The sequence below is a fragment of the Streptomyces sp. NPDC048275 genome (genome assembly GCF_040652275.1).
Lineage (GTDB): Bacteria > Actinomycetota > Actinomycetes > Streptomycetales > Streptomycetaceae > Streptomyces.
Genome location: NZ_JBEZLR010000003.1, coordinates 193,795 through 250,115, shown reverse-complemented (window position 1 = coordinate 250,115; position 56,321 = coordinate 193,795). Strand labels below are relative to the sequence as shown.

Here is a 56,321-nt window from a genome sequence, read left to right as displayed (position 1 = left end):
ACACCCTTGCCGCCGAGCCGGCCGCCGAAGCCGCGGTGCTGGCCACCTGCAACCGGATCGAGCTGTACGCCGACGTGGACAAGTTCCACGCGGGCGTCGCCGAGCTGTCCACCCTGCTCGCCCAGCACAGCGGGGTCGGGCTCGAGGAGCTCACCCCTTACTTGTACGTGCATTACGAGGACCGGGCCGTCCACCATCTGTTCTCGGTGGCGTGTGGACTCGACTCGATGGTCGTGGGCGAGGGGCAGGTCCTCGGTCAGATCAAGGACGCCCTCGCGACCTCGCAGGAACTGCACACCGCGGGTCGGCTGCTGAACGACCTGTTCCAGCAGTCGCTGCGGGTCGGTAAGCGCGCGCACTCGGAGACCGGCATCGACCGGGCCGGGCAGTCCCTCGTCACCTTCGGCCTGGAGCAGCTGTCGTCCGGCACCGCCGTCGACGCCTGGGCCAAGGGCAAGCGGGCTCTCGTCATCGGCGCCGGCTCCATGTCCTCGCTGGCCGCGGCGACGCTCGCGCGCGCCGGGGTCGCCGAGATCGTCATCGCCAACCGCACGCTGGACCGCGCGGAGCGACTCGCCGAGATCCTCAATGAGGGGAACGGCACGGACGTGTCGGCCCGCGCGGTACCGATGGACTCGGTGCCGCTCGAGCTGACACGTGCCGACGTCGCCGTCTCCTGCACGGGCGCGACGGGGCTCGTCCTGACGGCCGAGTCCGTGGCGGCCGCTGTGGAGGGACGTGTCGGGGAGCCCGTGGTGCACGGCGCCGACTCCGGTCGTACGGCATCGGGCGCGAGCTCGGGTCGTACGGCGATGTCCGCGGCCACCGGCGTCGGCACCGATGACGGCTGCCCTCTCGATCTGTCCAGCGTGCAGGGCACGGCGGGTTTCTCCGTGCTCGGCGAGGCCGCCGTGGCCGGTATGGCCGCGGCCGAGCTGGAGCAGCACGCGGCGTGGGTGGACAAGGGCGACGCGGCGGGCCGCGCCCCGCGTGCCGCGGCCGCGGTGCTCGACCCGCAGGCTGACGCGGAGGCCATCGTGGCGCTCGCGGCTGCTGCTGCCACCGTCGGGCGCGTGCCCGAGCGCCGCAAGCCCGAACCCGTCGCCGAGGCCCCCCGGCCCGCGCCCGTGCTCGCGCTGCTCGACCTGGCCATGCCCCGTGACATCGACGCGGCCGTGCACCGGCTGCTGGGCGTGCGGCTCGTGGACATCGAGTCGCTCGCCGAGGCGTCCGCCGACGCGCCGATGGCCGCCGATGTCGACCTGGTGCGCCGGATCGTCGCCGACGAGGTGGCCGCCTTCGGGGCGGCTCAGCGGGCCGCGCACATCACGCCCACCGTCGTGGCCCTGCGCACCATGGCCGCCGACGTCGTCGCGAACGAGATCGCACGGCTCGACGGGCGGCTGCCCGGCCTCGACGAGAAGCAGCGCGGGGAGATCACGCAGACCGTGCGGCGCGTCGTCGACAAGCTGCTGCACGCGCCGACCGTACGGGTCAAGCAACTGGCCGCCGAACCCGGCGGCGCGGGGTACGCGGATGCGCTGCGGACCCTGTTCGACCTGGACCCCGAGACGGTCGCCTCCGTCTCGCGGGCCGAGAACAACACCGAGAACGCCAAGAACCGAGGGCGAGATGAGTGAGCAGGCACTGAGGCTCGGGACCAGGCGCAGCAAACTCGCCATGGCCCAGTCCGGGCAGGTGGCGGAAGCCGTGAGCCAGGTGACCGGACGGCCGGTCGAGCTCGTGGAGATCACGACGTACGGCGACACCTCCCGTGAGCACCTCGCGCAGATCGGCGGCACCGGAGTCTTCGTCACCGCGTTGCGCGAGGCGCTCCTCAAAGGGGAGATCGACTTCGCCGTGCACTCCCTCAAGGATCTGCCGACCGGGCAGCCCGACGAGCTGGCGCTGGCCGCCGTACCGCTGCGCGAGGACCCGCGTGACGTGCTCGTCGCCCGCGACGGGCGCACCTTCGCCGAGCTGCCCGACGGGGCGCGCATAGGCACCGGGTCGCCGCGCCGGATGGCCCAGCTGAACGCGTACGCACGCGACCATGGGATGACGATCGAGACGGTCCCGATCCGTGGGAACGTCGATACCCGGATCGGGTATGTGCGGAAGGGCGAGCTCGACGCGGTCGTGCTGGCCGCCGCCGGACTGAACCGGATCGGCCGTAGTGAGGAAGTGACCGAGTTCCTTTCGGTCGACACCGTTTTGCCCGCCCCCGGCCAGGGGGCCCTGGCGATCGAGTGTGCCGCGGACAACGCGGATCTCGTCGCCGCGCTCGGTGAGCTCGACGACCCGTTCACCCGGGCCGCCGTGACCGCCGAGCGATCCCTGCTCGCCGCCCTGGAGGCCGGTTGCAGCGCACCTGTGGGTGCCTTCGCCGACCTGCTGGCCGACGGGCAGATTGTCAAGGAAATGCGCCTGCGTGGCGTCGTCGGCACGACCGACGGCTCGACGCTGGTGCAGCTGTCCACCACCGGTCCCGTGCCCGAGACACATGACCAAGCAATGTCGCTCGGCCGTGAACTCGCCGCCGAGATGCTTGCCAAGGGCGCGGCCGGTCTGATGGGGGAGCGAGCACAGTGAGCCCCACCACTCTTCCCGCCGGTCCCGAACACGGGCACGTCACCTTCCTTGGTGCCGGACCCGGAGATCCGGGCCTACTGACACTGCGCGCCGTCGAGGCGCTGGCGAACGCGGATGTACTTGTCGCCGAGCACGAAGTGCTCGACGTGGTCCGCGTCCATGCCAGACAAGGCGTCGCCGTACTGAACACGGATTCGGACACGTCCTCACGTACGTATCCGGGCCCAGGCACGCCTCAGCTGACCGTTGTTGACGGCACGTCAACAACGGTTGGTGACCCCGCGTTGAGGGACGCTGCCAATCTTGTCATGGAGGCCGCGCGGGGCGGCAAGCGGGTCGTGCGTGCGGTGTCCGGTGACCCCGGGCTCGACACGTACGCCGCCGAGGAGATGCTGGCCTGCGCCGCCGCGGGGCTGCCGTTCGAGGTCGTGCCCGGGGTCGCCGCGGCCGTGGGCGTGCCCGCGTACGCCGGTGTGCCGCTGCGGGACGCGCAGGGCGCGGACGTGCGGTTCGTCGATGCGCGTTCGGCCTCGGACCGGTGCTGGACCGAGGTCGGCGCGTCGGACGGGACCGTCGTCGTGTCGGCGACGCTCGACTCCGTGGCCGCGGCCGCGGGTGAGCTGGTCGCCGCGGGGCGCAAGCCCGATACGCCGATGACCGTGACGGTCGCGGGTACCACTACGCGTCAGCGCACGTGGTCCGCCACCCTCGGGACCATCGCGCAGACGCTGAAGCAGGCGAAGGTTCTGCCGTCCCCGGACGGTGGGCGGCCTGTCATAGCCGTGGTCGGTGAGCGTTCCGCCGCGGCTCAGCGTGAGCAGCTCTCGTGGTTCGAGTCCAAGCCGCTGTTCGGCTGGAAGGTGCTCGTGCCGCGCACGAAGGAGCAGGCGGTCTCGCTCTCCGACCAACTGCGTTCGTACGGCGCCGTGCCGCACGAGGTGCCGACGATCGCCGTCGAGCCGCCGCGCACGCCGCAGCAGATGGAGCGGGCGGTCAAGGGCCTGGTGACGGGGCGGTACGAGTGGATCGCCTTCACGTCCGTCAACGCGGTCAAGGCCGTACGGGAGAAGTTCGAGGAGTACGGGCTCGATGCCCGTGCCTTCGCCGGGATCAAGGTCGCGGCGGTGGGCGAACAGACGGCGAAGGCGCTGGTCTCCTTCGGGGTGAAGCCGGATCTGGTGCCGAGCGGGGAGCAGTCCGCGGCCGGTCTGCTCGAGGACTGGCCGCCCTACGATCCGGTGTTCGATCCCATTGACCGGGTGTTCCTTCCCCGTGCCGACATCGCCACCGAGACGTTGGTCGCGGGGCTCATCGAGCTGGGCTGGGAGGTCGACGACGTCACGGCCTACCGGACCGTACGGGCCTCGCCGCCGCCGGCCGAGACGCGCGAGGCGATCAAGGGGGGTGGCTTCGACGCGGTGCTGTTCACGTCGTCGAGCACCGTGCGGAACCTGGTCGGTATCGCGGGTAAGCCGCACAACGTGACGGTGATTGCCTGTATCGGGCCGGCTACCGCCAAGACGGCGGAGGAGCACGGGCTGCGGGTCGATGTGATGGCTCCGGAGCCGTCTGTGCACAAGCTGGCGGAGGCGTTGGCCGACTTCGGGCTGAAGCGGCGGGCTGCGGCTCAGGAGGCGGGGGATCCGGTTACTCGGCCGAGTGAGCGGCGGCCGGGGTCGCGGAGGCGGCGGACCACTTAGTCCGGAGGCGGACCACTTAAGTACGGGTGGGGCGGCGGTAGGTGTTTTTCGCCCCCGCCGCCCCTACCCGTCCCATCCCTGGGGGCTGCCGCCCCCAGCCCCCCGCCGGGTGGTTCTTTTGCTGCGGGCCGTGGGGGCTGGGCGCGCAGTTCCTCGCGCCCCTGAGGGGGCGCGTTTTCGTACCGGCAGGTTGTCGGCAAGGGGGGGTCTGGAGCGGGCGTAGCGTAGGGCTATGACGAAGTACGGATCCTTCCCCGGTACGCGGCCGCGGCGGCTGCGTACGACGCCTGTGATGCGGCGCATGGTCGCCGAGACGCGGCTGCACCCCGCCGACTTCATCCTGCCCGCATTCGTGCGGGAGGGTGTGAGTGAGCCGGTGCCGATCGCGGCGATGCCCGGGGTCGTGCAGCACACGCGGGACAGTCTGAAGAAGGCCGCCCTGGAGGCGGTGCAGGCCGGGATCTCCGGGATCATGCTCTTCGGGGTGCCGGAGGACTCGAAGAAGGACGCCGTGGGGACGCCCGGCACCGATCCGGACGGGATTCTGCAGGTCGCGATCCGCGATGTGCGGGCCGAGGTCGGGGACGAACTGCTCGTCATGTCCGATCTGTGTCTGGACGAGACGACCGATCACGGGCATTGCGGGGTGCTGGACGCGGAAGGGCGTGTCGACAATGACGCGACTCTGGAGCGGTACGCCGAGATGGCCCAGGTCCAGGCCGACGCCGGCGCTCATGTCGTCGGGCCCAGCGGGATGATGGACGGGCAGATCGGGGTCGTCCGTGACGCCCTCGACCAGATCGGGCGGGAGGACGTGGCCATCCTCGCGTACACCGCCAAGTACTCGTCCGCCTTCTACGGGCCCTTCCGGGAGGCCGTCGGCTCCTCGCTGAAGGGCGACCGGAAGACGTACCAGCAGGATCCCGCCAACGCGCGTGAGTCCCTGCGGGAGCTGGCCCTCGACCTGGAGGAGGGGGCCGACATGGTGATGGTCAAGCCGGCCGGACCCTACCTCGACATCCTGGCGAAGGTCGCGGACGCGGTGGACGTGCCGGTCGTCGCCTATCAGATCTCCGGTGAGTACTCGATGATCGAGGCGGCGGCGGAGAAGGGCTGGATCGACCGGGACAAGGCGATCCTGGAGGCCCTGACGGGGATCAAGCGGGCCGGAGCGCAGAACATCCTCACGTACTGGGCGACCGAGGTGGCGCGCCAGTTGCGTTAGCGGGAGCCGGGTCAGCGGTGAGGGGCACTATCAAGTGCCCCTGGGAGTTAGGTTGTTGCTCGGCCAATGACGCGACTCTCCAGGGAGAGGCTCTATGCCCGGTGATGCTCTCAGTCAGGACCCCGCCGAGCTGAGAAGGCGGATCGACACCACCAAGGCGCACCCGGCGCGCGTCTACGACGTCTTCCTCGGCGGCAAGGACAACTACCCGGTCGACCGGGAAGCGGCCGCCGCGGCACTCGCGGCCAATCCGCGGGGCTACCTCGACGTCCGGCACAACCGGGACTTCCTGCGGCGGGCGGTCACCACGCTGACCCAGGAAGCGGGCATCCGCCAGTTCTTGGACATCGGCACGGGGCTGCCGACGCAGGAGAACGTCCACCAGACAGCCCAGCGGATCACCCCGGACGCGCGGGTCGTGTACGTCGACAACGACCCGGTCGTCCTCGCCCACGCGCGTGCCCTGCTCGCCGGCGGCCCCGAGGGCGAGACGGACTACATCGACGCGGACCTGAAGCAGCCCGCCCAGATCCTCGAAGGGGCCGCCAAGACCCTCGACTTCGGCCGGCCGATCGCCCTCGTGCTCGTGGCGGTCCTGCACTTCATCGAGGACGAGGAGGCTTACCCGATAGTGCGTGAGCTCGTGGACGCGCTGCCGTCGGGCAGCCGACTCGTCCTCAGCCATCTCACCGAGGACCTCAACCCGGAGAACATCCGCGCGGTCCAGCGGACGTACACCGAGCGCGGCTTCACCTTCGTCCTGCGGTCGAAGGCCGAGGTCGAGCGTTTCTTCACGGACAACGGCCTGGAGTTGGACGAGCCGGGTGTCGTCCCGGCCCACCACTGGCGTCCCGACGGCGCGGCCCCGGCCCCCGAGAAGGTGGAGGCCGCGTACCTCGCGACCCTCGACGACATCGGGAAGGTCGGCTACCGCGACATCAATGACGTCACGGACGCGGACATCAACGTGTATGCCGCCACCGCAGTCAAGCGCTGAGCGCTGAGCGCTGAGCGCTGAGCGCTGAGCGCTGAGCGCTGAGCGCTCAGCGTTGAGCGTTCGGGTGCGGTGCGGTCCATATCGCGGAATTGATCGTTGTAGTAGGCAGCCATTTCTTTAGGGTGGCGGCACGCAGGGCAGGTGGGGAGTCGTAGCAGAAGGAGTCGTGCCGTGACCGTTTCCGGAGTCGTCCAAGCCGTGCCGCCGCTCGCCGCGCGGGCCACCTCGATCGGCGGGTCGCCGGTACGGGACATCCTCGCGGTCACCGCGCGGCCCGAGGTGATCAACTTCGCGGGCGGGCTGCCCGCACCCGAACTGTTCGACACGGAGGGCATCGCCGCCGCGTACCGGGATGTGCTCGCGGACGAGCCCGAGCGGGCGTTGCAGTACTCGACCACCGAGGGGGAGCCCGTGCTGCGGGCGGCCCTGGCGGGCCGCACCACCGCGCGCGGGCTGGCGACCGACGCGGATGACGTGCTGGTCACCACCGGCTCGCAGCAGGCGCTCTCGCTGCTCGCCACGGCCCTGGTGGAGCCCGGCGACACCGTGCTCGTCGAAAGTCCCTGCTATCTGGCGGCACTTCAGGCGTTCGCGTTCGCCGGGGCGCGGATCGTGGCCGTGCCGGGGGACGAGGACGGGATCGACCCCGACGCGCTGGATGAGCTGGTGGCACGTGAGCGGCCCAAGCTGCTCTACACCGTGCCGACCTTCCAGAATCCGACCGGGCGGACCCTGCCGGGTGAGCGGCGCGCCGCCGTGGCCCGGGTCGCCGCCCTGCGCGGGCTGTGGATCGTGGAGGACGACCCGTACGGAGAGCTCCGCTTTTCGGGGGAGCGGGTGCCGTGGATCGCCTCGTACGACGGTGCCGGGGACCGGACCGTGCTGCTCGGGTCCTTCTCCAAGGTGATGGCACCCGGGATGCGGCTGGGGTGGCTGCGGGCGCCCGCCGCACTGCGTCGTGCCTGTGCCGTCGCCAAGCAGGCCGCCGACCTGCACACCCCGACCGTCAACCAGCTCGCCGCGGCACGGTACTTGGCGGACCGGGACCTCGACGCGCATGTGGCGCGGGTCGCGGGCGTGTACCGGGAGCGGCGTGACGCCATGCTCGCGGGGATCGGCGATGCCCTTCCGGTCGGCTCCACCTGGACCCGGCCCGAGGGCGGGATGTTTCTCTGGGCGCGGCTGCCGGAGCCGTACGACACCACGGCCCTGCTCCGGGGAGTGGTGGAGCAGGGCGTGGCCTACGTGCCCGGCGCGCCCTTCTACGCCAGTGCGCCCGACCCCGCGACGCTGCGGCTCTGCTTTGTCACGCAGACGCCGGAGGAGATCGGGGAGGGATTGCGGCGGCTCGCCAAGGGGCTGCGCGGCTGAGCATCGGCAACCGACGACAACGCCGCAGATGCGCGTGCCAGACCCCGCGTCCGCGGCGTGATCCAAACGACAGGCGCTAGTCCCACCAGAAGGACCAGGACCGCTTGCCCAGCACCTCGTGAGCCGCGTAGGTGCGCAGTGCCTCGTGGTCGCCCTGGGTGATGTTGTCCGGGCAGAAGGCGAAGTGCTCGGCGGCGACCGCCTCGGCCTCGGCCATCGTGGTCGGCGGGGCCGCCACGGACACGACGAGCTGGTCGAAGGTGAGGGCGACCACCCGTATGCCGAAGCGGTCCTCCCAGGAGCGGAGGACCGCGCAGAGCCGGGCCACGTCGCCCGCGTAGTTCACCGCGCCGGACCAGCCGATCGCCGCCGGGATGTCCGCGCTGCGGCGCGCGGGGATCAGGGTGAGGCGCGGTTCCTTGAACCATGAGTCGCTGTCCGCGAGGGAATCGGCGAGTTCGGCGGCTTGGGCGTCGGGGTCGGCGGCCTGTTCGGTGGCGGGTGCGAGGCCCGGCCACTCGGGGCCGTACGGCGCGATCGCCTCGTCGTACGTCGTGGGCTCGCCGAAGACCTCGACGACCCTTTCCTTGCCGGGGTGGTCGTCGTCCGCGCCGAGTTCGTCCGCCGCGTACTCCTCCCAGAACTCCGCCAGCACCTCCTCGGCGTCGTGATCACCGGGATACGACACCTCGTCGGGCATCAACTCCCAGTCCTCCAGGCCGCCTTGGCCGCCGCCGACGTCTATGAGGAGGGGGAGCAGCCCGGCCGTGCGGCGGGCCGGCTCCAGCGCCGCCCAGTCGCGGGGGGCGGCCGGGGCGTCGGCCAGCCAGAGCAGCGGCTCGTGCCACGGGCCCTCCTCCGTCGCATCCATCAGACGGCCCGGCGGAAGTTCAAGTCCGAGCGTGCGCCCGCTCGGATCGGCCGCCAGCGTCGGCAGCGGGTTCGGAAGTGTCGCCATGTCAGTGACTGTAGGGGCAGGCACTGACAACGGCGATCACGTGACGGCGGTGAAGGCCTGCCAGGCTCAGAGGCGCTCGGGGGTCCTGATGCCCAGCAGGGCCATACCCCGGTGCAGGGTGCGGGCCGTGAGGTCGACGAGGAGCAGGCGGTTTTCGACGAGCTCCGTCGGGTTGTCGTCGCTCAGGACCTGGCACTTGTCGTAGAACGAGGTCAGCAGGGACGCCAGCTGGTAGAGGTACGCGGCCAGCTTGTGCGGGGCGTACTCCTCGGCGGCCTCCGCGATCGTCTCCGCGAAGCGGTCCAGGTGCAGGCCCAACTCGCGCTCGGCGGCGACCAGTTCGAGCTCCGGGTGGGCGACCGGGCGCGCCTCGCCCGCCTTGCGGAGGATCGACTGGATACGGGCGTACGCGTACTGGAGGTACACGGACGTGTCGCCGTTCAGCGAGACCATCTGGTCCAGGTCGAACTTGTAGTCCCGTACCGCGGAGGTGGAGAGGTCCGCGTACTTCACGGCGCCGATGCCGACGTAACGGCCGTTCTCCTCGATCTCCTGCTCGGTCAGGCCCACCTTCTCGGCCTTCTCCCGTACGACGGTCGTGGCGCGGTCGATCGCCTCGTCGAGGAGGTCGACCAGCCGGACCGTCTCGCCCTCACGGGTCTTGAACGGCTTGCCGTCCTTGCCCAGCACCGTGCCGAAGGCCAGCTGGATCGCCTTCACGTCGTCGTTGAGCCAGCCCGCCTTGCGGGCCGTTTCGAAGACCATCCTGAAGTGCAGGGACTGGCGGGCGTCGACCACGTACAGCAGCGTCGACGCCTTGAGGTTGTGGACGCGGTCACGGACCGCGGACAGGTCCGTCGCCGCGTAGCCGTAGCCGCCGTCCGACTTCCTGACGATCAGCGGGACCGGGTTGCCGTCCGGGCCCTTGATGTCGTCGAAGAAGACACAGAGGGCGCCCTCGGAGCGGACCGCCACGCCCGACTCCTCGAGGAGGCGGCACGTCTCGTCCAGCATGTCGTTGTAGCCGGACTCGCCGACCACGTCCGGGTCCCGGATCTCCATGTCCAGCTTGTCGAAGACCGAGTAGAAGTAGATCTTCGACTCGTCCACGAACTTCTGCCACATGGCGAGGGTCTCGGGGTCGCCCGCCTGGAGATCGACCACCCGGCGCCGCGCCCGCGTCTTGAACTCCTCGTCGGAGTCGAAGAGCACCCGCGCCGCCTTGTAGAGGCGGTTCAGGTTCGACATCGCTTCCTCGCCGGAAGCCTGGAGGTCGTCGCTCGTCTTGTGGTCCAGCTCGTGCGGGTGCTCGAGCAGGTACTGGATGAGCATGCCGAACTGGGTGCCCCAGTCGCCGATGTGGTGGCGGCGGACGACGGATTCGCCGGTGAACTCCAGGATCTGGACCACCGCGTCGCCGATCACGGCCGACCGCAGGTGACCTACGTGCATCTCCTTCGCCACGTTCGGCTGCGCGTAGTCGATCACTGTCGTGGCGGGGTGCTCCGCGAAGGGCACGCCGAGGCGCTCGGCGTCCGCGTGGCGCGCGGCGAGGTTCTCGGTGATCGCCCTGTCGGTGACCGTGATGTTCAGGAAGCCGGGGCCGGAGACCTCGATGTCCTTGATCAGCTCGCCCGTGGTGATCCGCTCGACGACCTGCGTCGCGAGGTCTCTCGGGTTCGCCTTCGCCTTCTTCGCGAGGGCCAGGATCCCGTTGGCCTGGAAGTCGGCCCGGTCGCTTCGTCGCAGCAGCGGGTCCGCGGAACCGGTCTCCGGCAGGGCTGCCGAGAGGGCGGTCGCGAGGCGCTGGTGGACGGAAGCGGTGAGGGACGTGACCGAGGCCATGTGAGTGGGTGCCGTTCTCCTCGAGGAATTAGGTAGACCTCGCCAGTATCCCATGGGGGGACAAGCCGATTTCTCGGGTGCTGGGTGGTGGCGGGGCGTCATTGAGGGCGTGGGGCCGGGTTTGGTTCGCCCCCGCCGCCCCTACCCGTCCCATCCCCGGGGGCTCCGCCCCCGGACCCCCGCCAGGGGCGCTGCGCCCCTGGACCCTCGCGTCCGGGGCTGCCGCCCCCGGCCCCGCCTCGGGGGCTGCCGCCCCCGGCCCCGCCTCGCCCGGAGGGCTCGTCCTCAAACGCCGGACGGGCTGAAAGATCGCCGACCGGGGTGAGAAGCCGCGCCCGTTGAAAAGGGGTTTTCGCGGATGGCGGGCCAGCTGGGAGAATGGGGGCGTCAGCCGTGTGACCGTGCCGGCTGTTTTAGAGGAAAGAAGGACGTGCCGATCGTGGCTCAGAGCACCGAGACCACCGACTGGGTCTCCCGTTACGCGGATGAGGTCATCGAGGAGTCGGAGCGCCGGGCCCCGGGCAAACCCGTTGTCGTCGCGTCCGGGCTGTCACCCTCAGGGCCGATCCACCTCGGCAACCTCCGCGAGGTCATGACCCCGCATCTTGTCGCCGACGAGATCCGGCGGCGTGGTTACACCGTGCGCCACCTGCTTTCCTGGGACGACTACGACCGCTATCGCAAGGTTCCGGCGGGGGTCGCGGGTGTCGACGAGTCGTGGGGCGAGCACATCGGCAAGCCGCTGACCTCCGTACCCGCGCCCGCCGGATCCGCGTACCCGAGCTGGGCCGAGCACTTCAAGGCCGCGATGGTCGAGGCGCTCGCCGAGCTGGGTGTCGAGTACGACGGGATCAGCCAGACCGAGCAGTACACCTCCGGTGTCTATCGCGAGCAGGTGCTGTTCGCGATGAAGCACCGCGGTGACATCGACGCGATCCTCGACCAGTACCGGACCAAGAAGGCGCCTGCCAAGAAGCAGCAGAAGCCCCTTGACGAAGCTGAGGTCGAGGCCGCCGAAGGGTCCGGTGCCGCCGCCGAGGACGACGGCAGCTCGGCCGCCGGGTACTACCCGTACAAGCCCTACTGCGGGCAGTGCGAGAAGGACCTCACCACCGTCACGGCCTATGACGACGACTCGACCGAGCTGGCGTACGCCTGCTCCGCCTGCGGGTTCTCCGAGACCGTGCGGCTGAGCGAGTTCAACCGCGGCAAGCTGGTCTGGAAGGTCGACTGGCCCATGCGCTGGGCCTACGAGGGTGTCGTCTTCGAGCCGAGCGGTGTCGACCACTCCTCGCCGGGGTCGAGCTTCCAGGTCGGCGGGCAGATCGTCGGGATCTTCGGCGGGAAGCAGCCGATCGGGCCCATGTATGCCTTCGTCGGCATCAGCGGGATGGCGAAGATGTCCAGCAGCAAGGGGGGCGTGCCCACGCCCGCCGACGCGCTCCAGATCATGGAGCCCCAGCTGCTGCGCTGGCTGTACGCCCGCCGTCGGCCCAACCAGTCGTTCAAGATCGCCTTCGACCAGGAGATCCAGCGGCTCTACGACGAGTGGGACAAGCTCGAGGGGAAGGTGGCCGACGGGTCCGTGCTGCCCGCGGATGCCGCCGCTCACGCTCGCGCCGTCGGCACCGCCGCCGGTGAGCTGCCCAGGACGCCTCGCCCGATGGCGTACCGCACCCTCGCCTCCGTCGCCGACATCACCGCCGGCGCCGAGGACCAGACCCTGCGGATCCTGAGCGAGCTCGACCCCGAGAACCCGCTGGCCTCCCTGGACGAGGTCCGGCCCCGGCTCGACAAGGCCGAGACCTGGATCAACACGCAGGTCCCGGCCGAGGAGCGCACCGTCGTCCGCGACGAGCCCGACACGGAGCTTCTGAAGTCCCTCGACGACCAGGGGCGCGAATCCCTGCGCCTGCTGCTCGACGGACTCGACGCCAACTGGTCCCTGGACGGCCTGACCCACCTCGTCTACGGCGTCCCCAAGGTCCAGGCCGGCTTCCCCGCCGACGCCACCGCCAAGGAACTTCCGCCCGAGATCAAGGTCGCCCAGCGCACCTTCTTCGCCCTGCTCTACCACCTGCTGGTCGGGCGTGACACGGGTCCGCGCCTGCCCACGCTGCTGCTCGCGGTGGGCCAGGACCGGGTGCGCAAGCTGCTCGCGGCGTAGGGCCTTCGGCTGTACGAGGATGGGGGTGCCCGGTGACCACCGGGCACCCCCATCGACGTACGCACTGCCCTGCTTACGCGATGTGGTCTTCCTGAAGTTCCGCCGTGTGGCGGTTGGTGAAGCGGTTGACCATCCGGTCGGCCTCGCGCTGCGGGAGCGTGGTGCCGTACGTCGCCTCCACGTCATCCCTGAACTGGCCAGAGGTCGGATAGCTGCCGTCTATCGACTTCTTGAAGACCAGGTAGTAGTCCTCCTCGGTCGGCTCCGTGCCGCCGCCCGCACCCATCTCACGGGTACGGCCAGGGCCGGACGGGATCGGGAAGGTACCGGTGTCCTCCGGAGAGGGCTCCGGGGCGGGGGCAGGCTGCTCCTCGTACCGCTGCTGCGGGAACGTCTGCTGCTCGAACAGCTGCTGTTCCTCGAACTGCCGCCGAGCCTGAAACTGCTGCTGTTCCTCGAACTGCTCGGCCTGCTGCTGCTCCTCGTACCACAGCCTGTACGCGACATCCGGGTCGTACGTCGGGTCGTAGCCGCCCTGATACGCGACGGACTGGGGGTCCCGCGCCTGAAGCCACTGACTCTGCGGCTCGGGGTAGTCCTCCGGCTGCTGCAGCGCAGGGGCTGCGGGAGATTCCAGTGCCGGCTGTTCGGAGGCCGCGGGTGCCGCCTCGACCGGAGTCGGTGCTGCCGGGACCGGGGCCGGGGGCAGGAGCGCCGGCTCTATGCCTGCCGCCGCCAGGCCCGCGGGGGCCGTCTGCACCAGGGGGACGCCGTACTTCGCGAGGCGCAGCGGCATCAGGGACTCGACCGGGGCCTTGCGGCGCCAGGCGCGGCCGAAGCGGGAGCGCAGCCGGGCCTGGTAGACGAGACGTTCCTGCTCCAGCTTGATGACCTGCTCGTAGGAGCGCAGCTCCCACAGCTTCATGCGGCGCCAGAGGAGGAAGGTGGGGAGTGGGGAGAGCAGCCAGCGGGTGAGGCGGACGCCCTCCATGTGCTTGTCGGCCGTGATGTCGGCGATGCGGCCGATCGCGTGCCGGGCCGCCTCGACGGAGACCACGAAGAGGATCGGGATGACGGCGTGCATGCCGACGCCCAGCGGGTCCGGCCAGGCCGCCGCGCCGTTGAACGCGATCGTCGCGATCGTCAGCAGCCACGCCGTCTGGCGCAGCAGCGGGAAGGGGATCCTGATCCAGGTCAGGAGCAGGTCCAGGGCCAGCAGGACGCAGATGCCCGCGTCGATGCCTATCGGGAAGACGTACGAAAAGTTCCCGAAGCCCTTCTGGATCGCGAGCTCGCGGACGGCCGCGTACGAACCGGCGAAGCCGATGCCCGCGATGACGACCGCACCGGCGACGACCACGCCGATGAGAATCCGGTGCGTACGTGTGAGCTGAATGGGCGCGGACACCCGTACTCCCCTCCCCTTGCTTGTTGTTGCGCGCAACAGGGTGGCACATCTGTACGCCGCACGGGCGGGCGGTATGCGAGGAGCCCGGTCCCCGTAGGGCCGGACTCCCGCAAATGTGCTGGTCTGTCTACGAGTTGGGCCGCCGGAGCGGGTCCGGGGTCAGCTCTTCTTGGTGGCGGACTTGGACGGGGTCGCGCTCTTGGTGGCCGACTTCGAGGGGGAAGCGGACTTGGAGGGAGAGGCCGACTTGGAGGGGGAAGCCGACTTCGTCGGGGCGGTGGTCGCCCTGCTGCTGTCCTTGTTCGTGGTGGCCACCGCGGCCACCGCCTCCTTGGCGGCCTTCTGCGCGGCCTTCGTCAGATCGTCCGCGCTGGGGGTCTTGTCGCCCGCCAGACCGGCGCCGTTGTAGTCGACGGTGACGACGACGTTCTCGACGCGCGTGACGACCGTCTGCTGCTTGAAGGTGCCTTCCTTCTTCTTCAGGTCGTAGCGCACCACCGTCGCCTCGTCGCCGACTCCGGCCACCGGCTCCGACTTGGTGTTCTTCGCTCCGGATATCGCCTGCGCGTCCTTGACCTGCTTCTCGTAGTAGGTCTGCGCGAGTTGGTTGCCCTCGCCGCGGGCCGCGTCCGAGTCGAAGCGCAGCAGCGCCACGTTCAGCCAGCGGAACTGGGAGCCGTCCACACCGTTGTTGTCGAGGCTGTTCCAGGAGCAGCTGCCGCGGGTGTCCGCGTCGTCCGACTTGGCCGTCTTGGCGGACTTGAGGCCCTTGGGGACCAGGTCGCCCAGCGTCTTCTTCGACAGCGCGGCGCAGGGCTCGGGGAGGGTCGAGTAGGCGGCTGCCGCGACGGCGCTCGCGGAGGCGCTCGGGGACGCCGTCGACGTCGCATCGGCGCTCTGTGCCGCGTTCGCGTTGTCACCGGAGCTGGAGTCGGAGCCGGAGTCCGAGGAGCAGCCGGCGGCGACGAGAACCACCGGTACGGCGGCTGCGCTGACAAGGATGCGGGTGAGTCGCGGGGCTCGGCCTACTCGCTGTGCTGGTCGGTGCATGGTTCCTTCACTCGTGGCGCTCGTGGTGCGGCCGCACATGGAACGCGCGACCGGTCGGGTCCGAGGGGCCACGGTACGCGGTGAGACAGCTGAGCGTTTCCTGTTCGCGTGTTCGCGGGAGACGCCCGGCCGCCTCGACGGACCCGCTAGCTGTTGAGCCGGTCGACGAGCTTCTCCGCCAGCTTCCGCGCCTTGTCCTGCATTTCCTTGCTGTCCGGGGCGGTGTTGAAGGCGGTGGCCGAGGCGGTCGGCTGCTCGGTGTACTCGATCGTCACGATCACGTTGGACGTGCGGAACACCACAGTCACCGTGCGCTGCTGCGAGGTCGAGGAGGTGGTGCTCAGCTTGTCGTTCAGGAACGCCTGGTCGCCGAGGTCGTCGAGGATACGGGGCTGGAGCGAGGCGAGGGTCTCGGCGGCACCTGGCGAGGCGGAGGTGGCGGTGGGGCTTGTGTCGGAGGGGGTGGGGGTGGCGGAGCTCTCGTCGGTGGGGGTGGCGTCGGTGCCGGTGCCGGTCGCGGAGTCGGACGCGGTGGCCGAGGGGGAGGGCTCGGGGAGGTCCGCCTGGGTCTCCTCGGTTCCGTAGACGTCCTCGGCGCGGCTGTCGTCGCTCACCGCGTTGTCGTACGAGACCACGCGCTCGAAGTCGACGCGGAGGTGGTCGGTGGCGTTCGTGGACTCCACCTTCCAACTGCAGCCGACGCGGCGGTCGGTGTCGTACGTGGGCGTGGCCGTGCCTTCGTAGGCCGTGTCGCGCCCGTCCTGGTCGGTGATCTGCTCGATGCCGGGCAGCAGGGAGTCGAGGCTGTCCTCGTCGACGGCGGCGCAGGCCTCGGGGAGCGTGCGGTACCTGCCCGGCTGGGCGGCCGCCGGGGTGGTCGTGGCGCCGCTGCCCGGCTTGGCGTCGTCCGTCGTGTCGTCGCTTCCGGAACCGCCGGTGCAGCCGGCCAGCAGTGCCGCGAGGAGCGCGGCGACGCCGGATACATACGCCTTCCGCTGCACGGTGAGGCTCCTCTCGACGGCTCCCGGCGGCCTGTGGCCCGGGATGTCCTGTGGTGCTGTCCTTGGGTTATTCGGTTGCCGCGTGGGGGCGGCCCCTGGAGACAATGTGTATCGCACGCAATGCCGTGAACGCCGGTCCGTTGTCCTGTACGTCGACCTTGGCGCCGTTTTTGCGTTATGTGACTTCTGTGGGTTTCCGGGGGAATGAGGATGTTATGTCGTACGTAGAGATACCGGGGGCGAAGGTCCCCATCCGTATGTGGACCGACCCGGCGTCGGTCGAGGACGTCGCCCTGCGCCAGCTCCAGAACGTGGCCACGCTGCCGTGGATCAAGGGACTGGCCGTGATGCCGGACGTGCATTACGGGAAGGGTGCGACGGTGGGGTCGGTCATCGCGATGCGGGGTGCGGTGTGTCCCGCGGCGGTGGGGGTGGACATCGGGTGCGGGATGTCGGCCGTCCGGACCTCGCTGACCGCCAATGATCTGCCGGGGGATCTTTCGCGGCTGCGGTCGAAGATCGAGGAGGCCGTTCCGGTGGGGCGGGGGATGCATGACTCGCCGGTCGAGCCCGGGCGGTTCCATGGGCTGGCCACGGCCGGGTGGGACGACTTCTGGGGGCGGTTCGATGGGGTCGCGGAAGCGGTGAAGTTCCGGCAAGGGCGGGCTACTTTGCAGATGGGAACACTCGGCTCGGGGAATCACTACCTTGAGCTACTGCTCGATTCTGAGGGCTCTGTGTGGCTCACGCTTCATTCCGGGTCTCGGAACATCGGCAAGGAGCTGGCCGAGTACCACATTGGTGTGGCGCAGAAACTCCCGCACAACCAGGGCCTGGTCGACCGTGATCTCGCTGTCTTCATTGCGGACACTCCGCAGATGGCGGCGTACCGGAACGACCTCTTCTGGGCGCAGGAGTACGCGAAGTACAACCGCACGATCATGATGGCGCTCCTCAAGGATGTGATCCGTAAGGAGTTCAAGAAGGCGAAGCCCACCTTCGAGCCGGAGATCTCCTGCCACCACAACTATGTTGCGGAGGAGCGGTACGAGGGAATGGACCTGCTGGTGACCCGCAAGGGCGCGATCCGTGCGGGCTCCGGCGAGTACGGGATCATCCCGGGCTCGATGGGCACCAGCTCATACATTGTGAAGGGACTCGGAAACGAGATGGCCTTCAACTCGGCGTCTCACGGGGCGGGGCGGCGCATGAGCCGGAACGCTGCGAAGCGCCGCTTCACGACGAAGGACCTGGAGGAGCAGACGCGAGGCGTGGAATGCCGTAAGGACTCCGGCGTCGTGGATGAAATTCCGGGTGCGTACAAGCCGATCGAGCAGGTGATGGAGCAGCAGCGCGATCTCGTCGAGGTCGTGGCCAAGTTGAAGCAGTTCATCTGTGTGAAGGGCTGACGTGGGGGTCCGGGACGTTTCGGCCCGGACCCCAGGCTCAGCAATTCACTGGGTTCGTGGAGAGGCAGTCCAGGCGGCAGAGGGTGCGGCCGGAGGTGGCGATGCGGCGTTCTGCCTCCGCCGGCATGCGGCGGCCGGTCCCGGTACTGGTCCGACCGGGGGAACATGCTCCGCCCAACAGCCCAAGGGCGACTCGCGGGACTCGCCGCCCGCCGTGGCCGGTGATTGCGTGACTCCGGCCGGGCCGGCTGCGGCCGGGCCGGATCCGAGCCGCGCAGCGAGAAGGCAGGGCCATCATGGACGTCACCGTGGACGCACCGCGGGCAGTGATCCCGGCACATTTGCTGAAAGGCCAGAAGGCGCTGGTCACCGGTGCCAACTCGGGCATCGGCATGGCGACGGCCATCGGGTTGGGCCGGGCCGGCGCCGACGTGGTCGTGAACTACGTGGCCGACCCTGACGCAGCCGAGAAGGTGGTCGAGGAGATCACCTCGTTCGGAGTGCGCGCGGCGGCCTACCAGGCGGACGTGTCCCAGGAGGACCAGGTCACAGCCATGATCGACCGGATGGTCGAGGAGTTCGGGACGATCGACATCCTGGTCGCCAACGCCGGTATGCAGCGCGACGCCCGGTTCACCGAGATGACCCTCGGCCAGTGGCAGAAGGTCATCGACGTCAATCTCACCGGCCAGTTCCTGTGCGCCCGGGAGGCGACCAAGGAGTTCCGGCGCCGCGGGGTCGTCCCCGAGGTGTCCCGCGCCGCCGGGAAGATCATCTGCATGAGTTCGGTGCACCAGCTCATCCCCTGGGCGGGCCACGTCAACTACGCCTCCTCCAAGGGCGGCGTGCAGATGATGATGGCGACGCTGGCCCAGGAGCTGGCCCCGGAGAAGATCCGGGTGAACGCGGTCGCGCCCGGGGCGATCAGGACGCCGATCAACCGCAGCGCCTGGGACACGCCCGAGGCAAGCAAGGACCTGCTGAGGCTGATTCCGTATGACCGCATCGGTGACCCCGAGGACATCGCCAACGCGGTGGTCGCACTCTCCTCCGACCTCATGGACTACGTGGTGGGGACCACGATCTACGTCGACGGCGGGATGACTCTCTTCCCGGGCTTCGCCACCGGCGGCTGACCTTCCGCATACGCCCGCCGAAACCCGTACGTCCCCCGAAACCCGTACGCCCGGAACCCTGTACGTCCCGAACAGGGAAGGCATCCATGCTCACCTCGGTCCAGCTGCTGGCGGACGCCCCGGCCCAACTGCTGCCGGCCCGCGAGCTCATGGCCTTCACCCTGGCCTCCCACATCATCCTGGTGCCCCTGGGTGTGGCGCTCCCCTTCATCACCCTGGTGATGCACTACCGCGGGCTGCGGCACCAGGACTCCACCGCCCTGCTGCTGGCGCGGCGCTGGTCGGCCGTCATGGCGGTGCAGTTCGCGGTCGGCGTGGTCACCGGCACGGTGCTCTCCTTCGAGTTCGGCCTGCTCTGGCCGGGCCTGATGGGCAGGTGGGGCGATGTCTTCGGCATCGGATTCGGTGTCGAGGCCTGGGCGTTCTTCCTCGAGGCGGTGCTCATCGCCATCTACCTGTACGGATGGCGCCGGCTGAAGCCCCGTACGCACTTCCTGCTCGCCCTGCCGCTCCCGGCCGCCGCGCTGCTCGGGGCGTTCGGCATCCTGGCCGCGAACTCCTGGATGAACACCCCGCAGGGGTTCTCGCTCGACTCCGAGGGAAACCCGGTCGACGTGAACGTCTGGAAGGCGATCTTCACCCCGATGTTCGGGCCGCAGTACTGGCACTTCGTCCTGGCCATGCTGGTGACCGCGGGTTATGTGGTGGCGGGCGTCTACGCCGTGGGCTGGCTGCGCGGCCGCCGGGACCGCTACCACCGGCTCGGTTTCGCCGTTCCCTTCACCGTCGCCGCGGTGGCCACTCCGGTGCAGTTCATTCTGGGTGACTCCATCGCCCGGTCGGTGTTCCACAAGCAGCCGGTGAAGTTCGCGGCCATGGAAATCGTGTGGAAGACCGACACCCGTGTACCGGAGTACCTGTTCGGCCGCCTGCACTCGGACGGATCCGTCTCGGGCGGCATCAAGGTCCCGTTGCTCGACTCCGTCCTGGCCGGATTCAGCCCCGACACCAAGGTGATCGGACTGACCTCCGTCCCGGCGGACGAACGGCCGACGGCGACTCAGGCGACCATCGCCCACTGGGCCTTCGACCTCATGGTCATGATCGGGTCCGTGCTGGTGCTGCTCGCGCTCTGGTACGGCCTGGTCTGGCTGCGGCACCGCCGGCTTCCCGCCTCCAAGTGGTTCTACCGCAGCGCGGCCTGCGCGGGCGTCGCCTCCGTGGTGGCCGTCGAATGCGGCTGGGTCGCCACCGAGGTGGGACGCCAGCCCTGGATCGTCTACCAGAACATGCGGGTCGCCGAAGCGGTCACCTCGACCCGCTCCACCAGCCTGTGGATCATGTTCGGCGTGGTGCTGGTGGTGTACGTGTTCATCTTTGGCTCGTTCCTCGCCGTCCTGCTCAAGATGAGCACCCGCTGGTGGCTCGCCGACGCGCGACAGGCAGCCGAGGGCCCCGCCCACGCACCGGAGGCGGACACCCCCTACGGGCCGCGGGCACCTGTCCCCGCGGGCGACGCTCCCGCCGCGGCCGACAGCACGGACGGCCCGTCCGGGGACGGCCGACCATGACCGCCGACCTCATCGCCGTCGTGCTGCTGCTCGCGGTGGCCGCCTACGCCTGCGCGGGCGGCACCGACTACGGGGCCGGCTTCTGGGATCTGACCGCCGGAGGCGCGGAACGCGGCAAGCGGCCCAGGTGGCTCATCGACCACGCCATGGCTCCCGTGTGGGAGGTCAACAACGTCTGGCTGATCTTCGTCTTCGTCATCATGTGGACCGGCTTCCCGACGCTCTTCCAGACCGTGTTCTCCGCGATGTGGCTCCCCCTGGCGCTGGCCGCCGTGGGTTTGGTCCTGCGCGGTGCCGGCTTCGCCTTCCGCAAGCCCGCCCGGCGGCTCGCCGGCCGGCGCCTCTACGGTGCCGTGTTCGCCGTGTCCTCGCTCGTCACGCCCTTCTTCCTCGGTGCCGCCGTGGGCGGGGTCGCCTCGGGCCGGATCGTGCCCGGCACCGAGGCCTCGGCGGACGCCTGGGCCAACCCCACCTCCGTCATGTTCGGGCTGCTCGCCATCGCGACCACGGCCTTCCTGGGCGCGGTGTTCCTCACCGGGGACGCCCGCCGATTCGACGCGCCCGATCTGGTCGGCTACTTCCGGCGGCGTGCGCTGGGCAGTCTCGCCGTACTCGCCGCACTGGCTGTGATCACGCTGTTGGCCGCCCACGAGGACGCCCCTCACGTCGGGCGCGGACTCACCCACGGCGTGGGGTTGTTCTTCGTCGTCCTGGCCGGGGTGGCCACGCTCGCCACGGCCTGGCTGCTCCTGTGGACGCCGGGCAGGTGGGCCCGCATCACAGCCGTCGGGGTTGTCGCGTCCGCTGTCATCGCCTGGGGCATGGCCCAACGCCCCTACCTCATTCCCACCTCGCTGACCGTGGTTGAGGGCGCGGGCGCACCCGCCACGCTGACCTGGCTGGCGATCGTCACGCTGGTGGCCCTGGTGCTCGTCGTACCGGCCGTCGTCTTTCTGTACTGGCTGGACACCCAGGGCGAGTTGGAGGCACTGACCGACGCCGACCTGCGAAGCGGAGGCAAGGACGGTGACGGCACGGCTGGGAACGGCTGACCGCCCGGACCATGGCCGGCAGGACGACCGCTGGGGCATCAGCGGCCGCTGACGGGCTCCGAGAGGGGGGCGGCGATCGCTACTTCGCGTGCGTCACCGCGTAGATCATCACGAACGCGACGATGTGGATGCCGAAGAGGAAGTACGCCAGGTACCACCAGACGTACCGCTCGTTCTTCTTCTCCTCGACCAGACGGCGCTGTTCCCGCTCCCGCTCCTGTTCCTCGGAGGTCTCGTCCGGCATCACAGCTCCCGGTGGACCTTGGTGTTCGAGGCCTGGGCGCGGGGGCGGACGACCATGAGGTCGATGTTGACGTGGCTGGGGCGGGTGATCGCCCAGGTGATGGTGTCGGCGACGTCGTCGGCGGTCAGGGGCTCGGCCACGCCCGCGTACACCTTCGCCGCCTTCTCCGCGTCACCGCTGAAGCGGGTCAGCGCGAACTCGTCGGTCTTGACCATGCCGGGCGCGATCTCGATGACACGGACCGGCGTGCCGACGATCTCCAGACGGAGGGTCTCGGCGAGGACGTGCTCGGCGTGCTTGGCGGCGACATAGCCGGCGCCGCCCTCGTACGTGCCGTGGCCCGCGGTGGAGGAGAGCACGACGACCGTGCCGTCGCCGCTCGCGGTGAGGGCGGGCAGCAGGGCCTGGGTGACGTTCAGGGTGCCGATGACGTTCGTCTCGTACATCTGGCGCCAGTCGGCCGGGTCGCCCGTCGCGACCGGGTCGGCGCCCAGCGCGCCGCCCGCGTTGTTGACCAGGACGCCGATCGTCTTGAAGGCCGTGGCGAACTCGTCGACCGCAGTGCGGTCCGTGACGTCCAGGGCGTACGCCGTCGCCTGGCCGCCCGCCTTGCCGATCTCCTCCGCCAGGGTCTCGATGCGGTCCTTGCGGCGGGCGGTGAGAACCACGCGGTAGCCGGCCGCGGCGAGCTGCCGGGCCGTCGCCGCGCCGATGCCGCTGCTCGCGCCGGTGATGACGGCGATGCGGGAGGGGGTGGCGGGCGCGGTCATGAGTGGCTCCTCTGGCGGGTGCGCGGGCGGGCGTACGCGAATCTCCGTCAGGATAGGCAGGTGGTGGGCGGCGGCGTCGAACCGTCCGGGTTTCGGGCCTGGTCCGGTACCGGGTCCGGTCTGGTCCGGCACGGGGTCCGGAACCGGGTCCGGCACCGGCACCGGGTCCGGAACCGGGTCCGGCACCGGCACGGGGTCCGGAACCGGGTCCGGCACCGGCACCGGGTCCGGTTCCGGGTCCGGCACCGGCACCGGGTCCGGAACCGGGTCCGGCACCGGCACCGGGTCCGGTTCCGGGTCCGGCACCGGCACCGGGTCCGGTTCCGGGTCCAGTCCAGTCCAGTCCGGTCCAGTCCGGTTCCGGCCCGGTCGGGGCTCAGTTGCCGCCGCGCGGCGCGTACATGATCACGGCCATCCCGGCCAGGCAGATCAGCGCGCCGGTCACGTCCCAGCGGTCGGGTCGGTAGCCGTCCGCGACCATGCCCCAGGCGATGGACCCGGCGACGAAGATGCCGCCGTACGCGGCGAGGATGCGCCCGAACTCGGCGTCCGGCTGGAGCGTGGCCACGAAGCCGTACACGCCGAGCGCCATGACGCCCGCGCCGATCCACAGCCAGCCGCGGTGCTCGCGTACGCCCTGCCAGACCAGCCAGGCGCCGCCGATCTCGAAGAGCGCGGCGACGACGAACAGGGCGGCGGAGCGGGCGATCAGCATGCCGTCACTTTTGCATGCGGGGATCACCCCGGGAGTGGCTGGTCCTCGTTCCCTGGCGAGGGGGGGCGGAGGCTCGCCCCTACGACGGATGGTGGCCGTTCGCGTACGCCGTCGGGGGGACCCCTACCGTCGCCGTGAAGCCTCGCACCAGGTGGGCCTGGTCGGCGTAGCCGAGGTCGGCGGCGAGGCCTGCCCAGTCGACGGTGTGGGAGGTCTCCGCGCGCTCCAGGGCCTCGTGGATGCGGTAGCGCAGGATGATCCACTTCGGGCCGACGCCCACATATGCGGCGAAGAGGCGTTGGAGGGCGCGGACCGTCATGCCCTCGGTGCGGGCGAAGTCGCCGACGTGGCGGATCGTGCGGTCGGCGCGGATGCGGTCGACCAAGGCCATCGCGAGGTCGGCCTGCGGGTCCGGTCGGGGGGCCAGGTCCAGAAGGAACGTGTCGAGTGCGGCTACACGGGCCTGCTCGTCGTCCGGGTCGAGTACGGCGGCGACGGCGCCCTCCGAGCCGGGGAACACCTCCGGGAGGCGAAGCCGCTGTCCGGTGAGCGTGGTCAGTGGCCGGTCCGGCGCGAAGGGCCGGAAGCCGCCCGGCCGGAACTGGATCCCGCATACCCGGCCCTTCCCCTCCAGCTTCTGTGTGAACAGGCCGAGCCCGATGCCGGCGACCTCGCCGAAACCGGCCGGGTCCTGGGTCTCGTACCTCTGGAAGACGACGTTCACGGACGGGTGGGGGACCACATGGGAGGCGTACGGCTGGGGCAGGTCCCAGTCGATCAGCCAGTAGTGCTCCAGGTAGGGGCGCAGGGGTGGGGCCGGTTCGTGGCGACGGAAACGGACGCGCGCGAAGAGTTCCGTGGCGTCGACGATGCCTCGGGTGTCACGGCGGGGGGCGGCCATGCAGGGATCGTACGGCCGGGTACTGACAGCCGGAGGTGGCTGGAGCGGGAGGGTGGAATAGGGGGAGGCGCGGCACTGTTCCGGGGTATAGTTGAATCGTAAACAACCTGCGGAGGGTGAGCGACCATGCAGTTCGGGATCTTCAGCGTCGGCGATGTCACACCGGACCCGACCACCGGCCGGACGCCGAGCGAGCACGAGCGGATCAAGGCCATGGTCGCCATCGCGCAGAAGGCCGAGGAGGTCGGCCTGGACGTCTTCGCGACCGGCGAGCACCACAACCCGCCGTTCGTGCCGTCGTCGCCGACCACCATGCTCGGCTGGATAGCCGCGCGCACGGAGAAGCTCATCCTCTCCACGTCCACGACCCTCATCACCACCAACGACCCGGTGAAGATCGCCGAGGACTTCGCGATGCTCCAGCACCTCGCGGAGGGGCGGGTGGATCTGATGATGGGGCGCGGGAACACCGGTCCGGTGTACCCGTGGTTCGGGAAGGACATCCGGCAGGGCATCAACCTCGCCATCGAGAACTACGCGCTGCTGCACCGGCTGTGGCGCGAGGACGTGGTGACGTGGGAGGGCAAGTTCCGTACGCCGCTCCAGTCGTTCACGTCGACGCCCCGGCCGCTGGACGGCGTACCGCCGTTCGTCTGGCACGGGTCGATCAGGTCGCCCGAGATCGCTGAGCAGGCCGCCTACTACGGCGACGGCTTCTTCCACAACAACATCTTCTGGCCTGCCGATCACACGAAGAAGATGGTCGAGCTGTACCGGGAGCGGTACGCGCACTACGGGCACGGCACGGCCGAGCAGGCGATCGTCGGGCTGGGCGGTCAGGTGTTCATGCGGCACAACTCGCAGGACGCGGTACGGGAGTTCCGGCCGTACTTCGACAACGCGCCGGTGTACGGGCACGGGCCGTCGCTCGAGGACTTCACCGACCAGACGCCGCTGACGGTCGGCTCGCCGGAGCAGGTCATCGAGAAGACGCTGGCCTTCCGGGAGTACGCCGGTGACTACCAGCGGCAGTTGTTCCTGGTGGATCACGCCGGGCTGCCGCTGAAGACCGTGCTGGAGCAGATCGACCTGCTGGGCGAGGAGGTCGTGCCGGTGCTGCGCGAGGAGTTCGCCAAGGGGCGGCCGGCCGGGGTGCCGGACGCGCCGACCCACCGGTCCCTGCTGGCCGCCGCTTCGGAAGGGGTGACCGTCGCATGAAGCTCGTCGTCGTCTCGGCGGGGCTGAGTGTCCCGTCGTCCACGCGACTGCTGGCCGATCGGCTGGCCGCCGCCACGGTCCGGGAGGCCTCCGCCGACGTCCAGGTCGTCGAACTGCGCGACCTGGCCGTCGAGATCGCCCACAACTTCACGAACGGGTTCCCCGGGCGGGCGCTGGGTGCGGCGATCGACGCGGTGACGGGGGCGGACGGACTGATCGTCGTCACGCCGGTGTTCTCCGCGTCGTACAGCGGGCTGTTCAAGTCCTTCTTCGATGTGCTGGACAAGGACGCGCTCAGTGGGATGCCGGTCCTGATCGCCGCGACCGGGGGCTCGTCCCGGCACTCCCTCGTGCTGGAACACGCCCTGCGGCCGCTCTTCGCCTACCTGCGCGCGGTGGTCGTGCCGACCGCGGTGTATGCCGCGTCCGAGGACTGGGGCGCGGAGGGACTGGCTGAGCGGATCGACAGGGCGGCGGGGGAGCTGGTGGGGCTGATGGTGGGAGCGCGTGGTGGTGTGAGGCGGGTGGATGCTGTGGGCGCGGTGGATGCGGCGGACATGGTCAGCGTGGCGGACGTGGTGAGTGCGGCGGACGTGGTGGCTACGGGTGCGCGCGTCGACACCGACACCGCTGCGGCCATCTCGCCTCGGTCCCTCGAGGGGGCCGTCACTTCGGCCGACGGGTTCACTGTCGTTCCCTTCGAGCAGCAGCTCGCGGCGCTGCGGGTGTAGGGCGGCTGCGGGGGATGGGGTCGCCCCTACCCCAGCCCCCATCCCTGAGGCCAACCCCGCTGGGGTGGGGCCGGACAGGTCCTAGGGCCTGTCCGGCGGATCGAGTCGCAGGAAATCGGCGGCGCCCTATAAACGCTGGTGAGCGGGGTCTGGTGCGTCCAACTGCAAGGCGGAGGAGGGCGTCGACGCGGAGCGTCGTTGACCGACGACAACGCCGCAGATGGGCGTGCCAGACCCCGCGTCTGCGGCATGATCCGCCGGACAGGCCCTAGCCGACGTGGACCTTCGGGCGGCGGGCCCGGTTCGGTTCTGCCTCGCGGAGGACCTCTCGGGTTACGGGGGCCACCTCGCCCTGGCCGAAGAGGAAGAAGCGGAGGAAGTTGGTGAAGGGGTCGCCCTCGGTCCACTCGAAGTAGACGTGCGGGATGCAGCCGGTGGTGTCGCGGACGTGGAGGAGGAGGGCGGCGAGGGCGTTGGGGATGGAGGACGACTCCAGGGTCAGGACGCGGTAGCGGCCGTGCATGACTTCGCCGCGTACGTTCAGGCCCGCCTCGAACTCCGAGGCGTCGAGGACGGTGACCTCGACGAAGACGAAGTCCTCCTGGGACGGAACGTCGTTGTCGGCGCGGATCTGCTCGATCTTGTCGCGGTACTCGGTGATGTCGCGGTTGTCGGGCTCGTTGGCGATGAAGCGGGCGCGGCGGCTGGCGATGTCCCGTACGAACCGCTCCGCCATGTTGTCCATGGCCACGCTGGTGACCCGCAGTTCGAAGGAGCGGGCGAGGCGGGAGAGGAGCGAGACGAGGATGATCGCGGCGATGAAGCAGGCGCCGATCTTGACGCCGTCGGGGCGTTCGATGACGTTCGCGACGGTCGTGTAGAGGAAGACCGTGGAGATGGCTGCGAAGCCGATGGTCCAGTTGCGCTGGCGGGCCTTGCGGGCCGCGATGGTGACGGCGATGGCGGCGGAGCTGATCAGGACGAGGACGCCGGTGGCGTAGGCGCCGCCCTGTGCGTCGACGTCGGCGTTGAAGATCCAGGTGACCAGGAACGCGACCAGGGTGAAGACGATGACCATGGGGCGTACGGCGCGCGCCCAGTGGGGGGCCATGCCGTAGCGGGGGAGGTAGCGGGGCATGAGGTTCAGCAGTCCGGCCATGGCCGAGGCGCCTGCGAACCACAGGATGGCGATCGTCGATACGTCGTAGATCGTGCCGAAGGTGCCGCCCAGGTACTCGTGCGCCAGGTACGCGAGGGCGCGGCCGTTGGCCTCGCCGCCGGACTCGAACTCCTTCTCCGGGATGAGCAGGGTGGTGATGAAGCTGGTGCAGATCAGGAACACGCTCATGATCACGGCAGCGGTGGTCAGCAGCTTCTTCGTGCCCCGGATACGGCCGGTCGGTTTCTCCTCGGTGTCCCCGGGTTCGCCCTGGACGTGCGGCATCACCGCCACGCCGGTCTCGAAGCCGGAGAGGCCGAGGGCCAGCTTCGGGAAGACCAGCAGGGCGACACCGACCATGGCGATGACGTTTCCGTGCTCGGCGGTGAGGGCGTTCGACCAGTCGGTGATCACATAGCCCGCCGTGATCACGTGCCAGAGGCCGGTGACGACGACCACGGCGTTCAGCGCGAGGTAGAGCCCCACCAGGACGACCGCGACGCCGATCGCCTCCAGAAAGCCCTTGAGGAACACCGCGCCGAGCAGCGCCACGAGGATCAGCGTGATCAGCATCTGCTTGTCGTGCAGGACGCTGGTGAGGTGCGGGTTCTCGACGAGGTGGGTGGAGGCGTCCGCGGCCGAAAGGGTGATGGTGATCAGGAAGTCGGTGGCGGCGAAGCCCAGCAGGGTCAGGACGAAGAGCTTGCCCTTCCAGAACGTCAGCAGCCGCTCCAGCATCGCGATCGAGCCCTGGCCGTGCGGGCTCTCCTCGGCCACCCGGCGGTATACGGGCAGTGCGCCCGCCAGAGTGACGATGACCAGCACGATGGTGGCGATGGGCGACAGCAGCCCGGCGGCCAGGGCGGCGATGCCCGGCTGGTATCCGAGAGTGGAGAAGTAGTCGACGCCGGTCAGGCACATCACCCGCCACCAGCGCTGGCCCTTGTGCGCGGGCTCGGGTGGGGCGTGCGGGCCCTGCGGGGCCTTGCCCATGTCGGACAGGCCCTCCAGCATCCACGCCCGTAGACGGCTCGGAGGGGCGTGGTCGGCGGTGGCCATCGGCGTGCTCCTGACGTGCTGCCAAGCGTGGGGTTGTGGCCATCACGCGGACGGCCGGGCCGGCGTATGCGTCCAGTGATCCACCGGCTCAGGGTCTCGCGCACGTCGAGACGAATGCCTCCGCTTGTCCATGCCCGCCCATTGTGGCCACCAGGGGGCGGGGTCGGCACGGCGAGATGACGACGGTCAGGAGCGGGCCTTGATCTTCTTCATGGTCAGGTGGGATTCGAGGCGCAGGACGCAGGGCAGGCCACTGCGCCTGCCGGTGAGGAATGCCTCGGACTCCCCGCCGACCAAACTTCCCGGCACACTGGTTCGCCGCGCATGTGGGCGGCGCCGTCGAACGGGCTCGGCTCGCCGAGGCCGCCGCCGAGGTCGAACCCGTCAAGGCCGCCGACCGACCGCGACCGGCTCTTCGAGCCCTTCCAACGCCTCGGCGACACCGACAACACGACCGGGCTCGGCCTGGGCCTCGCCCTCTCCCAGGGCCTGACCGAGGCGATGGACGGAACCCTCGTCCCGGAGGACACCCCGGGGGGGCGGTCTCACGATGGTGCTGTGCTGCCGTTCGCGGAACAGGCGGGGCGCCCCCGAGGTCCGCAGAGTGTGGAAGGCGGCGTATGAGGTGCATGAGGTGTAAGCGACGTCAACCGTATGGTGCGGACACGGTGGCTGCGGTATGATCAATCTCGAGCGTTGCACCGGAACTCCCGGTAGCAAGCCCGGCGTTGGTGGTCCAAGGAAAGACGCCCCGCTTCCTGCGGGGAAATGCAGGTGCAAGGCCTGCCCGGCGCTCCAACAGCCCCGTCTCCGTTAATCCGGAGACGGGGCTTGCTTTTTTTTGGTGAGTCCCGGCAGGCCCTTCGCGAAGGCGCCCGATTCCAGGGCGAGTTCCCTGTGTGTGACCGCCCGGCGCGATGTACGAGGCATCAGCGGGCGGAGCGGATCAGTCCAGCCCCGACACCTTGAACACCGTCCGCGCCGTTTCGCGGTCGATCCGCGCCGAGACGCGGCGCAGTGCGGTCGCTCCGCAGGACAGGGAGCCGCGCCGGGCGGAGACGCGGGCGTCTTCGTCGAGGCGGTGCCAGAGCGGGGGGTTGGCGACCAGGACGCGGGGGTCGATCTCGACGCGGGCGCCGAAGGAGTCGCGCAGGACGAGGCGTTGTCCCACGCCGTCGAGGCAGCGCACCGAGACGAGGTGGTCGGTCCGTACCCGCCGCGTGCCCCGCAGCCCGCGCGCGACCAGCCGGCCCTCGCTCACGGAGACCCGGGTGGGGTAGAGGACCAAGAACAGCAGGACGGCGAGTGTGGTCCACAGCAGGGCGCGCAGCGCCGTGATCGTGCCGGCTCCCCAGTCGATCAGGAGCAGAAGGCCGAGGAGTACGGCCGCGCAGCGGATCGCGCTGCGCAGGTCCTGGGCCCAGAAACGGTCGTGTACCACCTCTGAGGGTGGTTGCGCGGGGGCGGTGGCCGCGTCGCGCGTGTCGTTGCGGCGTTCCATGAAACCGACGGTAGAGACACCGAGGGCGGGCGGCAGTACGCCTTGATGGGTCCCTGATGGGACGCGGCGTCAAGGATGCGACAAGGGCCGGGGGTTCCGCGCGAAGAACGCGCTAGCGGCGTCCGTACGCCGCCGATGCGGCCCGAACCTGGGCTGAGCCGCGCATCGCCTCCCCGCGTGCGGGGCTCTTTTCGTGCAGTGAAGCGACCTCTTTTTGCGTCGCACTTCAAAGTGCGTCGAAGTGCGGCGAAGTGTGTCGAAGTGCGTGAAGTGAAGGAGCACGTGCCCCATCACCGTGTGCCACCCCGACGCCGAGGACCGCGCGCACGCTGCGGCCCTCGAGAGCGCCTGGGAGCAGTGGAACCCGGGAGTGCCACTCGTACGGCTCGCCTCCGAGCGCCGGGCCCTGGGCCGCCTCATAGCGTCGTACGTACGTGCCATCGCAGAGGACGAGCCCGGCACCCGCGTCACCGTGCTGATCCCCGAGGTCGAGCCCGACCGGCTGTGGCAGCGGCTGTTGCAGAACCAGCGGGGCGCGGTGGTCGCCCACGCCGTGCGGAAGGACACGGACGCGGTGATCTGTCGACTGCGCTTCCGCATCACCTGACACACGCTCTCCCGTACCGCCTGTCGCAGGCCGCCGATGTCGGCGTAAGGGATGCGTCAAGGGCGTATGTGCCGCCGTAAGGGAGACGTCAACGGTGGCCGAATCCGGTCGCAGAGGCGTTTTCCTCTAACAGTCCGTTCAACCCGAACCTTCCTCTAGGAGCTCACGATGGCCGACGTGGCCTTCGTCGTCACCACGATCGCGGTGTTCGCGCTGGTGGCCCTCGTCGCCAAGGGGGTGACGAAGCTGTGACCGCCGAGAACATCGTCGGCCTGGTCGTGGCGGTCGCCCTGCTGGGCTATCTCATCCTTGCCCTCGTTTTCCCGGAGAGGTTCTGAGCACTGATATGGGACCCGTCCTCGCCGGCGTGCTCCAACTGCTCGCTCTCATAGCGGCACTGGCCCTCGTCTACCGTCCCCTCGGCGACTACATGGCCAAGGTCTACTCCTCCGACAAGCACCTGCGCGTCGAGAAGTGGATCTACAAGGGCATCGGCGCCAACCCGAACACCGAGATGCGCTGGCCCGCCTATCTGCGCGGCGTCCTCGCCTTCTCGGCGGTCGGCGTCCTCTTCCTCTACCTGCTGCAGCGCGTCCAGGGCGTCCTGCCCGGCTCGCTCGGCTTCTCCTCCATCGACCCGGACCAGGCGTTCAACACCGCGGCGTCCTTCGTGTCGAACACCAACTGGCAGTCGTACTACGGCGAGCAGGCCATGGGCCACGTCGTGCAGACCGGCGGCCTCGCGGTGCAGAACTTCGTCTCCGCCGCGGTCGGTATCGCCGTCGCGGTGGCTCTCGTACGGGGCTTCGCCCGCTCCCGAACCGGTGAGCTCGGCAACTTCTGGGCCGACATGGTGCGCGGTGTGGTCCGTATCCTGCTGCCGATCGCCGCCGTCTCCGCGATCGTCCTGGTCGCGTGCGGCGCCATCCAGAACTTCGCCGGCATCCACGAGGTCGGACAGTTCATGGGCGGGTCGCAGGAGTGGAACGGTGGCGCGGTCGCCTCCCAGGAGGCCATCAAGGAGCTGGGCACCAACGGCGGCGGTTACTTCAACGCCAACTCGGCCCACCCCTTCGAGAACCCCACCCCGTTCTCCAACCTCTTCGAGATCTTCCTGCTCCTGGTCATCCCGTTCTCGCTGACCCGGACCTTCGGCCGGATGGTCGGCAGCCTGAAGCAGGGCTACGCGATCCTCGCCACGATGGCCACCATCTGGCTCGGCTTCACGGCCCTCATGATGTGGACCGAGTTCGCCCACCACGGCCCGGCCTTCGACCTCGCCGGCGGTGCGATGGAGGGCAAGGAGAACCGCTTCGGCGTCGGCGCCTCGTCGATCTTCGGGGTGGCGACCACGCTCACCTCGACCGGCGCGGTCAACTCCTTCCACTCCTCGTTCACCGGCCTCGGCGGCGGCATCACGATGCTGGGCATGCAGCTCGGCGAGATCGCACCCGGTGGTACCGGCTCCGGCCTCTACGGCATGCTGATCATGGCGATCATCGCGGTGTTCATCGCCGGTCTGATGGTCGGCCGCACCCCCGAGTACCTGGGCAAGAAGATCGGCACCCGCGAGATCAAGTTCGCGGCGCTGTACATCCTCATCACCCCGGCGCTGGTGCTCATCTTCACCGCCGCGGCGATGGCCCTGCCGACCCCCGGCAACTCCATGACCAACAGCGGCGCGCACGGCTTCTCCGAGATCCTGTACGCCTACACCTCGGGCGCCAACAACAACGGCTCGGCCTTCGCGGGGCTGAACGCGGACACCCAGTGGTTCAACACCACCATCGGGCTGGCCATGCTGCTCGGCCGCTTCCTGCCGATGGTGTTCGTGCTGGCCCTGGCCGGCTCGCTCGCCGAGCAGAAGCCGGTCCCGGCGACCGCGGGCACCCTGCGCACCGAGAAGCCGCTGTTCACGGGGCTGCTGGTGGGCGCAATCTTGATCATCACCGGTCTGACCTACTTCCCGGCCCTGGCGCTGGGTCCGCTGGCCGAGGGGCTGGCGTCATGACCACCCGTACAGAGAAGTCCCGTTCGAACGACCAAGAGGACTCGATGTCCACAGCCACTCCGACCCGGGCGCCGCACAGCGATGTGCCGACCGGCCACAAGGACGAACGTGTCGGCGCGGGTCTGTTCGACCCCAAGCAGCTGCTCAAGTCGCTGCCGGACGCCTGCCGCAAGCTCGACCCGCGGATCATGGTCAAGTCGCCGGTCATGTTCGTGGTCCTCATCGGCTCGGTGCTGACGACGATCTTCTCCTTCAAGGACCCGAGCGACTGGTTCGGCTGGGCGATCAGCGCCTGGCTGTGGCTGACCGTGATCTTCGCCAACCTGGCGGAGGCGGTGGCCGAGGGCCGTGGCAAGGCGCAGGCGGACACCCTGCGCAAGGCCAAGACCGACACGGTCGCCCGCCGTCTCGACGGCACGGTCGAGGAGCAGGTCCCCGGCACCGATCTGCGCATCGGCGACCTGGTCGTCTGCGAGGCCGGCGACATCATCCCCGGTGACGGTGACGTCATCGAGGGCGTGGCTTCGGTGGACGAGTCGGCGATCACCGGCGAGTCGGCTCCGGTCATCCGCGAGTCCGGCGGCGACCGTTCGGCCGTCACCGGCGGTACGAAGGTCCTCTCCGACCGCATCGTCATCAAGATCACGACGAAGCCGGGCGAGACCTTCATCGACCGCATGATCGCCCTGGTCGAGGGCGCCGCACGGCAGAAGACGCCCAACGAGATCGCGCTGAACATCCTTCTCGCGTCCCTCACCATCGTCTTCCTGCTCGCGGTGGCCACCCTGCCGCCGTTCGCGGACTACGCGGACACGCACCTCACCATGGTCGTCCTGGTGGCCCTGCTGGTCTGCCTGATCCCGACCACGATCGGCGCGCTGCTCTCCGCGATCGGTATCGCGGGCATGGACCGACTGGTCCAGCGCAACGTCCTGGCGATGTCGGGCCGTGCGGTCGAGGCCGCCGGTGACGTCTCCACCCTGCTGCTCGACAAGACCGGCACCATCACCCTCGGCAACCGTCAGGCCTCCGAGTTCGTGCCGGTGAGCGGCACCACCGAGGCCGAGGTCGCCGACGCCGCCCAGCTCTCCTCGCTGGCCGACGAGACGCCCGAGGGCCGCTCCATCGTCGTACTGGCGAAGGAGAAGTACGGGCTGCGCGAGCGTCACCAGGGTGAGCTCAAGGGCGCCGAGTGGATCGCCTTCACCGCCCAGACCCGTATGTCGGGTGTGGACGTCGACGGGCGCAAGATCCGCAAGGGCGCGGCCGGTTCGGTCATCAACTGGGTGCGGGAGCAGGGCGGCGAGGTGTCCGAGGACGCCGACAGCCTCTCCAACCGGATCTCCGAGGCGGGCGGCACGCCGCTGCTCGTCGCCGTCGAGGATGCCGAGGGCGCCCGCGTCCTTGGTGTCATCCACCTCAAGGACGTCGTCAAGGACGGCATGCGGGAGCGGTTCGACGAGCTGCGCCGCATGGGCATCAAGACCGTCATGATCACGGGTGACAACCCGCTGACGGCCAAGGCGATCGCGGACGAGGCCGGCGTCGACGACTTCCTCGCGGAGGCCACCCCCGAGGACAAGATGGCGCTCATCAAGCGTGAGCAGGCGGGCGGCAAGCTCGTCGCGATGACCGGCGACGGCACGAACGACGCCCCGGCGCTCGCTCAGGCCGACGTGGGTGTGGCCATGAACACCGGTACCTCGGCTGCCAAGGAGGCCGGGAACATGGTGGACCTGGACTCCAATCCCACCAAGCTCATCGAGATCGTGGAGATCGGCAAGCAGCTGCTGATCACCCGTGGCGCGCTGACGACGTTCTCCATCGCCAACGACGTCGCGAAGTACTTCGCGATCATCCCGGCGCTGTTCGCGGCGGTCTACCCGGGCCTGGACAAGCTCAACATCATGGGCCTGTCCTCGCCCGACTCCGCGATCCTGTCGGCGGTCATCTTCAACGCGCTGATCATCATCGCGCTGGTCCCGCTCGCCCTGCGCGGCGTGCAGTACCGGCCGGTGAGCGCGGACAAGATGCTGCGGCGCAACCTCGGGATCTACGGTCTCGGCGGCCTGGTCGCGCCCTTCATCGGCATCAAGATCATCGACCTGATCATCTCCCTCATCCCCGGAATCGGCTGAGCCATGAACAACTCGGTTACGAACACTGCCCGGTTGCTCTGGGCCGGCCTGCGCGCCCTGCTGGTGCTCACCGTGGTGACGGGCATCATCTACCCGCTCGTCATCACCGGCGTCGCCCAGGGTCTGTTCAACGGCAAGGCCAACGGCTCGGAGATCAAGGTGGACGGAAAGGTCGTCGGCTCCTCGCTGATCGGCCAGTCCTACAACCTGCCGCTGAAGAAGGGTCAGGAGACCGCGGAGGCCGACCTGAAGTGGTTCCAGGGCCGTCCGCAGAACGGTCTCGGCACCAACGGCGTCAACACCCAGTACGCGCTGATCCTCTCCGGTGCCACCAACCGTTCCGGTGACAACGGCGCGGTCGACGGAGTCTGTCCGCCGCTGGACAAGGCGGAGGAAAGCACGCTCTGCTACTGGGTCCGCTCCGCCCAGGAAGCCGTCAAGACGGACAACTCGGTGCCCGGCTACGAGGTCAAGGTCTCCGACATCCCCGCCGACGCGGTGACGTCCTCGGGCTCCGGCCTGGACCCGGCGATCTCCCCGGAGTACGCCGACCTCCAGGTGCACCGGGTCGCGGAGAAGAACGGTCTGTCCGTCGCCCAGGTGCAGAAGCTGGTCGACGACCACACCGACGGCCGCACCCTCGGCTTCATGGGCGAGCCCACCGTCAACGTCCTCGAACTCAACATCGCGCTGAAGGAAATCGTGGCGAAGAGCTGATGGGCTTACACGCACCACGCGGGAGTTGGCGGCCGAGGGCATCCCTCGTGTTCGTCAACTCCCGCCCCACTTCCGGCACTCATGTCCCGACGTACGACTTGAAAGGTACATACCGATGACCCGCGTGCTGGTGGTGGAGGACGACCCTCAGCTCGTACGGGCGCTCGTGATCAACATGCAGGCGCGCAGGTACGGGGTCGACGCGGCCCCCGACGGCGCCACCGCGCTCCGGCTCGCCGCCGCGCGCCGGCCCGACGTGGTCGTACTGGACCTGGGGCTGCCCGACATGGACGGCACGGACGTCATCAAAGCCCTGCGCGGCTGGACCCGCGTCCCGATCCTGGTGCTCTCCGCCCGCCGCGCCTCCGACGAGAAGGTCGCCGCGCTCGACGCGGGCGCCGACGACTACATCACCAAACCGTTCAGCATGGACGAACTCCTGGCCCGGCTGCGCGCCGCCGTCCGCCGGACCGACTCCGTCTCGATCGCCCCCGAGATCGTCCTGGTCACCACCGACGAGTTCACCGTCGACCTGGTCGCCAAGAAGGCCACCCGCGCGGGCCACGACGTACGCCTCACCCCGACCGAGTGGCACCTGCTGGAGATCCTGGTCTGCAACCCGGGCCGGCTCATCACCCAGCGCCGGCTGCTCAAGGAGGTGTGGGGAGCCTCGCACAGCAACAAGACCAACTACCTGCGGGTTTACATGGCCCAACTCCGGCGCAAACTCGAGGCGGATCCCTCGCACCCCCGCCATCTGATCACCGAGCCCGGCATGGGCTACCGCTTCGAGGCGTGAGAGGCACCGAGAACACCATGGCACGCGGCAGACTTCGCATCTACCTGGGCGCGGCGCCGGGCGTCGGCAAGACCTACTCGATGCTGTCCGAGGCCCATCGCCGAGTCGAGCGGGGCACCGACTGCGTGGTCGCCTTCGTGGAGCACCACAACCGGCCGCGCACCGAGGTGATGCTGCACGGTCTGGAGCAGATCCCCCGCAGGGACCTGGAGTACCGGGGCGGCGCCTTCACCGAGATGGACGTCGACGCCGTGCTGGCCCGGCGTCCCCAGGTCGCCCTGGTCGACGAGCTGCCCCACACGAACATCCCCGCTGGAGAAACTGTCCCTCCAGACTGGCTCCGTCGCCGCGGATGACGCTGCTGACCTGCGCCAGTTCCTGGGCCGGGTACCCGATCCGCGCGGCCGGAGGGGACGGCGGTATCCCGCCCTCGCACTGCTGTGCGCGGCCGTTGCGGCGGTGCTGGCCGGCGCCCGCTCGCTCATCGCGATCAGCGAGTGGCTCACCGATGCCCCGCGGCACGTCCTGGGCGTTCTCGGCTTCGCCGCGGACCCGACCCGCTCACCGGAATCAGGCCGGTGCCGCACGCAGCCACCCTCCACCGCCTGCTGCAGCACATCGACGGCGACGCGCTGGACGCGGCGATCTGCGCGTATCTGCAGGCCCGAAAGCCGCCCTCGGTACGGCCGGAACCGCAACAGCCGGCGCTGCGGGCGGTCGCGGTCGACGGCAAGACCGTGCGCGGCTCGCGCACCCGGACGCCACGGCCATCCAACTGCTGGCCGCGATGGACCACCACGGCGTGGTCCTGGCCCAGCGGCAGATCTCCTCCAAGAGCAACGAAATCCCTTCCTTCCAACCCCTGCTGGACGCCATTGCCCCTGGAGAACACCGTGCTGACCACCGACGCCCTGCACACCCAGCACAGCCACGGCGCCTACATCGCCGAACGTGGCGCCCACTACCTGGCCGTGATCAAGAAGAGTCACCCCGGCCTGTACTCACAGGTCAGGAACCTGCCCTGGCAGGACATCCCGTTGGATCACCGCACCCGCGACAGGGCCCACCACCGAGACGAGATCCGGACATCTTTGACGCCACCCCCGCCGAACTCGCCACCTGGAGCAGAGGCCACTGGGGCATCGAGAACCTCCTGCACCACGTGCGCGACCGTACCTTCCGCGAGGACGACTCCAAGGTCCGCACCGGCACCCTGCCCCGCGCCATGGCCAGCCTGCGCAACCTCGCCATCAGCGTCTTCCGACAGAACAACGAGACCAACATCGTCGCCGCCCTCCGCCACACCAGCCGCTACTACTCCCGGCCCCTACGCACCCTCGGCCTCACGTGACGAACCCGGACAGATCTCGATCATGCAATGACCCTGGTTACGGACCATTCCGGCAGAAATGCCGGGATTGCTGAGATCGCTTGATGATCGAAGCAACGGATCGTGGAGAGATGCACCTCCACTTGTGACGCCTCCCTACTAAAGTGATCGGGAATCGCTCATCGAGCCGACCCTCCGTGAAGTAGAGAGAAGCGACTCGCGTTGGCCACTTCGAAGATCGTGGACGCGCTCCCGCCGCTCGACATCATCGAGTGACTTTCATGAGACGACCGAGTTGAAGCGTGGGTGGGAGGTCCCTCGGTCTTCCCAGCCCGAACTCTCAGAGGCAATGCGGAAGGTACGGACCCCATGGCGAAGCTTCGGCTGACGGTAGGGCGGGGGCACGTCGAGGAGCTCGCGAGGCTGCGCCATCCTGTTGGCGCCATCGAGGAATTGATCTGGAACTCCCTTGACGCGGACGCCGAGCACGTCACCGTCGAGCTTGAGCGCAACGACTTCGGCGGGGTCGACCGGGTAGCGGTGATCGACGACGGCACAGGCATCGCCGCCGAACAGTGCAGCGACTACTTCGAGCAGATCGGCACGTCCTGGAAGAAACGCGCGCAGACCAGCGCGGTCAAGAAGCGCGTGTTGCACGGGAAGAACGGGCGCGGCCGGGTCCGGGCATTCGCGCTCGGCAGTGAGGTGCGCTGAGCAAGCGTGAGCGAGGAGCACGGGAACCGCCGCCGAGTGGTCATCGAGTCCGACCGCAGTTCCATGGACGAGTTCGACGTCAGCGACCCCGAGCCGACGGCGGATGTGGCGGGGACAGTCTTCGAGGCGTTCGGCGGCGAGGAGCTCCAGAAGCTGACCGAGGACGCCGCCCGTTCCGCGCTCACCGCCGCCTTCGCTCTTCACCTGGAGGCGTACCCGGACATCCGCATCACCTACGACGGGACTTTGCTCGATCCGTCGTCGGAGCAACTCCGCGTCGATACGTACGAGGTGGCAGCCCCTCCGGACAGCGTTCACCCTTCGGCCCAACTGAAGATCATCGAATGGTCGCGGCCCTTCTCCCGGGCCCTGATCCTGTGTGACGGCCGAGGCATGTCGGTGGCGCAGCTCAAGCCGGAGATCCAGGCGCCGGGTTTCCACTTCACGGCGTATCTCTCCTGGTCAGGATTCGAGGACGATTCGGTCGGCGATCTCGCCTTTGCCGACTGGGTGCCGGACGGACCCGCTGCCGATGTGCTGGCGGAGTCCCGCGAACGCATGCGTGTACACTTCCGCTCCCGCGCCGACCAGCGCCGCCGGGAACTCGTCGCCTCGTGGAGGGCTGAAGGCTTCTACCCGTATACGGGTGAGCCTGCCAGTGACCAGGAGCGCGCGGAGCGGGAGACCTTCGATGCCGTGGCGACCGCGGTCATCCGGCACCTGCCCGCGAGTAAGCGTGCGCAGAAGGTGTCCTTCGCGCTCCTACGTTCCGTACTGACCCACGAACCGGGTGAGGTGCTCCGCATTGCCGAAGAGCTCTTCGCCCTCTCCAAGCAGGAGCAGGAGGAACTCAGCCGACTCCTTGACCGTACTCCGCTGTCTGCTCTGATCAAGGCTTCGACGGCGACGACAGGGCGTCTCGACTTCCTGTCGGCTCTGGAGCACCTTGTCTTCGACCCCGTGGCCAAGGGGCGTGTCAAGGAGCGCACCGAGCTGCACCGGATCCTGGAGAACGAGTGCTGGGTCTTCGGTGAGGAGTACGGGCTCCACGTCAGTGACCGCAGTCTGAACGAGGTACTGAATCAGCACTGCCGCCTTCTCGGCCGGGATGCGCCGGTGCCGGGCCCTGTTTTGCGGGAGGACGGAAGCCGGGGAATCGTCGACCTGATGCTGTCCCGCGCTGCCCGGCACCGGAAGGGCGAACGCCACCATCTCGTGGTCGAACTCAAGAGGTCGAATGTCGTACTCGGCATGACCGAGTTCGCGCAGATCAGCAGTTACGCGCAAGCGGTCATGCACGACGACAGGTTCCGTGACCCCAAGGTGACCTGGGACTTCTGGCTCGTCGGTAATGCCATGGATGAAAGCCTCCGCCAGCTCGCCCACCAGCCGGACCGGATGCCGGGATGCGCCGTCTCACAGCCGACTTTCCGGATCTGGGTGCGTACCTGGGGCGAGATCATCGAGGATTCTCAGGAACGGCTCCGCTTCTACAGCGAGCAACTGGAGTACCAGTCCACGACTGAGCACGCCATGGACTATCTGATCAGGGAACACACGGATGCTGTCGTCGACCTGGTGAGTGATGGCACGGTGCCCGTGCCCAGGGAGGGAGACAGCGGCTCGAACAGGGCTGCCGTCACCCCTTGATTCGCCTCTCCGCGAGGGGGAGGCCCGAGTCCCAGCTTCGAGGGCCCGCTATTCCCGGTCGTCGGGATACCAGGGCCTCGGATCGACGTCACGGAACCGGGCGCGCTGGAACATGTCGCGCAGTGCGTACGGCTTGGTGGCGTCGTAGATCATCTTGGTGGTGGCGCCCTTGGCGGGGATCTCCGGGTTGTACTGGGGGGTCTGGGACGAGTCGAGGACGTGGCCGGCGATCTTCGGGAGGATTACGAGGTCCTTGTCGGCCTGGAAACGGTTGGTCATGGCCCACAGGACGTCGTCGCTGTCGAAGGGGTCGTCGTTCTCGTCAACGAGGACGACGTGCTTCAACTCGGCGTAGATGCGCTCGTACGGCACTGGGCCGGCGAGCGGCCGCCCGGCTGGCTGCGGCGCGCGCTGCTCAACGGGCTCGGCGCGGTGCTGACCACGGTGGCGGGCCTGGTGCTGCTGGTCACCAAGTTCACGGAGGGCGCCTGGGGCGTGGTCGTCGCCGTTCCGCTGCTGATGCTGCTGTTCGCCCGCGTCCAGCGGTACTACACGGCGGTCGGCAAGGAGTTGGGGCTCGGCGAGATCCCGCCGCCGCCCCGCGTCACGCGGCCTGCTGCTCGCGGCCGCGCTGCGGGCCCGTACGGTTGTCGTCGTGTGTGTCGTGCCGTACCGGCTGAGTCTCTGAAGGACCCCTACGACTTCTGCAGCCGTTACAAGAGCCCGTCGGCGATCGTGCCCAGGGACAGCGCCGGCAGGAAGTTGAGCAGCGCCAGGACGACGGCCGCCGCGGTCGCCAGGACGACGAAGCCGGCGCCCTGCGCGCGCAGCGTGCCGACCGTGACGACGCCCGGTTGCTGCCGTGCCAGCCGTCCGGCCAGGGCCAGGACGCACACCATCGGCAGGTAGCGGCCGAGCAGCATCGCCACCGCCATCAGCAGGTTGTGGAAGTCGGTGGCGCCGTTGAAGCCCGCCATCGCGCTGCCGTTGCTGTTGGTGTTGCTGGTGTAGGCGTAGATCAGCTCGGTCAGTCCGTGCGCCCCCGGGTTGCCCATCGAGGACCGGCCGTCGCCGAAGGCGAGCGCGATACCCGTGCAGGCAAGGATGACGGTCGGCGGGATCAGCGCGTAGACCACGACCCAGCGCATCTCCGTGAAACCGATCCGCTTGCGCAGGCATTCGGGCGTGCGGCCGACCATCAGGCCGCCGATGAAGACCGCCACCAGGACCACCATGATCAGGCCGTGGAGCCCGCTGCCGGTGCCGCCCGGCGCGATCTCGCCGAGCATCATCGCGGACAGCAGCACACCTCCGCCGAGACTGGAGAAACTGTCGTACGACGCGTTGGCCGCGCCGTCCGCCGAGCCCGTGGCGCCGACGCCGAAGAGCGTGGAGCCGGGGATGCCGAAGCGGGTCTCGGTGCCCTCGTACTGACCGCCGACCGCCTACGTGACCGTGCCGGTGTGGGCGGTCTGGGCCAGCGTGCCCGCCGCGAGCAGCAGGCCGAAGAGGATGCCCACGACCGTCAGCAGCGTCCAGCTCTGCTTGAGGCTGCCGATCATCCAGCCGAACATGCGGATGCAGGCCGTCGGGATCAGCAGCATCAGCACGATCTCGAAGGCGTTGGTCCACGCGCTCGGGTTCTCGAAAGGGTGGGCGCTGTTGGCGTTGAAGACGCCGCCACCGTCACCGGTGAACAGCTTGATGCCCTCCCAGGAGCCCACCGGGCCGTCGAGGATCGTCTGCCGGGCGCCCGCGAGGGTGGTGACGGTGTGTCCGCTGCCGAGGCTCTGGATGACACCGCCCGCCATCAGGACCAGGCCGGCGACGACCGCGATCGGGAGCAGGATCCGGACGATCGTACGGAGCAGGTCGACCCAGAAATTGCCCAGGTCGTCCGTGGAACGCCGGAGGCGTATGTCCACACAGGTGTCCGACTCCCATGGACGGGGCCGAGGACGAGGGCGGACCGTCGTGTTGGCGATTGCCTGACGCGCGAAGGCCACTTCATAACGCGCTGTTGACGCCGCTCACAGCCAGTCGTTGCGGCGGAAGGCCCGGTAGATCAGTGTGCAGATGACGACGCTGGCGACGATCACCAGGGGGTAGCCGAGGGTCCAGCGCAGTTCGGGCATGTGGTCGAAGTTCATGCCGTAGATGCCGACGATCCCGATGGGTACGGCGATGAGGGCGGCGATCGCGCTGATGCGCCGTACGTCGGAGTTCTGCTGGACGCCGGTCTGGGCCAGGGCGAGGGACAGCGCGGTGTCGGTCACCTCGCAGAGGGTCGTGATGCGTTCGGCGGCCTGGGCGAGGTGGCTGTGGACGTCGCCGAGGTAGCGGGCGATGTCCTTGTCCACGCCGGGCAGCCGGCCCTCGGCGAGCTCACGCATCGGTGGCACCAGGGGGACCACGGTGCGGCGCAGCTCGAGGAGCTCACGCTTGAGCCGGTAGACACGGCGGATGTCCTGGGCCTGCTGAGGGGTCTGCTGGGGCGCGCAGGTATCGCCCTCCGCCTCGTCCACGTCCGTCTCGACGGCGGAGATGACGTCGAGATACTGGTCGACGACCGTGTCGGCGACGGCGTACAGCACGGCGGCGGGGCCGTGCGCGAGCAGCTCGGGGCGGCTCTCCAGCTGGTGGCGGACCGTCTTGAGCTGGTGCGAGGGGCCGTGCCGCACGACGACGATGAAGTCCCGGCCCATGAAGGCCATGATCTCGCCGGTGTCGACGATCTCGCTGGTCGCGGTGAGGGTGCCGTGCTCGTGGTACACGGCGGTCCGCATGACGAGGAAGAGCGTCTCGTCGTAGCGCTCCACCTTGGGCCGCTGGTGGGCGGCGAGCGCGTCCTCGACGGCCAGCGGATGCAGGCCGAAGGCGCCCGCGACGAGCTGGAGCTGTGCCTCGGTGGGTTCGTGCAGGCCGATCCAGACGAAGCTGTCCGCGGCGGCGTGGGCGGCTGCCATCGCCTCCTCGAGGGGGAGGAGACCGGGCCGCCGCTTGCCGTGCTCGTACAGAGCGCAGTCGACCACGCAGCCCGGCTGCGTCGGCTGCGTCGGCTGCGTCGGCTGTGGGGGTATCGAGGGTGGTGTGGGTGTCGAAGACGTTCCGCCGACCGTCATGGCGTCTCCTTGCGACGGACTCGGCCTGTGGCGCGTACCGCTGGTTACTACGTTCGCACGGGGATGCCGGTTACGGCGGACGAGGGAAGATCCCCGGCGGGACCGACCGCCGTACGCACGTGGTCAAAGTTTCAAGCGTGAGGGTCGAGGGGGTGTCGCGGCAGCGTCGGGCGGGTTCACGTGTGAACGGCGCGGACGGTTGTCACCTCTGACGTTCGACTGCGTCATGGGTACCACCAGCCCTCGAAAGTCGATCTGCCACGATGGACGGTCCACCGGCGGCGGCTAACCCGTCAACTGCCAGGCGAAGAAAGGCCACTTGGCCTCCGCCGCGCAGCGCCCCTTCAACCGACAGGCGAACCCACACTGATGAACGACGCTGTGAACAGTCGGACGGCCCCGGCCCCGCACCCCGGGCTCGACGGGAGGAAGGTCGTCGTCACCGGGGCGTCCCGGGACTTCGGGCGCACCCTGGCCATCCGCTTCGCGGAACACGGCGCCGAGGTGTTCCTCTCCGCGCGGACGCCGGAAGCCGCCCGGCGGACGGCCGACGAGATCCGCGGGCTCGGCCACCCGCAGGTGCACGCCTTCGGCTGCGACCTGTCCGACCCCGCCTCCGTCCGGGCCTTCGCCAAGGAAGTCGAGGCGGTGACCGGGCACATCGACATCCTGGTCAACAACGGAGCCCGCTGGCTGGACGGCACCGACCTGCTGTCGGCGACCGACGACGAGGTGACCGACACCCTCGCCTCGGGCGCCACCGGAACGGTCCTGATGGTCAAGAACTTCCTCCCGCTGCTGCGCGCCTCGCGGCAGCCGGACGTGGTGAACATGATCTCCACCGCCGGCGTCCCCGGCCACCATCGCTCGGACGCCCATGCCGCCTTCTACGCCGCCAAGAGCGCCCAGGCGGGCTTCGCCGACATCCTCTCCAAGCGGCTGCGGCCCGAGGGCGTGCGCGTCATCTCCCTGTACCCGCCGGATTTCACCAACCCCGACCCGCTGTCCCCGGACTGGGACGCCACTCCGCGCAGCGCGCGGGACGGGCTGACCGCCCACTCCCTCGTCGACTGCGTGATGTTCGCCGTGTCCCAGCCGCGGGACTGCTTCATCCGCGCCATCCACTTCGAACAGCTCGACTGAACCCGGAGCCGCCAGGATCGGCGGGCGGGCGGCGCGGTCAACCGGCCGCCGTTGCCTCCACGACCTCCACGGAGAGGTCGTTGTCCACCGTGTAGTAAGCACGTACGGCGACACCGCCGGCCGTGACCGCCGGATAGACGAAGATCTCCTTGCGCTCCGCCACGTCGTCGAGCAGACGGCCCATCCGGATCAGTGGGGCTCCCGCAGCGGGTCGGGCCTGGACGAAGACGTCCCAGACGCGGTTTCCGGTGCCTGCCTCGGCGGTCAACTCCTCGTGGTCCATGGTGAAGGAGAACCCCTGGCCGTCCTTCTCGGCTCGTGGCTCGAGGGTCCGTATGAGGCCGTCCCCGTCCCGCAGGCGCAGTCGTACGGTGGCTTCCTCGGCGAGTGAAGCGCCGTGCAGCCGTGCCCTGACCGTCATCGACCGGTCCGTGACGTCGATGCCGTCGACCTCCGCGTGGGCGGTGCGCAGCCAGGCCCGTACCGCGAGGTAGCCGTCCTTGGTGGCGTACGGAACCCGCACGGCCACCGGCGACGACCAGTCACGGACGTGTCCGTCGACGAGGGCCCGCAGATCTCGTGGACCGGGGCGCAGCCGCTCCCGCTCCGCTCCCGGCTCGCGGAGCAGGTGCACGTCCCACCGCCCTTCCGCGAGAACGGTCCCCGGCTTCAGGACGGCGCGTCGGCGGCCGTCGTCCACCGGCTCCAGTTCGAGGACATGCAGGATCTTCTCGGGCTGTCCCTTCTTGGGGCGCAGCCGCAGCAGCAGCTGGGGTCGGACGGCCGCCGCCCCCAGCGGAAGGACGAAGGTGATCCGGCCGTCCGCGTCGACCGTGCAGGCGGTACGAGGTTGCGTGTCGTGTTCCATGCTCATCACCGGCTCCTCCGTACCGTGTGCAGCACGCTGCCGGCCGCGGCATACGCGGCGTCGCGTGCCGCGAAGCCCTGGCTGACCAGAGCGCGCTGCATCCGACCGCGTTCCGTCGCGGCCGGTCGCCCGGTCTCTCTCGCCGAGATCGCCTCGCCGAACAGGTGCTCGGCCTGCTCCACGACAGGGACCGGGGCGAACCGTCGTGCGTTCTCCAGGGCCTGACGGCCCATCTGCCGGCGCCGCTCGTCGTCGCGGACGAGCTCCAGCAGTGCGGCGCCCATCGCCTTGTGGTCCCCGACCGGCACCAGCCGGCCGTCGACCCCGTCCTTGATGATCTCGCCGGGTCCGTAGGGACAGTCGGTGCTCACCACCGGCAGTCCGCAGCGCATGGCCTCGACGATGGTCATGCCGAACGGTTCGAAATTGGACGCGGCCGCGCCGATCGAGCCCTTGACCCACTCCGCTTCCATGGGAGTCGCCGCGCCCATCAGGAATACGTTGCCGTACAGGCCGAGGCTCTCGATGAGCTGCCGCAGCCGGGCGTGTTCCTCGCCCTTGCCGTAGATGCGCAGCTGCCAGTCCGGGTGCTCGGCGGCGACCAGCGCGAACGCCTCGATGAGCAGGTCGTAGCGCTTCACCGGGACCAGCCGGCCGGCCGCGATCACCACTTTCGCGGTGCCGTCCGCGGCAGGCAGCACGGGATCGGGAACGCTGTTCGGGAGCGCCTCCACACGGACCCCGGGCAGCCGCATCTTTCGCCGGTAGGCGACGGCGTCCGCCTCCGTGACCGTGGTGATCACATCGAGCCGGCGGTAAGCCCGGCGCAGTGTGGTGCGCAGCCGGGGGGGATGGTTGTCCAGGGTGAGGTGTTCCTGCCCGACGCGCACCACCCGTTGCGGGGCCTGGAGCGCGAGATGCACATTGAGCCCCGGCCGGGTGCCGATGACCACGTCGGCGTCGGTCGCCGCCAGGCTCTCGGCGATCCGCTGGTCGGTCAGCTCGCTGTACTGCTGGTAGCGGTACTCGGCGGTGGGGAACACTTTCGCCGGTCTCAGATGCAGCGGGTGTTCCTTCTCCTGCCGCAGATCCACCAGCGGCCGTAGTGACACTCTCGGGTCCAGGGTGAAGTTCGGGTGTTCCCGGTGCCGCAGCACGGAGACGATCTCCACCTCGTGCCGCTCGGCCAGCGCTTGGGCCAGGTTGAAGGTGGTGGTGATCGTGCCTCCGATTCCGTAGGCGTTGTGTATCAGGAAGGAAATCTTCATGGCGGACTAGACTCCGCCAACTGCCCCGAGGTTGCCCGTCGTTACCGCTTCGTTCACCGGACGCTTACCTCCAGTCACATGTGTGCTTTCCCAACCTCCTTTGCCGTGACACGGTTTGACCAGGGAATCGCTCGGGCGCGTAGGTCGCACGGCGCGCATGCGGACAGCAGTACGGACGGGGGACGCACATGGGGAGTGATGCCGCATCGCCGGAATGAAGCTCTATTCACTCGAGTCCAATGATCCTCGGCGGCTGGGCCCCTACCGGCTGCTGCGGCGGATCGCCACGGGCGGCATGGGCCGCATCTATCTCGCCCGGCAGGAGGCGCCCGGGACCCCCGCCAGCGCCGCAGGGCCCACCGGAACCGTGGTGGACCACGGGCTCGTCGCGGTCAAGACGCTCCTCGCCGAGGGGATCGTGAGCAGGCCGGAACGGGAGCGGTTCGCCCGCGAGGTGGAGCTGGCGGGGCGGGTCGACAGTGCCTACACCGCCACGGTGGTCGACGCCGACGCGAAGGCGAAGCGCCCGTGGCTCGCCATCGAGTTCATCCCGGCGCCCAGCCTGGCCGAACTCGTCGTCAGCGCCGGGACGTTGCCCGTCGACTCGGTGCGCTGGATCGCGGCCGGAGCCGCGCGGGCGCTGGTCGAGCTGCACGGCCTGGGGGTCGTCCACCGGGACATCAAACCCCTCAACATCCTGCTGCCCCATGACGGCCCCCGCCTCATCGACTTCGGCATCTCGCACGCCAACGACCACACCAGCTCGACGACGTCCATCGGCACCTTCGCTTTCACGTCGCCGGAGCAGGCGTGCGGCAAGAAGTCCACCGCCGCGTCCGACATGTACTCCCTGGGTGCCACGCTCTTCTTCCTCGCGGTCGGCCGCCCGCCTTACGAGCAGACCGACCACTCCATCGGGGTTCTCGCCCTCGTCCAGCGAGGCGAGCTCGACACGAGCGGGCTGCCGCCGGAACTGGAACCGCTGATCCTCCCGTTGCTGGAGGTCGGCCCCGAGAGGCGCCCCGCTCCGTCCGACGTGCTGCGGGACCTCCTCGCCGACCTCGCTGACCTCGACGACCAGGCGCCGGCGGACCGGGACGCCGAGCGATGGCTGCCGGGGGCATGGACCGAGCTGATCGAGGAGTACGCGGAACAGGGGCGGCAACTGCGCGACGGAACAGTGGACTTCGACGCGGCCGAAGCACCGACGCGGATGAAGTCCGAGGGCACCCCGGAGGGTTCGGACGAGGCGCTCAGCAAGATGCGCGAGCAACTCGAGGCCCTGCGCAAGCAGCGGGACGCCTTGGTGCGGGCGCAGGCCGAGGAGCAAGCGGAGGCGGAGGCACGGGAGCGCAAGGAACAGGAGAGGAAGGAGAAGGAGCGGAAGGAGAAGGAACGGAAGGAACGCGAACGGAAGGAGAAAGAACAGAAGGAGAGGCAACGCAAGGAGAAGCAGCGCAAAGAACGCGAGCGCCCGGCACGCGAGAAGACCGAGACCTCCACCAAGAACAAGAGCACCGGCACGACTTCGACGCCCAAGGCCCCGCCGAAGTCCGCGCCGACCCCGAACCCCGGAGCGACCGGGAAACCCACCAAGAAATCGGGTTCCTCGGAAGGCTGGGGCGGCCTGCTCGTGGCCGCACTCATCATCGGGGTCCTGGTCTGGCAGCCCTGGGACAAGAAGGACGACGACACTCCGACAAGCAGCCCCACCTCACGCTTCACCGTGTCCAGCAGCGGCGGCACCAGCGGTCTCGGCACCGGCGGCAGCCTCGGCGACATCGACACCGACACCGACAGCTCCTCCAGCTCGTCGAGCGGCGGCTTCGACGACACCGAGCCCGAGCCGGAGCCCGAACCGGAGACCAGTTCCCCCGAGCCCGAGCCCGAGCCCGACCCCACCGAAGACGCCTTCAAGGCCGTCTCGTACGGGGACTGTCTGGACGTCGTCGACACCGGCTACGGCGGTCTCAGCAAGTTCGACTGGAGCGAGGAGGAGCCGAACACGACGTCCTGCGGCTACGGGACGCGCGTGAAAGTCACCGGCACCACCGACGACTGCGCGTCCGGCGTGGGCAAGGCCACGTGGTCGTACTACTCCACCAGCAGCGGCGAGCGGACCGCGCTCTGCCTCACCGGCCAGTACCACCAGGGTGACTGCCTGCTCGCCAAGCACGAAGACAACGACGTCCTCAGCAGCATCGCGATGCTGTCGTCCCCGAACTGCACGGACCGGAGGGTTCCCGCCGCGTACAACGAGATTCTGGTTGTCAGCGACATCTATCGGGCGACGGCGGGCGCCGGCGCCGAGGTCTGCCGCCAGGGCCAGTACGACGCCAGCACGTACTGGTCCACGAAGGTGGACGACGGCGCGACGATGCTGTGCCTGAGGGCGTACGACTGAGCGTAAAGCTCTGAACTCCCTTACCCCTCAGGTAAGTTCAGGCGTCAATAGTTGTCCGAAGAGAGGAACACCGCCTTGCGCACGCCCTACCGCCGTCTGACGACCGCCCTCGGGATAGCCGCGGCCTCCGCGTCGGCGCTCGTCCTGGCCACCGCCCCGGCACAGGCCGCGGGCTACATCTTCGAGGCCTACAACTCCATCACTTCGCCGAGCGCGAAGACCGAGTTCGCCCAGGACGGCGAGATCCTCACCGCCCTCGACATGAAGAGTGACGGTCACGGCGTCGCCGCCCAGTGGCGCTACAACTCGAGCTCTGCCACCCACTCGTACTACAGCGCCAACGGCTACGCCGTCCCCAAGAACTGGAACCTGTCCTTCGCGGAGGGCACCACCCTGCAGATCCGCGCCTGCCTGCAGGAAGGGGCCAGCGGCACCCCGTACAGCTGCGGCGGCTGGGAGTACGCCCAGGCCTGACTCCCAGAAGACGACGAAAGGGGCGGGCCCGAGGGCCCGCCCCTTTCGTGTTCGCCGGCGTGGGCCCGGAGCGTGATCGCTCCGGGCCCACGCCCCGCTCTGATCACAGCGGTGTATCCGGCGGGGCCGGAACCGATGACGATGATCTCGCGCATGCCCGTCCGACACGGACGTCACGCCTCCTGCTTCGCGTCGATCTCGGCGGTCAGGGCCTCGACGCGGGCCTTGATCTCGTCGCGGATGGGGCGGACGGCCTCGACGCCCTTGCCGGCCGGGTCCTCCAGGGCCCAGTCGAGGTACTTCTTGCCGGGGAAGATGGGGCAGGCGTCGCCGCATCCCATGGTGATGACGTAGTCGGATGCCTGGACGGCCTCGGTGGTGAGGACCTTCGGCCTGGCGTCGGCGATGTCGACGCCGACTTCCTTCATGGCCTCGACCGCGGCCGGGTTGACCTGGTCGCCGGGGATGGAGCCGGCGGAGCGGACCTCGATCCGGTCGCCCGCGAGGTGGGAGAGGAATCCGGCGGCCATCTGCGACCGGCCGGCGTTGTGGACGCAGACGAACAGCACGGAGGCGAGCGGGCTGGAGGGCATCGGTTCTTCCTTCGTAAGTGGATCAAGAGCGTTGTAGGGGGTGGCGAGTTCAGGTGCTCGGCAGGGAAGCGAGCAGGTCCGTGATGTGGGCGTCCATCTCCTTGCGGATTCCGCGTACGACGGTGATCGGGGCGCCCTTGGGATCGGTGACCGGCCGGTCCAGGTAGCGGCGGCCCGGCAGTACGGGGCAGGCGTCCCCACAGCCCATGGTGATGACGATGTCGGCGGCGGGCGGGCCGGGCTCGCCGCCAGTTACCACCAGCGCCTCTCGGCGTGGACTTCGTCATCCTGCGCGCGCAGGCCCAGCCCGGCGGTGTCTGGCAGCACAACTGGGAGCCGCTCCACCTCAGCGGCTGAACCGGGCGGGCCTTCGCCACTTTGATCGGCCGGCCTGCGAGGGACGCGGCTCGCGCGGTCGCAGATCTCGTCTGCTGATCCCACGCCGGGGTGATCGACTCAGACGGTCAGCACGGTCGCCGTGTCCACCCAGCGGGCCAACAGGCTGAAGGCCGCGAGCCGTTCGAGCGCCTCGTGCTGGGGGAGACCGTCCTCATGGCTGTACGGGGTTGCGGATCGCCGCGTAGCACCCCTCGGCAAAGGCGTGGAGGTTCGCCATGACGCCGGCGTCGGCAGCGTCTACGCCGTCCAGGATGTCAGGTGACAGGGGGAGAGGGGGCCGGGGTGGAAACCGGTCCCCTCCCCCCTGTTCGTCAGCTCTTGCCGAGGAGCTTGTTCATCTCGCTGATTTCGGCCGTCTGCGCGGTGATGATGTCGTCGGCCAGGGACGTGGCGGGACCGTACTTGCCCTTGGTCTTCTCGGTGGTGGCCATGTCGACGGCGCCCTCATGGTGCTCGATCATCATGGTCAGGAACATGGTGTCGAAGTCCGTGCCGGACGCCTTCTCCAGTTCGTCCATGTCCGAGCCGTCCATCATGCCGGGCATCGCGGAGCCGTCCGAGTGGTCCATGCCGGGCATGGACTCCGCCGTGCTGTCGGACGACGTCGGGACGTCCTCACCCCAAGATGTCAGCCAGCCGCTCATGGTCTTGATCTCCGGGTCCTGCGCCTTCTCGATGCGCGAGGCGAGGTCCTTGACCTCGGCGGACGAGGCCCGGTCGGCGGCGAGCTCCGCCATCTCCAGGGCCTGCTGGTGGTGCGGGATCATGCCCTGCGCGAAGGACACGTCCTGGGCGTTGGGCGCTCCGGCCGTGGCGTCGGCGCTCGCCGACGACGACGCGGAGCTGTGACCGCCCGCGTGTCCACTGCCGCTGTTGCCGCTGTCGTTGCCGCAGGCGGCGAGGGCGAGTGCGGCGGTGACGGACGCGGCCACGAGGACGGCGCGGCGGGTCAGGGTACGGGTGTTGCGCATGCTGGAACTCCTGCTGTGCTTGCGGAAAGGGATCTGGACATGCCGAGGCGCACCGCGTCGTCGTGCCGGTGACGTGGTGCCGCGCGGTGTCTAGATCCGCAGGAGTTGCAGTTCCGCCAGGGAGGGTGGCGCGCGTGCGCTGTCGGAGGCCTCGGCCGCGTACGGGCAGACGGTGTCGGCGCGCACGGGGACGGGCACCGGGTCGGGAACGAGGGCGGGGAGAGTCGGTGCACCGCTTACCGCGGCCGCCACACAGGTCGGGTCGGCGTGATGGGGGTGTCCTCCGCCGCAGGCCCCGCCGTCCCCCGCGCAGTCGTCGTGAGCGCTGACCGAGACGGCCGTCATGTGCTGCGGCCCGGCCTGTTCGTGGACGATGCCGCCGGGGGCCAGGGCGTGCATGGCCAGTAGCCCGGCGAGCAGTCCGAGCACGAGCAGCTCCCGCCACCGCCGCACGGGCGGTCGCGCAAGGTGCTGCTCGGGGCTCTTCATCGGGATCATCCTAGGCGAAGCCGGTGACGCGGGCTCATTGGTGGTGTCCGTTGTGGGTACGGGTGTGGCTGTGCTCGTGTTCATGGTGATCTGGCTGATCTGGCTGATCGGGCTCTGATCGGGCTCTCATTGGGTGAGCCTCCCGTCATCCGCGTCATCGTAGGCCGCCGGTGCGCAGGAAACGGATGAGCAGGGCCGCGGCCGGCAGCAGGAAGGCATGGTGAGCCAGGCCGCTGCCGGGTACGTCAGTGGCCGTCAGCCACCGGTAGCTGCCGCCTCTCCCGCGCTGAGCTCTTCGTCGGAAGCTGTCGGTGTCAACGCGCCGCCGCCCGGCTCGGGTACCGGCTTGCCCGGCGCTGTGAAGGCGGCGAGCACCGTGGCCGTGATGTGACCGGCGGCGCGGTCGGAGGTGAGACGGCCGGCGCGGATCTCCTCCGCCGCGCTGTGCATGACCGCGTGCAGGACATTGACCATCCAGGCGATCGGCAGGTCCGTACGGAAGACCCCCTCGGCGCGACCTCGGGCGACCAGCGCCTCGACCCGGGCGGCGGGCCCGCTGTGCAGCTCGCGGATGCGTCCCGCGGGAAGTTCCCGTTGCGCGGCGACGAGCAGCGCCCGTGCCTCATCCACCAGGTGCCAGCCGGCCTCGACGTACCGCGCCAGGGCGAGCAGCGGGTCACCGGTCAGGTCGACCGTGTCCAGTACCTCGTTGCCCCGGTCGAGGGCACGGCTCATCGCCGCGTCGACGACCTCCGCCCGGGAGGTGAAGTGCGCATACAGCGTCACCCGGCCCACGCCCGCGGCCCGCGCGATCTCGCTCAGGCTCGCCTCCGGGTTCCGTCCCAGGCATTCGGCCGCGGCCTGCACGATCGCCTCGATGCTGCGCACGGCGTCGGCGCGCTTGGTGGTGCTCTTGCTGCCCATGCGCTCACAGTACCGCAGTAAGTCGAACACACCTGTTCAGGTTATACCCCTGGGGTGTATAACCTGAACACCGTTGTACGACTTAGCGATAAGGGTGAGCGTCATGAGCGACACGGAAATCACCACCACCCGCGCACCGGATGCACCGCATCCGCTGCGCTGGACGGCCCTGGGGCTGCTGGGGCTGGCCCAGCTGATGCTGATCCTCGACATCACCGTGGTCGCGATCGCTCTCCCTGACATGGGTGCCGAACTGGATCTGGACCGCGCGGCGCTGACCTGGGTGGTCAGCGGATACGCCCTTACGTTCGGGAGTCTGATGCTGCTCGGCGGCCGGGCCGCGGACCTGTTCGGTCCCAAGCGGGTCGTCCTGGCCGGGCTCGGCGTATTCACCGCCGCATCCCTGGCTGCCGGACTCGCCACCGGTGCCCCTCTGCTGCTCGCCGCCCGGATTGCTCAGGGGGTGGGCGCCGCGATGCTGTCGCCTGCCGCTCTGTCCGTGGTGGTGCGGCTGTTCGACGGCGACGAGCGCAACCGCGCGCTGGGCATCTGGTCGGCGCTCGGCGGCGGGGGCGCCGCGCTCGGTGTGCTGCTGGGCGGACTGATCACAGCAGGTCCGGGCTGGGCCTGGGTCTTCTTCGTCAACGTCCCCATCGGGCTGATCGTCCTCGTATCACTCGCCCGGATCCTGCCCCGTCTGCCCCGCGCGGCCACCGGTTCCCTCGACGTACCCGGCGCCGCCTTGGTCGCCGCCGCGACCGGCGCCCTCATCTACGCCCTGATCCGTGCCGGCGACCACGGCTGGCTCGACGCCGTCACTGTCCTTCTGGTCGCCGCCGCGGCAGCCGCCTACGCCGCCTTCGCCGCCTGGCAGCGCCGGGCGGCGGCACCGCTGATGGACCTGCGCCTGCTCGGCCGGCGCCCAGTGGTGGCGGGCACCTTCGTGATCGCCGTCACTACGGCGCTGATGGTGGGGGCCTTCTTCCTCGGTTCCTTCTACCTCCAGAACCGCCAGGGTCACGGTGCCCTGACGACCGGCGTGCTGTTCCTGCCGGTGGCGCTGCTGACCATGGTTGCCGCCACCGCCGCCGGCCGTGTGATCGGCCGTCTGGGAGCACGGCTGCTGGCTGTGGTCGCCCTGGCTGTCGCGGCCGTTGGGTTCCTCGTACCGGTGCTCTGGTCCGGAACGACCGCGATGGTCACCGGCGTGAGTGTCGCTGCGGCAGGGCTGGGCGCCCTGTTCGTCGTAGCCTCCGCCACCGCACTCGCCGGCGTGGCCCCCCACGAGGCCGGTGTGGCTTCGGGCATCGTCAGCACCTTCCACGAGTTCGGCGCCTCGGCCGGTGCCGCGGCCGTCTCCAGCGCCGCCGCCATGAGCATCGCCGTCCCCACCGGCTCCCAGGCCGCCTCCGGCTTCGACGACGCGTTCCTCGTCGCCACGGGCATGGCCGCGGCCTCCGCCGTCATCGCCCTGTGGCTGATCCCGGCCAAGAACGACAGAAGGTGACCAGCGTGTATGACCCCTACGAGTTGAGTCCGGGTGTGCCCTCCGTCGAGGACTTCCGCCGCCTGCGCACTGATGCCGGCCTCTCGGACAAAGCCCCCGAGGCGGCCGCGCTCGCCTTGCCCAACACGTGGTACGGAGTAGTCCTCCAGCACGACGGGCAGCCCATCGGCATGGGGCGCATCATCGGTGACGGCGGTACCGCGTTCCAGATCGTCGACGTGTGCGTCCACCCCGCACACCAAGGACGTGGCCTCGGCAAGCGCATCATGGCCGCTCTCACCGACGAGCTGGAGCGCCGGGCACCCGCCACCGCGTACATCTCGCTGATCGCGGACGGCCCCGCCCGCCACCTCTACGAGAAGTTCGGCTTCGCCGACACCGCCACGCACGGCTCGATCGGCATGTACCGCGTGATGGCTAAAGGCCCTGCGCCCAGCGGAGCGTGGCCGAAGCCATAGACGGAGTGCCAACCTGAACACGACCACCGAGCTGGTCGAGATGGGCGGCCTCCGTTCGGTCACTCGCCCTGCTCACGGTCCTCGGCTGGGGCGGCGAGGTGCTGGACAGCAGCTCCATCCCGACCCGCCCGGGCCGGTCCGAGCGTCTTGCAGACCTCGCCGGAGCCACCGGAAGCAGCCCTATCTCTGCGGCACGGGCGGCCTGCGCTATCTCGACCATCGACCGTTCGCCGCCCACGGCATCCCCGTTATGCCTTTCCACCTTCCTGCGGAGACGCACGACCAGCTCTGGCGCTGGGCCCGATGGGCGAGCGCTCTATGGGCATTGAGCGAGATCGGGCCGACGGCCCTGGCCGTACGGCTGGGCACCGAACGAGAAGCCCATCTTCTCGGAGAGCCAGTCTGACGCTCTGGGCAGGGATCCTTTGCTGTACGCCCTCTTCTGCGCATGCAGAGCCGTTGGTAGCACGTGTGCCCTGGCCGCCTGACGGCCCCCTCTCCGGCACTGAAAAGGGCGAGGCCCGAAGACCCCGCCCGCTACCAGTGAAACCCCAGGTCAGGGCCACACGAGGCAGTACGGTTGATGCCCCGCCTCATGCAACCGGTGGCTGAAGTCCCGCCACTCGTGCAGCGATTGGGAGGGGCGGGGTGCTGATCTGGGGTTTCGCGTGAAAATGCGCGTTGACCTGGGGAAACCTCTCTCCGTAGTTCTCACGGGTCAACACCGTTCACTTGGGCGGGCCGGTAGACGGTCTCCAGGAGGGCGTATTGCTTGAGCTCTGGGATGGTGAGCCCGTCAGGCGCTTCGGAGATGAAGTCGCGCAGGATTCGTCGCAGCGGAGCCGTATCCGGTTCGAATTCGAGATCCAGCATCTGCTGTTGGGTGTCCCTGGGGTCGCGGTAGCGGACGCCGTAGGAAGGGTCCACCTTCCACATGGCGTCCTTCATCTTCTCCAGTCCCCGTTCGTGCTGGGTGCCGAAGATCAGGTAGAGCTTCCTGCCGCCCTCGTCGACCATCTCGAAGTACAGCGTGTGCGTGAATCCGGCCTGGCGCAGCGTGTCCCGGTATTGCTCGCGCAGAAACGTGAACACAGCGCCACGAGATCCTTGGGTGGCCCGAAGCCCGCGCTGATCCGCCGTCGGGCACTCAGCGCCTGGTCTCGTACCTGGTCAGCACCACGCCGTCGGGAAACGTCCGGGTCTCCACCAGGCTCAGGTTCACCCAGTTGTCCAGGGCTGTGAAGAACGGCGTGCCGCCGCCCACCAGGACCGGATGGGTGACGATCGCGTACTCGTCGATCAGCCCGGCCCGCATGGCCGCCGCGGCGAGTGTGGCACCGCCGATGTCCATGGGGCCGCCGTCGTCGGCCTTGAGCCTGGTGATCTCGGTGACCGCGTCGCCGGTGACCAGACGGGTGTTCCAGTCGACCGTGCTGGTCGTAGAGGAGAACACCACCTTCGGCATGTCCCGCCAGCGGCCGGCGAACTCGATCGCCGCCGGTGTGGCACCCGGCTGCTTGTCGGCGGTCGGCCAGTGGGAGCTCATCGTCTCCCACAGCTTGCGCCCGTACAGCGCCAGGCCCGTCGCGTCCACCCGGTCGGACCACCACTGGAACAGCTCGTCGCTCGGCACGCTCCAGCCGAGGTCGTCGCCGGGCGCGGCGATGTAGCCGTCCAGGCTCATGTTCATGCCGAAGGTCAGTTTCCGCATGGCGTCAGCCTCCCGTGAGTCGGTATTCGGCGTACAGACCAGCACGGCGCGCAAAACTCATCGGTCAGGCCACACCGAGGGCCAGTTGACCACCACGCCAAGCAGATGCTCCGTACGGAAAGAAAACCTCCGACGTACCGGCGGGGACGAGACGAGCCCGCCGCCACCGCTGTGATCTGCGCTGTTGCAGATACCCCGTACGGTGAAAATCTCACTAACCGGAGGCTAAACGTACACGTACTGA

General features: G+C 69.3%; 50 protein-coding genes, 1 tRNA gene and 5 pseudogenes (1 of these 56 running past the window's edge). 32 read left to right on the top strand and 24 right to left on the bottom strand.

Annotation, left to right across the window (positions count from 1 at the left end; translation table 11 throughout):
- The 6 genes from AB0D57_RS03885 to AB0D57_RS03860 form a co-directional block, all read left to right on the top strand.
- On the top strand, positions 1 to 1,640 hold the 3' portion of the coding sequence (locus AB0D57_RS03885; RefSeq protein ID WP_362066639.1) for a glutamyl-tRNA reductase. Its footprint begins 100 nt before the window's first position; only the last 1,640 of its 1,740 coding nucleotides appear in the window; its start codon lies off the left edge, out of view; it ends in the stop codon at positions 1,638 to 1,640.
- The gene (gene hemC, locus AB0D57_RS03880) at positions 1,633 to 2,592 is read left to right on the top strand and encodes a hydroxymethylbilane synthase (RefSeq protein ID WP_362066637.1); all 960 of its coding nucleotides are present in this window, start codon (positions 1,633 to 1,635) and stop codon (positions 2,590 to 2,592) included. The genes AB0D57_RS03885 and hemC overlap by 8 nt, the downstream gene beginning before the upstream one ends.
- Positions 2,589 to 4,292, top strand: a complete 1,704-nt coding sequence (locus AB0D57_RS03875) for a uroporphyrinogen-III synthase (protein WP_362066635.1) — start codon at positions 2,589 to 2,591, stop codon at positions 4,290 to 4,292. Before hemC ends, AB0D57_RS03875 begins: the two co-directional genes overlap by 4 nt.
- A gap of 232 nt (positions 4,293 to 4,524) precedes the next feature.
- On the top strand, positions 4,525 to 5,517 hold the full coding sequence (gene hemB, locus AB0D57_RS03870) for a porphobilinogen synthase (RefSeq protein WP_362066633.1): 993 nt from the start codon (positions 4,525 to 4,527) through the stop codon (positions 5,515 to 5,517).
- Between the two features lie 94 nt (positions 5,518 to 5,611).
- The gene (locus AB0D57_RS03865) at positions 5,612 to 6,514 is read left to right on the top strand and encodes an SAM-dependent methyltransferase (protein WP_362066631.1); all 903 of its coding nucleotides are present in this window, start codon (positions 5,612 to 5,614) and stop codon (positions 6,512 to 6,514) included.
- Between the two features lie 171 nt (positions 6,515 to 6,685).
- The gene (locus tag AB0D57_RS03860; protein WP_362066629.1) at positions 6,686 to 7,885 is read left to right on the top strand and encodes a PLP-dependent aminotransferase family protein; all 1,200 of its coding nucleotides are present in this window, start codon (positions 6,686 to 6,688) and stop codon (positions 7,883 to 7,885) included.
- A 76-nt stretch (positions 7,886 to 7,961) separates the two neighbouring features.
- Here AB0D57_RS03860 and AB0D57_RS03855 read toward each other — a convergent pair whose 3' ends face one another.
- Together AB0D57_RS03855 and argS are read right to left on the bottom strand one after the other, a co-directional pair.
- Positions 7,962 to 8,843 carry a DUF4253 domain-containing protein gene (locus tag AB0D57_RS03855; protein WP_362066627.1) on the bottom strand — a complete coding sequence of 294 codons (882 nt, stop codon included), beginning with the start codon at positions 8,841 to 8,843 and terminating at the stop codon, positions 7,962 to 7,964.
- A gap of 66 nt (positions 8,844 to 8,909) precedes the next feature.
- Positions 8,910 to 10,688, bottom strand: coding sequence for an arginine--tRNA ligase (argS, locus tag AB0D57_RS03850; protein WP_362066625.1), 1,779 nt, complete (start codon positions 10,686 to 10,688; stop codon positions 8,910 to 8,912).
- A gap of 430 nt (positions 10,689 to 11,118) precedes the next feature.
- Here argS and lysS point away from each other — a divergent pair, with 430 nt between their 5' ends.
- Positions 11,119 to 12,855 carry a lysine--tRNA ligase gene (lysS, locus tag AB0D57_RS03845; RefSeq protein ID WP_362066623.1) on the top strand — a complete coding sequence of 579 codons (1,737 nt, stop codon included), beginning with the start codon at positions 11,119 to 11,121 and terminating at the stop codon, positions 12,853 to 12,855.
- 73 nt (positions 12,856 to 12,928) lie between these two features.
- Here lysS and AB0D57_RS03840 read toward each other — a convergent pair whose 3' ends face one another.
- From AB0D57_RS03840 to AB0D57_RS03830, 3 genes are all read right to left on the bottom strand, one after another.
- Entirely contained in the window at positions 12,929 to 14,263 is a 1,335-nt protein-coding gene (locus tag AB0D57_RS03840; protein WP_362066621.1) for a DUF2637 domain-containing protein, read from the bottom strand.
- 159 nt (positions 14,264 to 14,422) lie between these two features.
- Entirely contained in the window at positions 14,423 to 15,313 is an 891-nt protein-coding gene (locus AB0D57_RS03835; RefSeq protein WP_362066619.1) for a DUF3558 domain-containing protein, read from the bottom strand.
- A 146-nt stretch (positions 15,314 to 15,459) separates the two neighbouring features.
- Complete coding sequence (locus tag AB0D57_RS03830) at positions 15,460 to 16,314, bottom strand: DUF3558 domain-containing protein (protein WP_362066617.1); 855 nt, start codon at positions 16,312 to 16,314, stop codon at positions 15,460 to 15,462.
- Between the two features lie 215 nt (positions 16,315 to 16,529).
- Here AB0D57_RS03830 and AB0D57_RS03825 point away from each other — a divergent pair, with 215 nt between their 5' ends.
- The 4 genes from AB0D57_RS03825 (at position 16,530) to AB0D57_RS03810 (ending at position 21,482) form a co-directional block, all read left to right on the top strand.
- Positions 16,530 to 17,723, top strand: coding sequence for an RtcB family protein (locus AB0D57_RS03825; protein ID WP_362066615.1), 1,194 nt, complete (start codon positions 16,530 to 16,532; stop codon positions 17,721 to 17,723).
- A gap of 296 nt (positions 17,724 to 18,019) precedes the next feature.
- A complete protein-coding gene (locus AB0D57_RS03820) occupies positions 18,020 to 18,859 on the top strand; it encodes an SDR family oxidoreductase (protein WP_362066612.1) in 840 nt (279 codons plus the stop codon).
- An 86-nt stretch (positions 18,860 to 18,945) separates the two neighbouring features.
- On the top strand, positions 18,946 to 20,430 hold the full coding sequence (locus AB0D57_RS03815) for a cytochrome ubiquinol oxidase subunit I (protein ID WP_362066610.1): 1,485 nt from the start codon (positions 18,946 to 18,948) through the stop codon (positions 20,428 to 20,430).
- Positions 20,427 to 21,482, top strand: a complete 1,056-nt coding sequence (locus tag AB0D57_RS03810) for a cytochrome d ubiquinol oxidase subunit II (protein WP_362066608.1) — start codon at positions 20,427 to 20,429, stop codon at positions 21,480 to 21,482. Before AB0D57_RS03815 ends, AB0D57_RS03810 begins: the two co-directional genes overlap by 4 nt.
- Before the next feature lie 79 nt (positions 21,483 to 21,561).
- Here AB0D57_RS03810 and AB0D57_RS03805 read toward each other — a convergent pair whose 3' ends face one another.
- From AB0D57_RS03805 to AB0D57_RS03790, 4 genes are all read right to left on the bottom strand, one after another.
- Positions 21,562 to 21,726 (bottom strand): hypothetical protein, encoded by a 165-nt coding sequence (locus tag AB0D57_RS03805; RefSeq protein ID WP_362066606.1) that lies wholly within the window; start codon positions 21,724 to 21,726, stop codon positions 21,562 to 21,564.
- Positions 21,726 to 22,496, bottom strand: coding sequence for an SDR family NAD(P)-dependent oxidoreductase (locus AB0D57_RS03800; RefSeq protein WP_362066604.1), 771 nt, complete (start codon positions 22,494 to 22,496; stop codon positions 21,726 to 21,728). The genes AB0D57_RS03805 and AB0D57_RS03800 overlap by 1 nt, the downstream gene beginning before the upstream one ends.
- Positions 22,497 to 22,872: 376 nt before the next feature.
- Complete coding sequence (locus tag AB0D57_RS03795; RefSeq protein ID WP_362066602.1) at positions 22,873 to 23,211, bottom strand: YnfA family protein; 339 nt, start codon at positions 23,209 to 23,211, stop codon at positions 22,873 to 22,875.
- A gap of 79 nt (positions 23,212 to 23,290) precedes the next feature.
- Positions 23,291 to 24,112 carry a helix-turn-helix transcriptional regulator gene (locus AB0D57_RS03790; RefSeq protein WP_362066600.1) on the bottom strand — a complete coding sequence of 274 codons (822 nt, stop codon included), beginning with the start codon at positions 24,110 to 24,112 and terminating at the stop codon, positions 23,291 to 23,293.
- 126 nt (positions 24,113 to 24,238) lie between these two features.
- Between AB0D57_RS03790 and AB0D57_RS03785 the strand changes: the two genes are divergently transcribed.
- Both AB0D57_RS03785 and AB0D57_RS03780 read left to right on the top strand, forming a co-directional pair.
- Positions 24,239 to 25,330, top strand: coding sequence for an LLM class flavin-dependent oxidoreductase (locus AB0D57_RS03785; protein ID WP_362066598.1), 1,092 nt, complete (start codon positions 24,239 to 24,241; stop codon positions 25,328 to 25,330).
- Positions 25,327 to 26,061 (top strand): FMN reductase, encoded by a 735-nt coding sequence (locus AB0D57_RS03780; RefSeq protein ID WP_362066596.1) that lies wholly within the window; start codon positions 25,327 to 25,329, stop codon positions 26,059 to 26,061. The genes AB0D57_RS03785 and AB0D57_RS03780 overlap by 4 nt, the downstream gene beginning before the upstream one ends.
- A gap of 268 nt (positions 26,062 to 26,329) precedes the next feature.
- Here AB0D57_RS03780 and AB0D57_RS03775 read toward each other — a convergent pair whose 3' ends face one another.
- On the bottom strand, positions 26,330 to 28,279 hold the full coding sequence (locus tag AB0D57_RS03775; protein ID WP_362066594.1) for an amino acid transporter: 1,950 nt from the start codon (positions 28,277 to 28,279) through the stop codon (positions 26,330 to 26,332).
- Between the two features lie 186 nt (positions 28,280 to 28,465).
- Positions 28,466 to 28,588, bottom strand: coding sequence for a hypothetical protein (locus tag AB0D57_RS03770; RefSeq protein ID WP_362066592.1), 123 nt, complete (start codon positions 28,586 to 28,588; stop codon positions 28,466 to 28,468).
- A gap of 90 nt (positions 28,589 to 28,678) precedes the next feature.
- On the opposite strand from AB0D57_RS03770, the pseudogene AB0D57_RS03765 reads away from it, so the two are divergent.
- Positions 28,679 to 28,903 (top strand): annotated as a pseudogene (locus tag AB0D57_RS03765) (ATP-binding protein); the annotation flags it as partial.
- 101 nt (positions 28,904 to 29,004) lie between these two features.
- Positions 29,005 to 29,077, top strand: a tRNA-Gly gene (locus AB0D57_RS03760).
- A 148-nt stretch (positions 29,078 to 29,225) separates the two neighbouring features.
- Here the strand turns inward: AB0D57_RS03760 and AB0D57_RS03755 are convergent.
- Positions 29,226 to 29,780, bottom strand: a complete 555-nt coding sequence (locus tag AB0D57_RS03755) for a hypothetical protein (RefSeq protein WP_362066590.1) — start codon at positions 29,778 to 29,780, stop codon at positions 29,226 to 29,228.
- Positions 29,781 to 30,069: 289 nt separating this feature from the next.
- On the opposite strand from AB0D57_RS03755, the pseudogene AB0D57_RS03750 reads away from it, so the two are divergent.
- From AB0D57_RS03750 to AB0D57_RS03700, 11 genes and pseudogenes are all read left to right on the top strand, one after another.
- Positions 30,070 to 30,387, top strand: a pseudogene (locus AB0D57_RS03750) (amino acid permease); the annotation flags it as partial.
- A 248-nt stretch (positions 30,388 to 30,635) separates the two neighbouring features.
- Positions 30,636 to 30,725: a K(+)-transporting ATPase subunit F gene (kdpF, locus tag AB0D57_RS03745; protein WP_043188605.1), complete on the top strand. Its 90-nt coding sequence runs from the start codon at positions 30,636 to 30,638 to the stop codon at positions 30,723 to 30,725.
- Between the two features lie 8 nt (positions 30,726 to 30,733).
- Positions 30,734 to 32,398, top strand: a complete 1,665-nt coding sequence (gene kdpA / locus AB0D57_RS03740; protein ID WP_362066588.1) for a potassium-transporting ATPase subunit KdpA — start codon at positions 30,734 to 30,736, stop codon at positions 32,396 to 32,398.
- Entirely contained in the window at positions 32,395 to 34,536 is a 2,142-nt protein-coding gene (gene kdpB, locus AB0D57_RS03735) for a potassium-transporting ATPase subunit KdpB (RefSeq protein ID WP_362066585.1), read from the top strand. Before kdpA (AB0D57_RS03740) ends, kdpB begins: the two co-directional genes overlap by 4 nt.
- A gap of 3 nt (positions 34,537 to 34,539) precedes the next feature.
- Positions 34,540 to 35,253 carry a potassium-transporting ATPase subunit C gene (locus tag AB0D57_RS03730; protein ID WP_362066583.1) on the top strand — a complete coding sequence of 238 codons (714 nt, stop codon included), beginning with the start codon at positions 34,540 to 34,542 and terminating at the stop codon, positions 35,251 to 35,253.
- Positions 35,254 to 35,368: 115 nt separating this feature from the next.
- Positions 35,369 to 36,052, top strand: a complete 684-nt coding sequence (locus tag AB0D57_RS03725; protein WP_362066581.1) for a response regulator — start codon at positions 35,369 to 35,371, stop codon at positions 36,050 to 36,052.
- Positions 36,053 to 36,069: 17 nt separating this feature from the next.
- A pseudogene (locus tag AB0D57_RS03720) lies at positions 36,070 to 36,360 on the top strand (histidine kinase); the annotation flags it as partial.
- Between the two features lie 4 nt (positions 36,361 to 36,364).
- Positions 36,365 to 36,952 carry a transposase family protein gene (locus tag AB0D57_RS03715; RefSeq protein WP_362066684.1) on the top strand — a complete coding sequence of 196 codons (588 nt, stop codon included), beginning with the start codon at positions 36,365 to 36,367 and terminating at the stop codon, positions 36,950 to 36,952.
- A gap of 262 nt (positions 36,953 to 37,214) precedes the next feature.
- Positions 37,215 to 37,403: a hypothetical protein gene (locus AB0D57_RS03710; protein ID WP_362066579.1), complete on the top strand. Its 189-nt coding sequence runs from the start codon at positions 37,215 to 37,217 to the stop codon at positions 37,401 to 37,403.
- 348 nt (positions 37,404 to 37,751) lie between these two features.
- The gene (locus AB0D57_RS03705) at positions 37,752 to 38,096 is read left to right on the top strand and encodes an ATP-binding protein (protein WP_362066577.1); all 345 of its coding nucleotides are present in this window, start codon (positions 37,752 to 37,754) and stop codon (positions 38,094 to 38,096) included.
- Positions 38,097 to 38,102: 6 nt separating this feature from the next.
- Positions 38,103 to 39,746 carry a histidine kinase gene (locus AB0D57_RS03700; RefSeq protein ID WP_362066575.1) on the top strand — a complete coding sequence of 548 codons (1,644 nt, stop codon included), beginning with the start codon at positions 38,103 to 38,105 and terminating at the stop codon, positions 39,744 to 39,746.
- Positions 39,747 to 39,794: 48 nt separating this feature from the next.
- Here the strand turns inward: AB0D57_RS03700 and AB0D57_RS03695 are convergent, their stop codons facing one another.
- The 3 genes and pseudogenes from AB0D57_RS03695 to AB0D57_RS03685 all read right to left on the bottom strand — a co-directional run bounded on the left by AB0D57_RS03695 (position 39,795) and on the right by AB0D57_RS03685 (position 42,868).
- On the bottom strand, positions 39,795 to 40,118 hold the full coding sequence (locus AB0D57_RS03695; RefSeq protein ID WP_362066573.1) for a hypothetical protein: 324 nt from the start codon (positions 40,116 to 40,118) through the stop codon (positions 39,795 to 39,797).
- A gap of 341 nt (positions 40,119 to 40,459) precedes the next feature.
- Positions 40,460 to 41,671 (bottom strand): annotated as a pseudogene (kdpA, locus tag AB0D57_RS03690) (potassium-transporting ATPase subunit KdpA).
- A gap of 105 nt (positions 41,672 to 41,776) precedes the next feature.
- Entirely contained in the window at positions 41,777 to 42,868 is a 1,092-nt protein-coding gene (locus tag AB0D57_RS03685) for a magnesium and cobalt transport protein CorA (RefSeq protein WP_362066571.1), read from the bottom strand.
- 369 nt (positions 42,869 to 43,237) lie between these two features.
- Between AB0D57_RS03685 and AB0D57_RS03680 the strand changes: the two genes are divergently transcribed.
- A complete protein-coding gene (locus AB0D57_RS03680) occupies positions 43,238 to 44,011 on the top strand; it encodes an SDR family oxidoreductase (RefSeq protein ID WP_362066569.1) in 774 nt (257 codons plus the stop codon).
- Between the two features lie 37 nt (positions 44,012 to 44,048).
- On the opposite strand, the gene AB0D57_RS03675 is transcribed toward AB0D57_RS03680, so the two are convergent.
- Together AB0D57_RS03675 and AB0D57_RS03670 are read right to left on the bottom strand one after the other, a co-directional pair.
- On the bottom strand, positions 44,049 to 44,885 hold the full coding sequence (locus AB0D57_RS03675) for a transferase (protein ID WP_362066567.1): 837 nt from the start codon (positions 44,883 to 44,885) through the stop codon (positions 44,049 to 44,051).
- Positions 44,885 to 46,147 carry a glycosyltransferase family 4 protein gene (locus AB0D57_RS03670; protein WP_362066565.1) on the bottom strand — a complete coding sequence of 421 codons (1,263 nt, stop codon included), beginning with the start codon at positions 46,145 to 46,147 and terminating at the stop codon, positions 44,885 to 44,887. The genes AB0D57_RS03675 and AB0D57_RS03670 overlap by 1 nt, the downstream gene beginning before the upstream one ends.
- Before the next feature lie 214 nt (positions 46,148 to 46,361).
- On the opposite strand from AB0D57_RS03670, the gene AB0D57_RS03665 reads away from it, so the two are divergent.
- Positions 46,362 to 48,551, top strand: coding sequence for a serine/threonine-protein kinase (locus AB0D57_RS03665; protein WP_362066563.1), 2,190 nt, complete (start codon positions 46,362 to 46,364; stop codon positions 48,549 to 48,551).
- A 75-nt stretch (positions 48,552 to 48,626) separates the two neighbouring features.
- Positions 48,627 to 49,025: a hypothetical protein gene (locus AB0D57_RS03660; protein WP_362066561.1), complete on the top strand. Its 399-nt coding sequence runs from the start codon at positions 48,627 to 48,629 to the stop codon at positions 49,023 to 49,025.
- 173 nt (positions 49,026 to 49,198) lie between these two features.
- On the opposite strand, the gene AB0D57_RS03655 is transcribed toward AB0D57_RS03660, so the two are convergent.
- Together AB0D57_RS03655 and AB0D57_RS03650 are read right to left on the bottom strand one after the other, a co-directional pair.
- Positions 49,199 to 49,618 carry an arsenate reductase ArsC gene (locus AB0D57_RS03655; protein WP_362066559.1) on the bottom strand — a complete coding sequence of 140 codons (420 nt, stop codon included), beginning with the start codon at positions 49,616 to 49,618 and terminating at the stop codon, positions 49,199 to 49,201.
- Between the two features lie 49 nt (positions 49,619 to 49,667).
- Positions 49,668 to 49,877, bottom strand: coding sequence for a hypothetical protein (locus tag AB0D57_RS03650; protein ID WP_362066686.1), 210 nt, complete (start codon positions 49,875 to 49,877; stop codon positions 49,668 to 49,670).
- Here AB0D57_RS03650 and AB0D57_RS03645 point away from each other — a divergent pair.
- Positions 49,839 to 49,966: pseudogene (locus AB0D57_RS03645) on the top strand (pyridine nucleotide-disulfide oxidoreductase); the annotation flags it as partial. The gene AB0D57_RS03650 and the pseudogene AB0D57_RS03645 sit on opposite strands and share 39 nt — an antisense overlap.
- A gap of 362 nt (positions 49,967 to 50,328) precedes the next feature.
- Here the strand turns inward: AB0D57_RS03645 and AB0D57_RS03640 are convergent.
- From AB0D57_RS03640 to AB0D57_RS03630, 3 genes are all read right to left on the bottom strand, one after another.
- On the bottom strand, positions 50,329 to 50,988 hold the full coding sequence (locus AB0D57_RS03640; protein ID WP_362066557.1) for a DUF305 domain-containing protein: 660 nt from the start codon (positions 50,986 to 50,988) through the stop codon (positions 50,329 to 50,331).
- A gap of 90 nt (positions 50,989 to 51,078) precedes the next feature.
- On the bottom strand, positions 51,079 to 51,477 hold the full coding sequence (locus AB0D57_RS03635; protein WP_362066555.1) for a DUF6153 family protein: 399 nt from the start codon (positions 51,475 to 51,477) through the stop codon (positions 51,079 to 51,081).
- 255 nt (positions 51,478 to 51,732) lie between these two features.
- Entirely contained in the window at positions 51,733 to 52,401 is a 669-nt protein-coding gene (locus AB0D57_RS03630) for a TetR/AcrR family transcriptional regulator (RefSeq protein ID WP_362066553.1), read from the bottom strand.
- 103 nt (positions 52,402 to 52,504) lie between these two features.
- Between AB0D57_RS03630 and AB0D57_RS03625 the strand changes: the two genes are divergently transcribed.
- Together AB0D57_RS03625 and AB0D57_RS03620 are read left to right on the top strand one after the other, a co-directional pair.
- The gene (locus AB0D57_RS03625; RefSeq protein WP_362066551.1) at positions 52,505 to 53,908 is read left to right on the top strand and encodes an MFS transporter; all 1,404 of its coding nucleotides are present in this window, start codon (positions 52,505 to 52,507) and stop codon (positions 53,906 to 53,908) included.
- Positions 53,905 to 54,366 (top strand): GNAT family N-acetyltransferase, encoded by a 462-nt coding sequence (locus tag AB0D57_RS03620; RefSeq protein WP_362066549.1) that lies wholly within the window; start codon positions 53,905 to 53,907, stop codon positions 54,364 to 54,366. Before AB0D57_RS03625 ends, AB0D57_RS03620 begins: the two co-directional genes overlap by 4 nt.
- 711 nt (positions 54,367 to 55,077) lie before the next feature.
- Here AB0D57_RS03620 and AB0D57_RS03615 read toward each other — a convergent pair.
- A complete protein-coding gene (locus AB0D57_RS03615; protein ID WP_362066547.1) occupies positions 55,078 to 55,458 on the bottom strand; it encodes a hypothetical protein in 381 nt (126 codons plus the stop codon).
- A gap of 55 nt (positions 55,459 to 55,513) precedes the next feature.
- Positions 55,514 to 56,077: a dihydrofolate reductase family protein gene (locus AB0D57_RS03610; protein WP_108153531.1), complete on the bottom strand. Its 564-nt coding sequence runs from the start codon at positions 56,075 to 56,077 to the stop codon at positions 55,514 to 55,516.
- Positions 56,078 to 56,321 lie beyond the last annotated feature (244 nt).

Coding starts and splice junctions, on each gene's coding strand:
- hemC (WP_362066637.1), top strand. CDS start 1,633: ATGAGTGAGCAGGCACTGAGGCTCGGGACCAGGCGCAGCAAACTCGCC.
- hemB (WP_362066633.1), top strand. CDS start 4,525: ATGACGAAGTACGGATCCTTCCCCGGTACGCGGCCGCGGCGGCTGCGT.
- AB0D57_RS03865 (WP_362066631.1), top strand. CDS start 5,612: ATGCCCGGTGATGCTCTCAGTCAGGACCCCGCCGAGCTGAGAAGGCGG.
- AB0D57_RS03855 (WP_362066627.1), bottom strand. CDS start 8,843: ATGGCGACACTTCCGAACCCGCTGCCGACGCTGGCGGCCGATCCGAGC.
- argS (WP_362066625.1), bottom strand. CDS start 10,688: ATGGCCTCGGTCACGTCCCTCACCGCTTCCGTCCACCAGCGCCTCGCG.
- AB0D57_RS03835 (WP_362066619.1), bottom strand. CDS start 15,313: ATGCACCGACCAGCACAGCGAGTAGGCCGAGCCCCGCGACTCACCCGC.
- AB0D57_RS03825 (WP_362066615.1), top strand. CDS start 16,530: ATGTCGTACGTAGAGATACCGGGGGCGAAGGTCCCCATCCGTATGTGG.
- AB0D57_RS03820 (WP_362066612.1), top strand. CDS start 18,020: ATGGACGTCACCGTGGACGCACCGCGGGCAGTGATCCCGGCACATTTG.
- AB0D57_RS03815 (WP_362066610.1), top strand. CDS start 18,946: ATGCTCACCTCGGTCCAGCTGCTGGCGGACGCCCCGGCCCAACTGCTG.
- AB0D57_RS03810 (WP_362066608.1), top strand. CDS start 20,427: ATGACCGCCGACCTCATCGCCGTCGTGCTGCTGCTCGCGGTGGCCGCC.
- AB0D57_RS03805 (WP_362066606.1), bottom strand. CDS start 21,726: ATGCCGGACGAGACCTCCGAGGAACAGGAGCGGGAGCGGGAACAGCGC.
- AB0D57_RS03800 (WP_362066604.1), bottom strand. CDS start 22,496: ATGACCGCGCCCGCCACCCCCTCCCGCATCGCCGTCATCACCGGCGCG.
- AB0D57_RS03795 (WP_362066602.1), bottom strand. CDS start 23,211: ATGCTGATCGCCCGCTCCGCCGCCCTGTTCGTCGTCGCCGCGCTCTTC.
- AB0D57_RS03790 (WP_362066600.1), bottom strand. CDS start 24,112: ATGGCCGCCCCCCGCCGTGACACCCGAGGCATCGTCGACGCCACGGAA.
- AB0D57_RS03785 (WP_362066598.1), top strand. CDS start 24,239: ATGCAGTTCGGGATCTTCAGCGTCGGCGATGTCACACCGGACCCGACC.
- AB0D57_RS03780 (WP_362066596.1), top strand. CDS start 25,327: ATGAAGCTCGTCGTCGTCTCGGCGGGGCTGAGTGTCCCGTCGTCCACG.
- AB0D57_RS03775 (WP_362066594.1), bottom strand. CDS start 28,279: ATGGCCACCGCCGACCACGCCCCTCCGAGCCGTCTACGGGCGTGGATG.
- AB0D57_RS03755 (WP_362066590.1), bottom strand. CDS start 29,780: ATGGAACGCCGCAACGACACGCGCGACGCGGCCACCGCCCCCGCGCAA.
- kdpA (WP_362066588.1), top strand. CDS start 30,734: ATGGGACCCGTCCTCGCCGGCGTGCTCCAACTGCTCGCTCTCATAGCG.
- kdpB (WP_362066585.1), top strand. CDS start 32,395: ATGACCACCCGTACAGAGAAGTCCCGTTCGAACGACCAAGAGGACTCG.
- AB0D57_RS03730 (WP_362066583.1), top strand. CDS start 34,540: ATGAACAACTCGGTTACGAACACTGCCCGGTTGCTCTGGGCCGGCCTG.
- AB0D57_RS03725 (WP_362066581.1), top strand. CDS start 35,369: ATGACCCGCGTGCTGGTGGTGGAGGACGACCCTCAGCTCGTACGGGCG.
- AB0D57_RS03705 (WP_362066577.1), top strand. CDS start 37,752: ATGGCGAAGCTTCGGCTGACGGTAGGGCGGGGGCACGTCGAGGAGCTC.
- AB0D57_RS03685 (WP_362066571.1), bottom strand. CDS start 42,868: ATGACGGTCGGCGGAACGTCTTCGACACCCACACCACCCTCGATACCC.
- AB0D57_RS03680 (WP_362066569.1), top strand. CDS start 43,238: ATGAACGACGCTGTGAACAGTCGGACGGCCCCGGCCCCGCACCCCGGG.
- AB0D57_RS03675 (WP_362066567.1), bottom strand. CDS start 44,885: ATGAGCATGGAACACGACACGCAACCTCGTACCGCCTGCACGGTCGAC.
- AB0D57_RS03670 (WP_362066565.1), bottom strand. CDS start 46,147: ATGAAGATTTCCTTCCTGATACACAACGCCTACGGAATCGGAGGCACG.
- AB0D57_RS03665 (WP_362066563.1), top strand. CDS start 46,362: ATGAAGCTCTATTCACTCGAGTCCAATGATCCTCGGCGGCTGGGCCCC.
- AB0D57_RS03655 (WP_362066559.1), bottom strand. CDS start 49,618: ATGCCCTCCAGCCCGCTCGCCTCCGTGCTGTTCGTCTGCGTCCACAAC.
- AB0D57_RS03640 (WP_362066557.1), bottom strand. CDS start 50,988: ATGCGCAACACCCGTACCCTGACCCGCCGCGCCGTCCTCGTGGCCGCG.
- AB0D57_RS03635 (WP_362066555.1), bottom strand. CDS start 51,477: ATGAAGAGCCCCGAGCAGCACCTTGCGCGACCGCCCGTGCGGCGGTGG.
- AB0D57_RS03630 (WP_362066553.1), bottom strand. CDS start 52,401: ATGGGCAGCAAGAGCACCACCAAGCGCGCCGACGCCGTGCGCAGCATC.
- AB0D57_RS03625 (WP_362066551.1), top strand. CDS start 52,505: ATGAGCGACACGGAAATCACCACCACCCGCGCACCGGATGCACCGCAT.
- AB0D57_RS03610 (WP_108153531.1), bottom strand. CDS start 56,077: ATGCGGAAACTGACCTTCGGCATGAACATGAGCCTGGACGGCTACATC.